At 63.2% G+C, this 55573-nt stretch carries 56 protein-coding genes, 1 tRNA gene and 3 pseudogenes (1 of these 60 cut by a window edge); 34 read left to right on the top strand and 26 right to left on the bottom strand.

Annotation, left to right across the window (positions count from 1 at the left end):
* The coding region (locus NKI39_RS24365) for a GMC family oxidoreductase N-terminal domain-containing protein (RefSeq protein WP_352834961.1) at positions 1–393 on the bottom strand (393 nt) is incomplete at its 3' end.
* Positions 394–397: 4 nt separating this feature from the next.
* Positions 398–1900, bottom strand: a complete 1503-nt coding sequence (locus NKI39_RS24370; RefSeq protein ID WP_352814195.1) for an aldehyde dehydrogenase family protein — start codon at positions 1898–1900, stop codon at positions 398–400.
* Positions 1901–2109: 209 nt separating this feature from the next.
* On the opposite strand from NKI39_RS24370, the gene NKI39_RS24375 reads away from it, so the two are divergent.
* The 10 genes from NKI39_RS24375 to NKI39_RS24420 all read left to right on the top strand — a co-directional run bounded on the left by NKI39_RS24375 (position 2110) and on the right by NKI39_RS24420 (position 10541).
* A complete protein-coding gene (locus NKI39_RS24375; RefSeq protein ID WP_352767504.1) occupies positions 2110–3003 on the top strand; it encodes a hypothetical protein in 894 nt (297 codons plus the stop codon).
* 41 nt (positions 3004–3044) lie between these two features.
* Positions 3045–3626: a YceI family protein gene (locus tag NKI39_RS24380; RefSeq protein WP_352835037.1), complete on the top strand. Its 582-nt coding sequence runs from the start codon at positions 3045–3047 to the stop codon at positions 3624–3626.
* A 175-nt stretch (positions 3627–3801) separates the two neighbouring features.
* Positions 3802–4590, top strand: a complete 789-nt coding sequence (locus NKI39_RS24385) for an SDR family NAD(P)-dependent oxidoreductase (protein WP_352469653.1) — start codon at positions 3802–3804, stop codon at positions 4588–4590.
* 13 nt (positions 4591–4603) lie between these two features.
* Positions 4604–5398 (top strand): MoaF C-terminal domain-containing protein, encoded by a 795-nt coding sequence (locus NKI39_RS24390; protein WP_352469654.1) that lies wholly within the window; start codon positions 4604–4606, stop codon positions 5396–5398.
* Between the two features lie 17 nt (positions 5399–5415).
* Positions 5416–5805, top strand: coding sequence for a nuclear transport factor 2 family protein (locus NKI39_RS24395; RefSeq protein ID WP_352469655.1), 390 nt, complete (start codon positions 5416–5418; stop codon positions 5803–5805).
* A gap of 55 nt (positions 5806–5860) precedes the next feature.
* A complete protein-coding gene (locus tag NKI39_RS24400; protein WP_352834965.1) occupies positions 5861–7069 on the top strand; it encodes an amino acid ABC transporter substrate-binding protein in 1209 nt (402 codons plus the stop codon).
* A 140-nt stretch (positions 7070–7209) separates the two neighbouring features.
* Positions 7210–7947: an ABC transporter ATP-binding protein gene (locus NKI39_RS24405; RefSeq protein WP_027027454.1), complete on the top strand. Its 738-nt coding sequence runs from the start codon at positions 7210–7212 to the stop codon at positions 7945–7947.
* Positions 7928–8656: an ABC transporter ATP-binding protein gene (locus tag NKI39_RS24410; RefSeq protein ID WP_502893727.1), complete on the top strand. Its 729-nt coding sequence runs from the start codon at positions 7928–7930 to the stop codon at positions 8654–8656. The genes NKI39_RS24405 and NKI39_RS24410 overlap by 20 nt, the downstream gene beginning before the upstream one ends.
* A complete protein-coding gene (locus tag NKI39_RS24415) occupies positions 8653–9549 on the top strand; it encodes a branched-chain amino acid ABC transporter permease (RefSeq protein WP_352469658.1) in 897 nt (298 codons plus the stop codon). The genes NKI39_RS24410 and NKI39_RS24415 overlap by 4 nt, the downstream gene beginning before the upstream one ends.
* Before the next feature lie 5 nt (positions 9550–9554).
* On the top strand, positions 9555–10541 hold the full coding sequence (locus NKI39_RS24420; RefSeq protein WP_352834968.1) for a branched-chain amino acid ABC transporter permease: 987 nt from the start codon (positions 9555–9557) through the stop codon (positions 10539–10541).
* Positions 10542–10689: 148 nt separating this feature from the next.
* Here NKI39_RS24420 and NKI39_RS24425 read toward each other — a convergent pair whose 3' ends face one another.
* Together NKI39_RS24425 and NKI39_RS24430 are read right to left on the bottom strand one after the other, a co-directional pair.
* Positions 10690–11637: a helix-turn-helix domain-containing protein gene (locus NKI39_RS24425; RefSeq protein WP_352539270.1), complete on the bottom strand. Its 948-nt coding sequence runs from the start codon at positions 11635–11637 to the stop codon at positions 10690–10692.
* A 454-nt stretch (positions 11638–12091) separates the two neighbouring features.
* A complete protein-coding gene (locus NKI39_RS24430; RefSeq protein ID WP_352834971.1) occupies positions 12092–12991 on the bottom strand; it encodes an MBL fold metallo-hydrolase in 900 nt (299 codons plus the stop codon).
* A 503-nt stretch (positions 12992–13494) separates the two neighbouring features.
* Between NKI39_RS24430 and NKI39_RS24435 the strand changes: the two are divergent.
* Positions 13495–14329, top strand: a pseudogene (locus tag NKI39_RS24435) (LysR family transcriptional regulator).
* A gap of 293 nt (positions 14330–14622) precedes the next feature.
* Here NKI39_RS24435 and NKI39_RS24440 read toward each other — a convergent pair.
* Complete coding sequence (locus tag NKI39_RS24440; protein ID WP_352834973.1) at positions 14623–15369, bottom strand: IclR family transcriptional regulator; 747 nt, start codon at positions 15367–15369, stop codon at positions 14623–14625.
* Between the two features lie 156 nt (positions 15370–15525).
* Between NKI39_RS24440 and NKI39_RS24445 the strand changes: the two genes are divergently transcribed.
* The 3 genes from NKI39_RS24445 to NKI39_RS24455 are packed head-to-tail and all read left to right on the top strand — an operon-like array spanning position 15526 to position 18488.
* Positions 15526–16917: a transaminase gene (locus tag NKI39_RS24445; protein ID WP_352767491.1), complete on the top strand. Its 1392-nt coding sequence runs from the start codon at positions 15526–15528 to the stop codon at positions 16915–16917.
* A 3-nt stretch (positions 16918–16920) separates the two neighbouring features.
* On the top strand, positions 16921–17718 hold the full coding sequence (locus NKI39_RS24450) for an SDR family oxidoreductase (protein WP_352767489.1): 798 nt from the start codon (positions 16921–16923) through the stop codon (positions 17716–17718).
* On the top strand, positions 17715–18488 hold the full coding sequence (locus NKI39_RS24455) for an SDR family NAD(P)-dependent oxidoreductase (protein ID WP_352767268.1): 774 nt from the start codon (positions 17715–17717) through the stop codon (positions 18486–18488). Before NKI39_RS24450 ends, NKI39_RS24455 begins: the two co-directional genes overlap by 4 nt.
* Before the next feature lie 493 nt (positions 18489–18981).
* Here NKI39_RS24455 and NKI39_RS24460 read toward each other — a convergent pair whose 3' ends face one another.
* Together NKI39_RS24460 and NKI39_RS24465 are read right to left on the bottom strand one after the other, a co-directional pair.
* Positions 18982–19356 carry a glutathione S-transferase N-terminal domain-containing protein gene (locus NKI39_RS24460; RefSeq protein ID WP_352767487.1) on the bottom strand — a complete coding sequence of 125 codons (375 nt, stop codon included), beginning with the start codon at positions 19354–19356 and terminating at the stop codon, positions 18982–18984.
* A gap of 138 nt (positions 19357–19494) precedes the next feature.
* Positions 19495–20364, bottom strand: coding sequence for an NmrA/HSCARG family protein (locus NKI39_RS24465; protein ID WP_352469670.1), 870 nt, complete (start codon positions 20362–20364; stop codon positions 19495–19497).
* A gap of 101 nt (positions 20365–20465) precedes the next feature.
* Between NKI39_RS24465 and NKI39_RS24470 the strand changes: the two genes are divergently transcribed.
* Positions 20466–21359, top strand: coding sequence for a LysR family transcriptional regulator (locus tag NKI39_RS24470; RefSeq protein ID WP_352767274.1), 894 nt, complete (start codon positions 20466–20468; stop codon positions 21357–21359).
* 128 nt (positions 21360–21487) lie between these two features.
* On the opposite strand, the gene NKI39_RS24475 is transcribed toward NKI39_RS24470, so the two are convergent.
* The 3 genes from NKI39_RS24475 to NKI39_RS24485 form a co-directional block, all read right to left on the bottom strand.
* Entirely contained in the window at positions 21488–22549 is a 1062-nt protein-coding gene (locus tag NKI39_RS24475; protein WP_352469672.1) for an alkene reductase, read from the bottom strand.
* Positions 22550–22581: 32 nt separating this feature from the next.
* Positions 22582–23562 carry an NADP-dependent oxidoreductase gene (locus NKI39_RS24480; RefSeq protein WP_352818417.1) on the bottom strand — a complete coding sequence of 327 codons (981 nt, stop codon included), beginning with the start codon at positions 23560–23562 and terminating at the stop codon, positions 22582–22584.
* A gap of 418 nt (positions 23563–23980) precedes the next feature.
* Positions 23981–24847 carry a LysR family transcriptional regulator gene (locus NKI39_RS24485; RefSeq protein WP_352539260.1) on the bottom strand — a complete coding sequence of 289 codons (867 nt, stop codon included), beginning with the start codon at positions 24845–24847 and terminating at the stop codon, positions 23981–23983.
* A gap of 126 nt (positions 24848–24973) precedes the next feature.
* Between NKI39_RS24485 and NKI39_RS24490 the strand changes: the two genes are divergently transcribed.
* The 5 genes and pseudogenes from NKI39_RS24490 to NKI39_RS24510 all read left to right on the top strand — a co-directional run.
* Positions 24974–25594 carry an isochorismatase family protein gene (locus NKI39_RS24490; protein ID WP_352767278.1) on the top strand — a complete coding sequence of 207 codons (621 nt, stop codon included), beginning with the start codon at positions 24974–24976 and terminating at the stop codon, positions 25592–25594.
* Between the two features lie 145 nt (positions 25595–25739).
* Positions 25740–26165 (top strand): DoxX family protein, encoded by a 426-nt coding sequence (locus tag NKI39_RS24495; protein WP_352834978.1) that lies wholly within the window; start codon positions 25740–25742, stop codon positions 26163–26165.
* A 98-nt stretch (positions 26166–26263) separates the two neighbouring features.
* Complete coding sequence (locus NKI39_RS24500) at positions 26264–27490, top strand: CE1758 family FMN-dependent luciferase-like monooxygenase (protein WP_352834981.1); 1227 nt, start codon at positions 26264–26266, stop codon at positions 27488–27490.
* A 35-nt stretch (positions 27491–27525) separates the two neighbouring features.
* Complete coding sequence (locus NKI39_RS24505; RefSeq protein ID WP_352834983.1) at positions 27526–28248, top strand: CE1759 family FMN reductase; 723 nt, start codon at positions 27526–27528, stop codon at positions 28246–28248.
* Positions 28249–28280: 32 nt separating this feature from the next.
* Positions 28281–28493, top strand: a pseudogene (locus NKI39_RS24510) (transposase); the annotation flags it as partial.
* Positions 28494–28537: 44 nt separating this feature from the next.
* On the opposite strand, the gene NKI39_RS24515 reads toward NKI39_RS24510, so the two are convergent.
* Positions 28538–28614: transfer RNA gene (locus NKI39_RS24515), tRNA-Met, on the bottom strand.
* 236 nt (positions 28615–28850) lie between these two features.
* On the opposite strand from NKI39_RS24515, the gene NKI39_RS24520 reads away from it, so the two are divergent.
* Positions 28851–29825 carry a Gfo/Idh/MocA family protein gene (locus tag NKI39_RS24520; RefSeq protein ID WP_352834986.1) on the top strand — a complete coding sequence of 325 codons (975 nt, stop codon included), beginning with the start codon at positions 28851–28853 and terminating at the stop codon, positions 29823–29825.
* A 13-nt stretch (positions 29826–29838) separates the two neighbouring features.
* Here the strand turns inward: NKI39_RS24520 and mnmA are convergent, their stop codons facing one another.
* Entirely contained in the window at positions 29839–31029 is a 1191-nt protein-coding gene (mnmA, locus tag NKI39_RS24525; protein WP_352456412.1) for a tRNA 2-thiouridine(34) synthase MnmA, read from the bottom strand.
* 261 nt (positions 31030–31290) lie between these two features.
* On the opposite strand from mnmA, the gene sciP reads away from it, so the two are divergent.
* Positions 31291–31566: a CtrA inhibitor SciP gene (gene sciP, locus NKI39_RS24530; RefSeq protein WP_023679563.1), complete on the top strand. Its 276-nt coding sequence runs from the start codon at positions 31291–31293 to the stop codon at positions 31564–31566.
* On the opposite strand, the gene NKI39_RS24535 is transcribed toward sciP, so the two are convergent.
* Positions 31472–32551, bottom strand: coding sequence for an NADP-dependent oxidoreductase (locus NKI39_RS24535; RefSeq protein WP_352834989.1), 1080 nt, complete (start codon positions 32549–32551; stop codon positions 31472–31474). The two genes, sciP and NKI39_RS24535, sit on opposite strands and share 95 nt — an antisense overlap.
* A 93-nt stretch (positions 32552–32644) precedes the next feature.
* Between NKI39_RS24535 and NKI39_RS24540 the strand changes: the two genes are divergently transcribed.
* Positions 32645–33040: a winged helix-turn-helix transcriptional regulator gene (locus NKI39_RS24540; RefSeq protein ID WP_352683855.1), complete on the top strand. Its 396-nt coding sequence runs from the start codon at positions 32645–32647 to the stop codon at positions 33038–33040.
* 61 nt (positions 33041–33101) lie between these two features.
* Here NKI39_RS24540 and NKI39_RS24545 read toward each other — a convergent pair whose 3' ends face one another.
* Positions 33102–33479 carry a flagellar export protein FliJ gene (locus NKI39_RS24545; protein ID WP_023719275.1) on the bottom strand — a complete coding sequence of 126 codons (378 nt, stop codon included), beginning with the start codon at positions 33477–33479 and terminating at the stop codon, positions 33102–33104.
* A 450-nt stretch (positions 33480–33929) separates the two neighbouring features.
* Between NKI39_RS24545 and ctrA the strand changes: the two genes are divergently transcribed.
* Entirely contained in the window at positions 33930–34625 is a 696-nt protein-coding gene (gene ctrA / locus NKI39_RS24550; protein ID WP_006203583.1) for a response regulator transcription factor CtrA, read from the top strand.
* 105 nt (positions 34626–34730) lie between these two features.
* On the opposite strand, the gene NKI39_RS24555 is transcribed toward ctrA, so the two are convergent.
* Together NKI39_RS24555 and chpT are read right to left on the bottom strand one after the other, a co-directional pair.
* Positions 34731–35099: a response regulator gene (locus NKI39_RS24555; RefSeq protein ID WP_352772470.1), complete on the bottom strand. Its 369-nt coding sequence runs from the start codon at positions 35097–35099 to the stop codon at positions 34731–34733.
* Between the two features lie 238 nt (positions 35100–35337).
* On the bottom strand, positions 35338–35967 hold the full coding sequence (chpT, locus tag NKI39_RS24560; RefSeq protein WP_352452917.1) for a histidine phosphotransferase ChpT: 630 nt from the start codon (positions 35965–35967) through the stop codon (positions 35338–35340).
* Positions 35968–36307: 340 nt separating this feature from the next.
* Between chpT and NKI39_RS24565 the strand changes: the two genes are divergently transcribed.
* Positions 36308–36889, top strand: coding sequence for a DUF1134 domain-containing protein (locus NKI39_RS24565; protein WP_023679557.1), 582 nt, complete (start codon positions 36308–36310; stop codon positions 36887–36889).
* Positions 36890–37036: 147 nt separating this feature from the next.
* Entirely contained in the window at positions 37037–38200 is a 1164-nt protein-coding gene (locus NKI39_RS24570; RefSeq protein WP_352834992.1) for a coiled-coil domain-containing protein, read from the top strand.
* Positions 38201–38237: 37 nt separating this feature from the next.
* Here NKI39_RS24570 and NKI39_RS24575 read toward each other — a convergent pair whose 3' ends face one another.
* Positions 38238–39035 carry a TrmH family RNA methyltransferase gene (locus NKI39_RS24575; protein ID WP_352835040.1) on the bottom strand — a complete coding sequence of 266 codons (798 nt, stop codon included), beginning with the start codon at positions 39033–39035 and terminating at the stop codon, positions 38238–38240.
* Positions 39036–39346: 311 nt separating this feature from the next.
* On the opposite strand from NKI39_RS24575, the gene NKI39_RS24580 reads away from it, so the two are divergent.
* A complete protein-coding gene (locus NKI39_RS24580; RefSeq protein ID WP_352469686.1) occupies positions 39347–40351 on the top strand; it encodes a L,D-transpeptidase in 1005 nt (334 codons plus the stop codon).
* Between the two features lie 73 nt (positions 40352–40424).
* On the opposite strand, the gene NKI39_RS24585 is transcribed toward NKI39_RS24580, so the two are convergent.
* The 4 genes and pseudogenes from NKI39_RS24585 to NKI39_RS24600 form a co-directional block, all read right to left on the bottom strand.
* Entirely contained in the window at positions 40425–40763 is a 339-nt protein-coding gene (locus tag NKI39_RS24585; RefSeq protein WP_023679553.1) for an ArsR/SmtB family transcription factor, read from the bottom strand.
* Positions 40764–40936: 173 nt separating this feature from the next.
* Entirely contained in the window at positions 40937–41698 is a 762-nt protein-coding gene (locus tag NKI39_RS24590) for a HugZ family pyridoxamine 5'-phosphate oxidase (RefSeq protein ID WP_352834995.1), read from the bottom strand.
* 16 nt (positions 41699–41714) lie between these two features.
* Positions 41715–42478, bottom strand: a pseudogene (locus NKI39_RS24595) (SDR family NAD(P)-dependent oxidoreductase).
* 63 nt (positions 42479–42541) lie between these two features.
* Positions 42542–43096 carry a GNAT family N-acetyltransferase gene (locus tag NKI39_RS24600; RefSeq protein WP_352815212.1) on the bottom strand — a complete coding sequence of 185 codons (555 nt, stop codon included), beginning with the start codon at positions 43094–43096 and terminating at the stop codon, positions 42542–42544.
* A 281-nt stretch (positions 43097–43377) separates the two neighbouring features.
* Here NKI39_RS24600 and NKI39_RS24605 point away from each other — a divergent pair, with 281 nt between their 5' ends.
* Entirely contained in the window at positions 43378–44367 is a 990-nt protein-coding gene (locus NKI39_RS24605) for a glutathione S-transferase family protein (RefSeq protein ID WP_352834999.1), read from the top strand.
* 119 nt (positions 44368–44486) lie between these two features.
* A complete protein-coding gene (locus NKI39_RS24610; protein ID WP_352540966.1) occupies positions 44487–44636 on the top strand; it encodes a hypothetical protein in 150 nt (49 codons plus the stop codon).
* A gap of 306 nt (positions 44637–44942) precedes the next feature.
* Here NKI39_RS24610 and NKI39_RS24615 read toward each other — a convergent pair whose 3' ends face one another.
* Positions 44943–45440, bottom strand: a complete 498-nt coding sequence (locus tag NKI39_RS24615; RefSeq protein ID WP_352835002.1) for an NUDIX domain-containing protein — start codon at positions 45438–45440, stop codon at positions 44943–44945.
* 53 nt (positions 45441–45493) lie between these two features.
* On the opposite strand from NKI39_RS24615, the gene NKI39_RS24620 reads away from it, so the two are divergent.
* On the top strand, positions 45494–46426 hold the full coding sequence (locus NKI39_RS24620) for a metallophosphoesterase family protein (protein WP_352835043.1): 933 nt from the start codon (positions 45494–45496) through the stop codon (positions 46424–46426).
* Positions 46427–46501: 75 nt separating this feature from the next.
* Here the strand turns inward: NKI39_RS24620 and NKI39_RS24625 are convergent, their stop codons facing one another.
* From NKI39_RS24625 to leuA, 4 genes are all read right to left on the bottom strand, one after another.
* A complete protein-coding gene (locus NKI39_RS24625; RefSeq protein ID WP_352469693.1) occupies positions 46502–47119 on the bottom strand; it encodes a hypothetical protein in 618 nt (205 codons plus the stop codon).
* 134 nt (positions 47120–47253) lie between these two features.
* A complete protein-coding gene (locus NKI39_RS24630; protein WP_352835005.1) occupies positions 47254–48057 on the bottom strand; it encodes an alpha/beta fold hydrolase in 804 nt (267 codons plus the stop codon).
* A 227-nt stretch (positions 48058–48284) separates the two neighbouring features.
* Positions 48285–50081 carry a tetratricopeptide repeat protein gene (locus NKI39_RS24635; protein WP_352835007.1) on the bottom strand — a complete coding sequence of 599 codons (1797 nt, stop codon included), beginning with the start codon at positions 50079–50081 and terminating at the stop codon, positions 48285–48287.
* Positions 50082–50224: 143 nt separating this feature from the next.
* Entirely contained in the window at positions 50225–51961 is a 1737-nt protein-coding gene (gene leuA, locus NKI39_RS24640) for a 2-isopropylmalate synthase (RefSeq protein WP_352835010.1), read from the bottom strand.
* 675 nt (positions 51962–52636) lie between these two features.
* On the opposite strand from leuA, the gene NKI39_RS24645 reads away from it, so the two are divergent.
* From NKI39_RS24645 to NKI39_RS24660, 4 genes are all read left to right on the top strand, one after another.
* Positions 52637–53803 carry an ATP-grasp domain-containing protein gene (locus tag NKI39_RS24645; RefSeq protein WP_352540972.1) on the top strand — a complete coding sequence of 389 codons (1167 nt, stop codon included), beginning with the start codon at positions 52637–52639 and terminating at the stop codon, positions 53801–53803.
* A 4-nt stretch (positions 53804–53807) separates the two neighbouring features.
* Complete coding sequence (locus NKI39_RS24650) at positions 53808–54584, top strand: esterase family protein (protein WP_352620494.1); 777 nt, start codon at positions 53808–53810, stop codon at positions 54582–54584.
* An 18-nt stretch (positions 54585–54602) separates the two neighbouring features.
* The gene (locus NKI39_RS24655) at positions 54603–54917 is read left to right on the top strand and encodes a YybH family protein (RefSeq protein WP_352835014.1); all 315 of its coding nucleotides are present in this window, start codon (positions 54603–54605) and stop codon (positions 54915–54917) included.
* Between the two features lie 195 nt (positions 54918–55112).
* Positions 55113–55573, top strand: partial view of a siderophore-interacting protein gene (locus NKI39_RS24660; protein ID WP_352835017.1) — the 5' end (the start) only. 616 nt of this gene lie beyond the right edge of the window; the window shows 461 of its 1077 coding nt (coding positions 1–461); it begins with the start codon at positions 55113–55115; its stop codon lies beyond the right edge, outside the window.

The raw sequence follows: 55573 nt of genomic DNA on the forward strand, positions 1-55573 counted from the left end.
CTCCGCTAAACACGGGGGCTGCGCGGCGGACACGCCGACGTCAACGCAATGCCACGCCATTTTGCAGAACTTGACGCACACAACTTCATAGTCCTGCGGCTGGCCCCTGACATAGAGCATGGCATTGATCGACGACCCGCCGCCCAGCGTGCGGCCCTGCGGCACCGGTAGCCGGCGGCCGCCGACGCTGGGTTCGGGATCGGATTCGTAGATCCAGCTGCGCGCCGTGCCGATCACCTTGGCGAAGGTGGCGGGCATGTCGATGAAGCGCGAATTGTCGGCCGGCCCGGCTTCGACGATCAACACGCGCTGGCCGGTATTGACCAAGCGGTTGGCCAGCGTGCAGCCGGCCGAGCCGGCGCCGGCGATGATGTAGTCGTACGCAGCGTTCATGGCGTCAGGCGTAGCGCATGATGACGGTCTTGGTCTCGAGATAGCCGTCGATCGCCGCGCGGCCGTGTTCGCGGCCGATGCCGGACTGCTTGAAGCCGCCGAAGGGTGCCGCAGGGTCCAGCGTGTTATGCGAATTGACCCACACCGTGCCGGCCTTGAGGCCGTGGACGGCGGTCATCGCCTTGCCCATGTCGCGGGTCCAGATCGAGGCCGACAGGCCATAGCGCGTGTCGTTGGCGATATGGATCGCCTCGTCGAGATCGGCGACCGGCATCGCCGCTACCACCGGACCGAACACCTCCTCACGCGCGATCTCCATGTCGGGCCTGATATTGTGCAGGATGGTCGGCGCGACATAATGGCCCCTGGCCGGTACCGACCGCGCGCCGCTGACGCGTTCGCCGCCGGCCGCCAGGCTGCGCTCGACAAAGCCCTCGACGCTCCTTCGATGCTTGGCCGAGACCAGTGGGTTGATCTGGGCTTCGGCATCGCGGCCGGCGCCCAGTGTCATGCCATCGGCGATCTCGGCCAGCCGCGTCAGCGTGCGGTCATAGATAGACTTTTCGATCAGCAGCCGCGAGGCCGAGGTGCAGACCTGGCCCTGGTTGAAAAACATGCCGAGCCCGGCGACCAGGGGCTCAATGCCCTCTTCCATGTCGGCAAGCAGGATCATCGGCGATTTCGACCCGAGCTCCAGCGTGAAGCGGGCGACATGGTCGACGGCCGCGTGGCCGACGCGTTTTCCCACTTCCGTCGAACCGGTGAAGGTCAATTTGTCGATGCCGGGATGACGGATCAGCGCCTCGCCGGTGACGCTGCCGCTGCCGGTCACGATGTTGATGACGCCGGGCGGGAAGCCTGACGCCTTGATCAGTTCTGCGAGCCTGAGCAGGCCGAGCGGCGTCTCCTGCGGCGGCTTCAACACCACGGTGCAGCCGCAGGCGAGCGCCGGCGCGATCTTCCACATGCCGATCAGCAACGGGAAATTCCACGGCACGATGGCGCCGACGACGCCGACCGGTTCCATTATGGTCATCGCTTGATGCCTGGCGCCAGGCGGCACCGGAATGGACACCTGGAAGGTCGAGCCCTCGATCTTGGTCGCCCACCCGGCATAATAGCGCAGCCAGTCGACGCTGCCGCCGGCGCTAAGCATGCGGGCGACACCTAGCGACTTGCCGTTCTCGATGCTTTCGATCTCGGCCAAGAGATCGGCATCGGCCTCGATGGCGTCGGCGAGCTTCAGCATCAGGTTCTGGCGGTCGACCGGCCGCATTGAGGCCCACGGGCCTTCAAGGGCTGCACGCGCAGCACGCACCGCCTGGTCGACCAGTTCGGGACCGCTCTCGGGCACATGCGCGACGATCTCGCCGGAGGCGGAATCATCGACAGCGAGGCCATTTCCCGCCAAGCCGTCAACAAAGCGTCCATTGATGAAGGGCCGGTGCGGACGCGCCAGGAAAGCGGCGGCAGCAGTGCTGATCGGCGGCACGGTTCTCTCGTTCACGCCATCCTCCTCGATTGCTGGTGAACACGTTGCATCAGGGTTATGGAGCGTGTCGGCTGGCTTCAAGCGGCTGATGGTGCCAGTGCACGCTCAGTCAAAACAAAGTTCCCGCTTGGACAAGACGCCCCGCAGTCGACTGGCCTAGACCAAAGTCGCATCGAGCAGCGTGTTTTGCGCAGGCTTCCCGGTTGTCAAAGAGGTGTCGACGATTGAGTGCGTTGCTGGGCAATCCGATGGTCACCACTGCTGCGCTGCCACTCGCGCTCGGCACGGTGATGGCGCTGTTGGCAAGGGTCGCACTGCCGGGATCAGTGCTTTCTCTGCTGTGGGCCGCTTTGATTTTGTTCTTCTATTGGGACACGCTCGGGCCGCCTGTGGTGCCGCCGGTCGCCGCCAGCCAGAAGCTGATCTATCTCGCCTCTGGCGGCATCGTCGTTGGCCTGTTGCCCGAACGCCTGTTGGGCGCTGCCGTTGCGGGCAAGCTTGTCGCCGCCGCGCTTGCGGTAGCCTTGCTGTGGCTTGGCTGGCGCCGCCTGGCCGGCGGTTCACTCGACCTGCAGATGGTCGCCGCCCTCATCGCCGGCCTGTTGGCGATCGTCGGCGCCGCGATGCTGCTGTCGGCGCGGTCCTCGCCATCGTCGTCCGCCGAAGCGCCGTTCCTGGTGCCGGCGGCGATGCTCGCTTTTTGCCTGGCCGGCGCCATCATCTCGGTGCTTGGCGCCTCGATCGTCACCGGGCAATTGCTGGGATCGCTTGCCGCGCTCGCCGGCGGCTGGTGTCTTGTCCAGTACATCACAGTGCTGCGCGGAGGCTCCGCCGTTGCCTGGAGCAAGGGCACTGAACTGCTGCTTATCTACGCCGCAGCCACCGTGCAGATCCAGGTCGCGCTGCTGGCGCCGAAGGCTAATCCGGTCGCGCTGGTGCTTTCATCCTTGCCGCTGATCGTGGCCATGCTGATGCCCGGTCCGCTGCGGGGCCTTGTTCCCGGCGTCCGGCCGTTGCGGCCGCCGATTGCCGGTCTGCTGATCGCCACACCGGCGATATTGGCCATCCTGACGGCGATCCTATGGGCGCCGCATGGAGCCGCCCTCGGCTTTTCCTGAGCCAAAGAACGACAACCAACAATGGGGAGAGTTACGTGACGATGAGAAAACTGACGGCCGCGTTGGCCTTTGCCTCGGTGTGCGCATTCGCATCGGCAGCACATGCCGACACTTACGAGATCGACGGCCAGCACGCCTGGATCACCTTCACCATAAAGCACGGCATCTACGGCATCGCGCATGGCCAGTTCGATGCGGTGAAGGGCGCCATCGTGATGGACAAGGCCGATCCATCGAAAAGCAGCGTCAAGGCCGAGATCGATGTCGGCTCGGTGCACACCGCCTATGACCAGCGCGACAGCGATTTGAAAGGCCCCGACTTCTTCAACGCCGCCGAATTCCCGGCGATCTCCTTCGAAAGCACCAAGGTAGAGAAGGTCAGCGACAAGACCGGCAAGGTCACCGGCAATCTCACCATCAGCGGTGTGTCCAAAGAGATCACCCTCGACGTGACGCTGATCAACGAGGCGCCGGCGCCGTGGGATGCGACGCTGACCAAGGCGGCGTTCAGCGCCACAGGCAAGGTCAGTACGGCCGACTTCCCGATGGCCAAGGCCGCGGCCGGCTTCGGCCTTGGATCGGATGTCGACATCGTCATGGATTTGGAAGCGGTGAAAAAGTAATCCGGCGAGCGAGTGCCGCGCGCAAGGTCGCGCGGCACTTCATCGGACAGGGCGCAAAGTGCGCACTCAGTCAAAACAAAGTTCTCGCTCGGACAAGACGCAGATTGGCCGGTGCCGCATTATTCCCAGCGAAGATCGGCACATAGCCGGCGCGCTTACCAATCGGGATGGAACAATGCGATTTTCGGGAAAGACGGCTTTCATTACCGGCGGCGGCACCGGGATCGGCGCGGCGGTGGCCAGGCGCATGGCGGCCGACGGCGCCAAGGTGGTCCTGATGGGCCGGCGGCGCGAGCCGCTGGAAGCTGTGACCAAGGATATTGGCGGTCTGGTGGTGCAGGGCGATGCCGCCGATCCGAAGGCGGTGCGTGCGGCGCTTGCCGAAGTGCATGAAAAAATCGGACCGGTCGACATCCTCGTCGCCAATGCCGGCGGCCATGGTGTCGGCCCGACGATTTCGATGAGCGACGAAACCTGGAGCCTGGCGACGCGCACCAATCTCGACACCGCTTTCGTCTGCGCCCGCGAATGCCTGCCGGACCTGATCGCGCGGAAGGGCAACATCGTCGTCGTTGCCTCGATCGCCGGCCTGTTTGCCGGCCCGGACGCCGCCGGCTACGTCACCATGAAGCATGCCTGCATCGGCTTCGGCAAATCGCTGGCGCGCGACTATGGCCGCAAGGGCGTGCGCACCAACATCATCTGCCCGGGTTGGGTCTCGACCGACATGGCCGACGAACAGATGGCGGTGATCGTCGAGAAGCACGGACTTGGCTCGATCGACGATGCCTACCGGCTGGTGACCAGGGACGTCCCGCTCGGCCGGCCGGCGACACCGGAAGAGGTTTCCAACGTCGTCTGCTTCGTCGCTTCGAGCGAGGCGGCCATGATGAACGGTTCGATCCTGACCGTCGATGGCGGCGCCACCGTCGTCGACCTGCCGACATTAGCTTTTGTCGATTGATTGGGAGAGTGCGATGAACGACCAGAACAGGCCGGCGGACTGGAAGCATTTCGACGATTTCGCCGCCGGCATCGCCACCAACCGGCTGGCGACGACATCAGCGTTGCGCGGCCAGACCTTCAAGATCACGCTCGACACGGGGCGCACAATCGACCTTGCCTTCACGTCGCCCGACACGGTGGCGTGGAGCGAGGGCAGCGAGGCCGGCGCGGACTGGTACGAGGCGCTCGAAGTCGCCGCCAACGTGTTCTTCATCAACATGACTTTCGCCGCCCGGCCGACCGAGGATGAGGCCTACATCGTCAACACCAGCACGCGCCGCGTGCTGTCGGTGCGCGAACGGGTGCGTGAAGCAGGCGAAGCGCCCGGCGAGCCGCGCGTCGCGCAGACCTGGTCGGCCGGCGTGCTCGGGGATCCCAGCAACGCGCCGACCGGTATCAAGCCGGCGCCGACCCGGGACCTGATCGGGCTCACCGCGCACTACACATACAGCCCCAACCACGTCTACGAGCACATCTATCTGAGCTCCGAGCGCTATGCCTGGCAGAACCTCGTCGGCATCCAGCGTGGCCATGGCGACGTCGACCTGGCGACCACCTGGAAGTTTGCCGACAACCAATATGTGTTCGGCTTCCGCGAGTTCATCATCCCGGTCGCCTCGCTGTTCTTCTACAATTGGGACGTCATGCGCTCGACCGGGAAATTCCTCGGCGTGACCAGCCTGGGCAAGGTCGAGAACAAGCCGGCCGGCGCTCACATCGAGAAGAAATCCAGAACCGTCTACGACGAAGGCAAGGCGCCGGTCTGACCGCGCGGGAGAACGCGATGAACAAGAACTACGAAGCGATCAAGGCCCATTACGCCGGTTCCGATGCCAAGGACCTATCTGCGATGATGGCGCCAATCACCAGCCGCACCGCCTGGACCGAAATGGCGGGCTTCCCCTATGCCGGCACCTATGTCGGCCCCGACGCCATCATAGCGGGGGTCTTCAAGCGCATCGGCGAGGAGTGGGACGGCTACACGCTGAAGCTCGAAAGACTGGTCGACGGCGGCGCCACCATCGTCGGCATCGGCACCTATTCGGGCACCTACAGGAAGACCGGCAAGCAAATGTCGGCGCGCGTCGTCCATGTCTGGGAGATGGACGACGGTAAAGCCGTGAGTTTCGAGCAGTTCACCGATACCAGGCTGGTCGCGGCAGCGACGGTCTGAGGCATGCGGGCGGGCGCCGATGCGTCCGGCCGATGAAACAACCTGGGAGGATGCAATGGGAAACAATCTGAAGGCAATGCTGGCGGGCCTGGTGCTGTCGACCGCACTTGCGGCCGGCGGCACAGGGGTCGCGAATGCCGCCGGCGACGAGATCGTCATCGGCGCTCCGATCTCCTTGACCGGGCCGCTGGCCGGCGACGGCAAGGAGCAGAAATGGGCCTATGAGCAAGCGGTGGCCGACATCAACAAGGCCGGCGGCATCATGCTCAAGTCGGCCGGCAAGAAGCTGCCGGTGCGCCTCGTCGTCGCCGACGACGAAAGCTCGGAAGGCAAGGTCGCCTCGGCGCTGGAAAACCTCATCAAGGTGCAGAAGGTCGACGCGCTGCTATCGACCCATTCCGGGCCGATGAACATCGCCGGTGCCATCGTCGCCGAGAAATACAAGAAGTTCTACATGATCACGACGGCGTTCCCGTTCGAGTGGCAGCCGTTGAAGCTCAAATACTCGGCCCTCTTCTTCTTCCACCCGGGGCCGGGCGCCGAGGTGCCATTCGAGATCTGGAACAAGCTGCCGGCCAATGAGAAGCCGAAGAACCCGGCACTTGTCACCGAGGATTCGCCCGACGGCAAGGGCTTTGGCGGCGCCTTCGAGGCGGCGGCCAAGAAATATGGCTACACTTTCGCGGTCGATGATCCCTGGGCGATCGGGGCCACCGACTATTCGGCGCTGATCACCAAGCTCAAGGCCGCCAATGTCGACGCCATGCTGGTGTTCGGCTCGCCGGCCGACACGGTGACGCTGCTGCGCCAGATGAAGGAGCTCGGCTTCTCCGTGCCTTATCTGCATGGCTGGAAAGGCACCTGGACGGGCGAGTTCCACGAAGCGCTCGGAGCGGATTCGGACTACATCATGACCGACGGTTTCTGGTCGTCGAGCTATCCCTATCGCGGCGCCAAGGAACTCGGCGATCGCTACGAGGCCGAATTCAACAAGGACTCCGTCACAGTCGGCGCCTTCTACGCTAATGCGCAGGTGCTGGCGCAGGCGATCGAAAAGGCGGGAACCACCGATGCCGCCGCGCTGCATGACGCGGTCTTCAACCAGGAATTCAAGGACACCGTCGTCGGCGATCTCAAATTCGACCAGACCGGCTTTGCGCTGATCCCCAGCGTTGCCACGCAATGGTGGCAAGGCAAGCACCAGCTGATCTTCCCGAATGGCAACTGGACCTACAAGCCGGCGCCGGCCTGGGACAAGCGCTGAGCGGCGAGGGCACGGGCTCCGACGTTGCCGCCTGCCCTTCTCCCCGTCCTACTCGGGGAGAAGGCCGGCAGGGCGATGAGGGCGGCGCTGACCTCGATAGATTGCGCGGATAGCTTCCCCTCGAGAAACGGAAACACACGATGCAGCCTGACGAAACCTTGCTTCGCCTCGAGGCGATCCAGAAGCGGTTCGGCGGGCTTGTCGTGCTCAACAACATCGACATCGCCGTCGGAGCCAATGAGCTGATCGGGCTGATCGGTCCCAACGGCGCCGGCAAGTCGACACTGTTCAACGTAATTACCGCGCTCTACACCCCAACCCAGGGCCGTATCCGCTTCCGTGGCGAGGACATCACCGGCACGGCCCCGCATCGCATCTGCCGGCTCGGCATTGCCCGCACCTTCCAGCTGGTGCGCACGTTCCTGACCATGACGGCCTTCGAGAACATCATGGTAGGTGCCGTCTATGGCTCGGGCGGCCGCGTCAAGCATGCGACGGCAGCCGCCGAGGAGGCACTTGAACTGGTCGGGTTGACCGCCAAGCGCGATGTCCGCACCGCGCATATGACGTTGTCCGACCGGCGGCTGCTGGAGATCGCGCGAGCCGTTGCCTCCAGCCCGGGGCTGCTGTTGCTGGACGAACCGATGGCGGGGCTGAACCCGACCGAGATCCAGCGCACGGTCGATGTCATTCGCCGCGTGCGCACAGACAAGGGGGTCTCGATCCTGTGGGTAGAGCACAAGGTCGATGCCATCATGAAGGTATGCAGCCGGGTGATCGTGCTGGACCATGGCGAGAAGATCGCCGACGGCACGCCGCGCGAGATCGTCGCCAACCGCAAAGTGATAGAGGCCTATCTTGGCGAACCGGCTGCTTGACGTCACCAATCTGGAAGTCGCCTATGGCGACGTCGGAGCGCTGTGGGGCGTGTCGATCCACGTCGACGCCGGCAGCATCGTCGCCATTGTCGGCGCCAACGGCGCGGGCAAGACGACGCTGCTGAAGACCATCTCCGGTCTGCTGAAGCCGAAGCGCGGCGAGATCTTCCTCTCCGGCGCGCCGCTGGCCGGCAAGGCGCCGGAGGAGATCGCGGCGATGGGCATCGCGCATGTACCGGAAGGGCGCGGCCTGTTCCGGCAGATGACCGTGCTGGAAAACCTCGAGCTCGGCGCCTTCCAACCCAAGGTGCGGAAGCGCTTCAAGCAGTCGCTGGAGAAAGCCTACACGCTGTTTCCGCGGCTAAAGGAGCGGGCAGGGCAGAAGGCCGGTTCGCTCTCCGGCGGCGAGCAGCAGATGCTGGCGATCGCGCGCGCCACCATGTCGGACCCGTCGCTGCTCATCCTCGATGAGCCGTCGCTGGGGCTCAGCCCGATCGTGGTGCAGCAGATGTTCGCGCTGATCGAGACCTTGCACAAGCAGGGCGTCACCATCCTCCTGGTCGAGCAGAACATCCATCAGGCACTGAAGGTCGCCGACTATGCCTTCGTGCTGAAAACCGGCGAGCTTGCCATGCAAGGCACTGGTGCCGAGCTCATCGCCGATCCCGAAATCCAGAAGGCCTATATGGGCGTCTTGGAGGTGCAATGATGCAGAACATTCCGCCTCCCGAAATCCTGCTGCAGCTGTCGCTCAACGGCGCGCTGGGCGGCGCCATGTACGGCGTTGCGGCGGTGGGCCTCAGCCTCATCTTCGGCACCATGCGGCTGATCTTTCTGGCGCAGGGCGCGATGATCATCCTGTCCGCCTATTTCGTACGGGCGCTGTTCTACGGCGTCGGCATCGACCCTTTCGCGTCGCTGCTGATCGTCGTGCCCGTCGGGCTCGTCGTCGGCTGGCTGGTCTACCAAGGCCTGTTTCGCCGCGCGGCGGCAGCGGAGGACCGCAACATCTCACTCTTGATCGCGGTCGGTCTGATGTTCCTGATCCAGAACCTGATGACGGTTATCTGGGGCGGCAACACCGCGGCCATCGTCACCTCCTACACGGCGAGCGGCATCGAGATTTTGGGCGTGCGCACCTCCTTCACCCGCTCGATGGGCTTCGTGATTGCGCTCGCCGGTACCGGCCTGGTGGTGCTATTCCTGCGCAAGACATTGGTTGGTAAGGCGGTGCGCGCGGCCTCCGAGGACATGGAGGCGGCGACGCTGATGGGCATCAGCCCGCACCGCGTCAACGCCGTCGCCTTCGCGATCGGCATCGGACTCGCCGGAGCGGCCGGCGTCGCGGTGGCGACGACTTTCCCGTTCAACCCGTTCGCCGGCTTCATCTTCAGCCTCAAGGCGCTGGTGGCGCTGGCGCTGGGCGGGATCGGCAATGTCGCGGGCGCACTTGCCGGCGGCATCATCCTCGGCCTGATCGAAGCCTATGTGCAGTATTTCATCTCGGGCGGCTGGACCAACGCTATCGCCTACGGCGTGTTCCTGGCGGTGCTGATGTTCAAGCCGGAAGGCCTGTTCAGCCGGCCCTACAAGAAGGCTTGAGCGTCATGATGATGAAAGCCTTGCCGGAACAATTCTGGATTGGGATCGCAATTGCCGTGGTCGCTGCCCTCGCGCTGGTGCCGCTCCTGCCCGGCGCGATCGATTCTTACGCCTTCTCGTTCCTGTTCTTCGTTTTCATCTACGCCACTATGGCGCAAGGCTGGAACCTCGTTGCCGGCTTCGGCGGCCAGATCAGCCTCGGCAACCATGCCTTCTTCGGGCTCGGCGCCTACACCACCGCCATTCTGTGGAGCGGCAATTATCTCTGGGGCACGTTCTATGACGCCTATCCGCGGATCTACTATTTCGACCCGGTGACGATGATGCTGGGCGGGCTGGTCGCGGCCGTCGCCGCCATCATCATCGGCCTGCCGCTGCTGTCAAAGCTGCGCGGCGACTATTTCGCGCTCGGCACGCTCGGCTTCGGCGAGATCATCAAGGTGATGTTCATCAATGGCGGTGATTTCACCGGCGGCGCCTTCGGCGTCGTGGCGCCCGCCGGCACCTTCGATACGCTCTTGCCGCACTATCTGGTCGGGCTCGGCCTGATGGTGGGCACGGCGCTTGCCATCCGCTTGCTGATGCGCTCGCGCTACGGCCTGGCGCTGATCGCCGTGCGCGACGACGAGATGGCGGCTTCGGCCAACGGCATCGATACGCTGAGGATCAAGGTCGCCGCCTTTGCTGGCAGCGCCTTCATCGCCGGCGTCGCCGGCAGCCTCTATACCTACTACATCTTCCATGTCGGCCCGGACTCCGTCTTCGACCTCGACTGGATGCTTTTGCCGCTGATGATGACGGTGGTCGGCGGCACCGGCACCCTGCTCGGCCCGATCCTCGGCGCCTTCGTCATGTACGCGGTGTTCGACCTGGCGCGCATCGTGGTGCCGGATTACCACCCGGTGATTTCGGGGCTGACCATCATCTTGGCGATGCTGTTCTTGCCGAAGGGGCTGATGCGGAGTTTTGCGGGCAGGGCGCGGACGGCTTGAGGTCTGGGTACAGCCCTGTTGAAGCGTCAGCGCTGCAAGTCGGGAGTGAGAGCCCTCGAAAAATTATGGAAGGTGAGGATACAATGTGCCTCATACGGGCGCAAAACAATTTGCTGTATCCGATAAAGGTACGGCTAACAGCACCTTCCTAATGCACCACCATACGCACTCGCTCCCGCAAATCTCTCGGCGCCACGTCATACTTGCTTCTGAACGCCCGCGAAAAATGTGCGCTCGAATTGAACCCGCAGGCAAACGCGATTTCCGAGATGGAGGCTGAGGCGCGGGCGGGCGACAGCAGCTCCTGCTTGCTGCGCTCCAGCCGCCTATCCCACACGAACCGCTCCAGTGTGGTGCCTTCGCCTTCGAAGGCGCGGTGCAGATAGCGGCGGGAGCAGCCCATGTGGCGGGCTATGTCCTCGGCCGACAGGTTTGAGCGCGCCAGGTTGGCGTCGATATAGGCGACGATGCGTTCGCGCAGCGCTTCCAGCGGCGAGCGGCGGAAGTCCGGCGCCGTCGGCTTTGCCTGGATCAGTCCGTTGACGAGTTGTATCAAGCTTTCTCCGACACGGCGGCAGCCGGCCTCGTCGAGCTTGTGAGCGGTGCCGATCGCCATCTGCATCAGACCGGAAACGATATGGGTGAGGCTGTCGTCGTTGCCGGGCAACGGCACCGGCGCCGAGAGCCGCGCCAGCGTCCCGTCGCCGAAGGTCGAGCGCGGCACCTGCAGGATGAGCTGGTCAACATCCGACAGGTTTTGCAGCGAATAGCTGCGCATTGGATCATAGATGATCGCAGCGCGTGGGCCGAGATCGACCGCGACCTCCTGCTGCTCGAAGCGGCTGTGACCGCTGAGCTGCATCAGGATCTTGATCGCGTCGGGATCGAAGCTGCGCCAGAAGGTACGGTCGCTGACGACCAGATGCGACTTGGCCTTGATCTCGGAAAGCCGGCAGGAGCCGAGATGCACGGAAACGAGCTTCGGCAGCGACGGCGCCTCGCCGCGTGAGAAACGCTGGGTGATCGGGCCGAACAGCATCCGCGACGCAGATAGGAAAGCCTCGCCGTCGGCGACGCTCACGTGGTGGGCGATCATAGTCTCCTCCACATTCTCGTTGTTCCCGTCTTGTCGCGGGATTGTGACGCAGCGGCAGCGCCACGTCATCCTTAACATGATAAGCATCTTTGCCGCAACGGCGGAGGTGCTTCACGCCGCGCCGGACGAAGTCGGCCGGCATCCTGGTGTCCGCGTTACTGAAGGGCCCCATGCCGCTGCCGTGCGGAAAGGCCCGATCTTGCGGTCGAGCCGTTTCAAAGGCCGGTACCCGGTCGCCGTCGGCGAGATAGCCGTGCACGTCGGCGCGATAGCCGGTCCGCTCGGTGGCCAAGCACTGGAAGACACATTCATCAGGGCGTCCATGCCGGCACAGGGAAGGCGTTCCGCCTCGGTCTATTCGACTTCGGACGCGCGAGCACGGCGAGCAGATCGCCGCCGTTCTCCTCGGAGGACCTTCATAGGTCCTCCGGATCAGATCGAATTGGCGCTCATCTCAGCCCCACTTCATCTCGCCCTTCGCGACCTTCGAGCCGATGTCGAGGGCGACGCCCATGCCGAGGCCTGGGAAGCGGGCCTCCATCGCGCTCTTCAGCGCCGCGGCGTCCGCGGCCTTGGCGAGTTCCTGCTCGAAGGCCAGAAGATAGGTCTTGGTGTATTCGACAGCGGAGATGTCGACCGGCGACTCAGGCGTCATGTGCCCCGGCACGACGACGGTCGGCTTGCGCGCTGCGATCTTGTCGAGATTGGCAATCCAGGCCGCGCGTGATTCCCTGGTCGGGGTGTCGGCGGTCCAAACATGAACGCCGGCGAAGACCAGGACGCCGCCAAACACCGCGTTCAGCGAGGGCGCCCAGAGATAGCGGCGATTAGCGAGGCCCTCGGCGGCGACGAACTCCACCGTCTCACCATCCACAGTCAGTGACGGACCGTCAAACGCATCGGGCAGGACGATGTCGGCCAGCGTCTGCGGACCGTTCTCCTTCAGTTGGGGTCCCCATACATCGAGCTTCTTCTTGACCGACGCCTTGATCGCGGCAACCGTGTCCGAGGCGGCGACGACCTTGGCCTCGGGGAATGCCTCACGCACCGGCTTCAGGCCGAAATAGTAGTCCGGGTCCGACTGGCTGACATAGATCGTGGTCAGTTTCTTGCCGCTGGCCTTGATCTCTCCGGCCAGCGCGCGGCCGTCCGGATAGGTGAAGCCGCCGTCGATCAGCAGCGCCTCGGTGGCACCGGAAAGCAGGACGGGGGCGCGGAAAAAACCGTTTGGGCCGGCCGGGAAATGCTTCCAGGCAAGTCCGGTTCCAGCCGCACGGCCGATATCGTCAGGGGCGAAGACGGCAGCGGCGCTGATGGCAAATGTGGTTTTCATGACTTGTCTCCTCGTAAGCATGTGGGTGTCCTCTCGGATTGGATGGCGCTGAAGAAATCGGGCTGCGCGCGATATTGAGATCGAGTCGGCCGGGTCCAGCCGCCGGATAAATTCAGGAAGCTCAGATAGGGCCGAGTGATCGTGGTGTGGACGATACCGTTCTCGCAGTCCCCGACATGGACCCACGGTCGTACCGGCAACCTCGGTCCAGACCATGAACATCCCTGGCCGAACTTCCAGCGCCCGGTCGCGGACGGCCTTTACCTTGGCGAATTTGACCGCCTCCGCGGGGGCAAGCGCATGAAGGCACCTCGGTATCGAACTGCAGATGGAAGGCGAGGTCGCCGAAGCGAGCCTCGTAGACGTGGCCCATTGCGGGAAAAGCCTCGATCGTCACTCTGCTTTTCCTCCTGCGCGGACCCGGTTGCCCGACGCACAGAAGGATGGACCGTTTCGATTGGACGATAAATATCGATGAATTGGATTCAATGTGAGGTATAAGCGCACAATCGGAGCAGGCGAGCATGGAAGCAATCAACCTCAACAGACTGGCGTACTTCGCGGCCGTGGTGGACATGGGCTCGTTCACTCGCGCGGCCGATCGGCTAGGCGGTCGAGCCGACCGAGGCAGGCCGGCAGCTTCACGCGCGATGCGTGATGATCCTGAGCGAGGCAGAAGAGGCCTTCGCCGAACTTGCCCAGACCAATGCTCAGCCGTTGGGCGTACTGCGGATCACCGCGTCCAACGATTACGGCGCGATCACCGTCGCGCCACTGGCAGCCGAGTTCTGTCGAATCTATCCGGCATGCCGGGTCGATCTCATCCTCTCGGACGCCAGGATGGATCTGGTCGCCAACCAGATCGACCTTTCGATTCGCGTAGGTTGGCTTACCGACTCCAGCCTGCAGGCGCGCCGGATCAGCTCATTCCGGCAATTTCTGGTCGCCGCGCCCGACATAGCCGGAGACTTGTCCCCGAGCGAGCCCGAGGAACTGTCCGGCCTCCCCTTTGTCGCGAATGTCGCGCTGAAGGAGCCGCTGGTGTGGCGGTTTACCCGGGGGGATCATGAACTGCGGACAGTCCGCATGAAGCCCGGCATGACGATCAACAGCACCCCGGCCGTGCTGGAGGCAACCCTAGCGGGCGCCGGTATGTCGATCCTTCCCGATTTTCTTGTCGGCGATCATATGGCGGCTGGCCGGCTGGTGCCGATTCTGCCTGCCTGGACGCTGCCTACCGGCGGCATCCACGCCGTGTATCCGGCCGGCCGATTCCGCCCGCCCAAGGTTGCACGGTTCGTCGAGATGCTTTCTCAGAACGGCAGGCAGCGGCCTCGAAACCTCTTCCGCAACGGCTGATGTCTGCTCGCGGGCGTCGTCTCGCCACCGTGTACAGCGAAGTCGCCCCGAGTTCCTCTTTCGAGAAAGTCCGTCCAACGCCCTGAGCGTGTTCCGACCAGCCGGTCGAACCGATCGGAAACTGATCTTTGGGCAGCAGAAATCTGACCGCCGGCTATATGAGCCGCTCGCGGCATTGCGCGAGCGTCTTCGCTCTGCGGATATCCGGGCGGAGGGCAGCCGCTCGTTCCGCCCGATTTTGCGAGATTATGGCGCAAGGGCATGCCCGATGCATCCGTCGCGGAGATGCAAGGCTAAGGTTCGCCGGTGAGACGCGCCGTGATCAACCGTGCTGCCTTGATTGCTGCCCTGCCCTGTGTGGCTGCGGTCGCGTCGTCGACGCGTGAGACGGGCGAAGCCACCGCCAAGGTGCCGATCGGCTGGCCGTCAGCGCCGAGGATCGCCGCGGCGATGCTGTGCACGCCTTCCTCATAGCCCTGTGCGCTGCGAGAGTAACCGCGCGTGGCGGCAAGCCGTATCGCCTCCACAACCTTGTCCGGCCGCGTCACCGTATGCCGGGTGAACACCTGCAGCGGCTTTTTGAAATAGGCGCCGACCACATCCGGGCTTGAAGCGGCCAGGAAGGCGACGCCGGACGCTGTGCCGTGCAGCGGCAGCACCTGGCCAACATCGACATTGACGCGGTTGGCCTTGGTGGAAAGCTCAACATGGACGGTCAGCAGCGCCCCGGCGCTGAATTCCGACAGATGCACGGTCTCGCCGGTTTCGAGCGAAAGCTCTCGCGCCACAGGCGCCGCGACGCGGACGAAGGGGAAATGTGCGTCGCGAATGCGGGCCAGCCGCGACAGGCCGGCGCCCAGCCGGTAGCGGCGACCCTTCGGCTCCTGCTCGATCAGCCGGTGGTTGGAAAGCGCTAGCAGCAGGCGCCTTGCGGTGGCTTTGTCGAGACCGGCCTTGCGGGCGAGGTCGGAGAGGCCGATCTCCGGTTCACCCACCGTGAACAGCTCCAGCAGCGAAACCGCCTTGCCGACTGTGCTCATTATCGATTCTCCGAGATACTTCGCGTGTGAATTAACTTGACAGCAGCCGACCCGCCTTGCAGTCTATAACATACAAAATGCTGGTTCAAATAGTGAACCAGATTGGAACGCGCGCGCCCCAAAATAATCGCGCGGCAGGGAGAGTTAAGCGCTGTGATGGCTGCCAGCAGAAGCGATTCGCATTCAACGACCATTGGTGAGCTGCTCGACCGCGAGCAGGCGCGCTTCAGTGACACGCATCCGCGCTCAGCGGCGGCCTGGGAAGAGGGCAAGCAGCGTTTCCTCTATGGCGGACCCTCGCACTGGATGCGGCGCTGGGCCGGCGGCTTCCCGGTTTATGCCGCGTCGGCCAGCGGCGCCCATATAAGAGACATCGACGGTCACGACTATGTCGACTTCGCCCTTGGCGACACTGGCGGCATGTGCGGCCACGCGCCGGAGGCGGTGACTTGCGCCGCACTGCGCCAGTTGCAGAACGGCACAACGATGATGCTGCCCACGGAGGACAGCCTGTGGGTTGGCACTGAGCTGCATCGTCGCTTCGGACTGCCCTACTGGACGCTGACCACCTCGGCCACCGACGCCAATCGCGGCGCCATCCGCATCGCCCGCATGATCACCGGCCGCGACAAGGTGCTGGTTTTTTCCGGCTGCTATCACGGCAGCGTCGAGGAAGCGCATGTCGAGATCCGCGACGGCCGTGTCGGCCTGCGTAACATGATCCATCCCAACGGTGTCGACCATTCGGCCGTATCGAGGGTGGTCGAGTTCAACGATGTCGCTGCGCTCGAAACGGCACTCTCGGCTGGCGACGTCGCCTGCGTGCTGACCGAGCCGCTGATGACCAATTTCGGCATGATCCCGGTCGCCGACGGCTTTCATGACGCCCTGCGCGAGATCACCCGCCGCACCGGCACGGTCTTGATCATTGACGAGACGCATACGATCTCCAGCGGACCCGGCGGTTATTCGTCCGAGCATGGGCTGGAGCCGGACATTCTGGTCGCCGGGAAGGCCATCGCCGGCGGCATTCCGGCCGGCATCTTCGGCGTCTCGCAGGCGATCGCCGAGCGGTTGTGGGCCATCGTGCCGATGGTCAATCCGCGCGTGCGCCAGTCGGCGCATCTCGGCATCGGCGGCACGCTGGCCGGCAACGCACTCACCGTAGCCACGATGCGCGCTGTGCTGGAAGAGGTGCTCACGCCCGCCAACTTCGAAATCATGATCGGCAGAGCCTCGCGGCTGGCGGAGATGGCACGTGGCATCATAAACGCCAATAAGTTGCCGTGGCATGTGACGCAGATCGGCGCCCGCGCCGAGATCATGTTCATGCCCGATCCGCCGCGGAACGGCGCCGACGTCATCGCCGGCCGGCGCGGCGATCTCGAGACGCTGCTGCACGCCTTCTACATGAACGAGGGCATATTGGTGACGCCCTTCCACACCATGTTCCTGATGTGTCCGGCGACGACCGAGGCCGATGTCGACCGCCACGCCGAGGTCTTCACCCGTTTCATTGATCTCGTGCGTGGCGCCGGAGTCGTCTGAGCGATGGCGAAACCATTCGATCTCAGCGGCAAGGTGGCGCTGGTGACCGGCGGCGGACGCGGCATCGGTGCTGCGATCGTGACCCGCTTCGCCGAGGCCGGTGCTAGTGTCGTCATCGCCAATCGAACGTTCGATATGGCAAAAGCGCTGACCGCCGAATTGTCCGCCCGCAAGCTGGATGTTCGTGCGGTTCCGCTTGCTGGGCTCGACCGCGCCAGGCTGCACGCACTGGTCGGCGACATTGTACGTCAGGCGAGCCGGCTCGACATCGTCGTCCACAATGCCGGCGGCTGTCCCTGGGCCTCGATTGAGGATCTTGACGAGGACAAGCTCGATGAAGCGCTGGCGCTTAACCTCAAGCCTTGCTTCTGGCTGGCGCAGGCAGCAGTTCCGGTGATGCGCAAGAACGGCTTCGGCCGCATCCTTGTCACCTCTTCAGTGTCGGCGCGCTTGGCGATGGCCGGCGGCGCGCATTACTCGGCCGCCAAGGCCGGCGTCAACGCCTTCATTCGGGGTGCCGCCTTCGAATTCGCGCGCGACGGCATTACCGTCAACGGTGTCGAGCCGGGCTTCATAGCCAAGCCGGGTAGGGGCACGATGAGCGCGCCGGAAGTTGCCGGGCGCCTCGGCCAACACATCCCCGTTGGCCATCTCGGCGAGGCGGACGACATTGCCTATGCCATGCTCTACCTCGCCTCGGAGCAGGCCAAATACACCACCGGCCAGACGATCGTCGTCGACGGCGGCTCAACGCTGCCGGAAACCGGCTTCGCCGTCGAGCGCCATTGGGGGCTGACATGAGCCGATGCCTCGAAGGCCGCAAGGCGCTGATCACCGGTGCTGCCACCGGAATGGGCCGCGCCACTGCCGAATTGTTCGGCCGGCACGGCGCCGAAGTCATCGCCTTCGGCCTCGGCGGTGAGGGACTGGACGGCGCCGTCAAGGCGAGCGGCGGTGCCGCCGTGCTCGGCGACATCACTAGCGCAGACGATGTCGCACGTGCTATCGACGCCTGCGGCGGGTGTCTTGATATCGTCGTTAACGCCGCCGGAGTGATGATCCTCGACGAGCCGGAGAGCCTGAGCGATGAGACCTGGGCGCGCAGCTTTGCGGTCAATGTGACGGGCGCCATGATGGTCTGCCGCGCCGCACTGCCGCTCATGAAAAAGCGCGGCGGCGCGATCGTCAACATCGCCTCCGTCGGCGCCTTCAACGCCAGCGGCCAAAATGCCGCCTATTCGGCTAGCAAGGCAGCACTCGTCTCCTACACCCGCTCGCTCGCCTTTGCACATGGCCCCGACGGCATCCGCGCCAACGCGTTGGCGCCTGGCTGGGTGCGCACGCCGATGAGCGTCTACGAAATGGAAGTGGCGGCAGCGGCCAACGGCTCGACGCCCGACGAGGAGTTCACCGCGCTCACCGGCCGTATTGCGCTCAGGCGTGTTGCCGAGCCGTCCGAGATCGCCAACTGCTGTCTGTTCCTGGCTTCCGATGCCGCCTCCTTCGTCACCGGCGCTGTGCTCGTCGCCGACGGCGGCGGCCGTGCACCAACGCAAAACAGGGCAGTGTGATGCGACCTGACCAGTGAGGCTCGTCACAGGCGAATGGCCAGGATACTGGCGCTCTGATAAGCGGCGCCACTTGTCTCACGCTGCTGCCTCTACCGACATTCAGATAGGGAAGACCGCGTTGATTTGCCCCGCCGCGCTTTTGGCTGCAATTCAGGCAGCCACGATGGCGCCAACGGTCGAACAGGCCAGGACTTGCTTTACACCCGCGTTCATAAACACTCAGAACGCGCGGCGATGGCAGGAATGGTCGATATGGTCGCGCGGATTGCCGTGCGAATACATGCACAACGCGCGTTTCGCTTTGCCTTCCGCGGTAATCGAGGCATCTGAACAGAAAGCATATCCGACAATATTGCCGCGGACTGCCTTCCGGACGCCCACATAGGTGAACAAGTACGCTCCCGTGGTGAACCCGACCCAAAGCGCTTCTCCCACTGGCGAAGAGACTGCACCATCAAGGTCCGGTGTCAAACACCCAGTTTCGAACCGGCTCTCAGACCGCCTGCTGCTTGAGCCGCATGTTCTCGCGGTACAGGCTGATGTGGTCCTTGAAAATACCGCCTACATAATCCTGGAAGGTCGGCAGCGTCGCGATGTCGATGGCGGCGCCCTTGGCAAACCAGGCGATGATCTCGTCGGATTCCGTCATATACTGTCCCGGCGTTAGCTCGACAGTTGGAAAGCCGACCTTGGGCAGGTGCGCGGCGAGCTTCTCTGTGATCTGGCACTTCTCTTTGCTGCCCTGTTCGACCAGCCGGATGTCGACCTGGTCGAGCAGTCTCGCCTCAAGCAGGAACACGCGAACCTTCATGCAGAACGGGCAGCCATGGAGCAGGTAGACGATGGGCTTGAACACGGTATTGGTCATGGCAAATGCCTTTTGCCGGATGCACTGCGGGTTGGCCGTGGGGCGGCTATGCGCGCTCGAATATGCCGCCGCATGACCCCGTTCGGCCGCCGGCGTTGCAAGCGCACCGGCAGGCCGATATTCAGACATGCGGAATGATCAAGCCAAAACAGCGATTTCCGCTGCGAAGTCGCGATAGGAGCGCAGCGGGCGACCCAGCATGCCGGTCAATCGATCAACATCCCCTGCCTCAGGGACCATGCCAACCACAAGGAAGCGCTCGGCCATGAGACGCATGTCGAGCGCCATCCAGCTCGGTGCGTAATTTCGGAGGTTTTGCTCGAACCCAGCGGTATCGTCGCCGCCATAGTGGATCGTCCGCCCAAGAACATTCGACCAGATGGCGGCGACATCGGCACCGGTCAGCGTGTCGGGACCAACGACATTGATCCGCTTGAGAGGAAGCGGCTCGCTTGCCTGCTCACGGCGAACCAGCTCGATGGCTGCGATCTCACCGAGATCGCGCGCGTCGACCATCGCGATGCCTTTGTCACCGATCGGCATCGGATAGACACCGTGACCGAGCACCACGTCCTTCACCGAATAGTCGTTGTTGATGAAGTATGCAGGCCGCAGGATGGTGGCGTTGAAGCCCAGCTGCTCCAGCATGCGTTCGACACTGAACTTACCGGCGAAATGCGGCACGTTCACGTAGATGTCGCTGTGAAGCACGGACAGATAGACGATCCGCTTGATCCCGGCCTCATGGGCCAGATTGAGGGCGATCAGCGCCTGGGTAAACTCGTCGGGCACCACGGCGTTGAGCAAGAACAGGGTGGACACGCCCGAGAAGGCCGTGCGCAGCGCATCGACGTCAAGCAGATCGCCTTCGGCGAGGGCAACGGCGGCTGGTAAATTGGCCTTCGAGGGATCGCGGACGAGCGCGCGCACATTAGCGCCGCGCTTGATGAGCTGATCGACGACATTGCGGCCGACGGTTCCGGTTGCACCGGTGACGAGGATAGTCATGTGGTCACTCCTGCTTTTATCAGATCGTTAGCGCTATTTAGGAGTCCACAAACGCACCGGAAGCTGCCATTTGTAGACACCCTGTCTCACTGGTGGAACACATGGACCTGCTCGCCCTAGCCGACTTCAATCTGGTTGCACGTCATGGTGGATTCGGGCGAGCCGCGCGCGCCACAGGGCGCCCCAAGGCGACGCTCTCGCGGCGCGCCGCAGAACTGGAGAATAGCTTGGGCCTACGCTTGTTCGAGCGCGGGGCGCGTGCCCTGAAGCTCACGCAGGAGGGAAAGGACCTGCATGAGCGAACCAGTCGCTTGCTGACGGAAGTGGAGGAGACGGCCGCAGCGATTGCGTCGGGAGACCGGGAACCGCGTGGAAATTTGCGGATCAGTGCACCGTTGCTCTTCTCTCAACTTGCGATGGGTAAGCTGGCGGCAGGCTTCTCGCTCAAATATCCCGACGTTATCCTTGAAGTCACGACCGAAGACCGTGCAGTCGACATGGTCGAAGAAGGGTATGACCTGGCCATTCGCGTCAATCCGCGTTCCGATGAAAGCCTGGTGGGACGGGTCTTCATGCGTGATCGGCTTGTGATCGTGGCGAGCCCGCAAGTGGCGAGACCGCGAGACGGAGACGCCGCTCCCGCTGTCGTGCGGAGCTCGGACAGAGGACTCTCGTTGTGGAATATCAAACCGGACACGGGGCCGACGACGATCGCGTTCACCCCGGTGCTCAGCCTGTCGTCGCTCATCATGGTTCGCGATGCGGTCGTCATGGGCGTGGGTGCGGCACGGTTGCCGGTATCGCTCGTGAGTCATGATCTGGCCGCCGGCACATTGGTGCATTGGGGGGACGTGGATGGTCCGGATACGGCCCTGTGGACGCTCTACCCGTCGCGGCGCCTGTTGAATGCCCGCGTTTCCGCCTTTCTCGACCATCTGAGAGGAGCGTTCCCAAAAGGAACTCCCGACGAATTGGCAGCGTTCATTCGGATTTGAAGCCGCCACGGTTACCTTCTGTCGGCCAACGCCATCACCCACGTCGCGGGCCAGCTTGATCCAATAACGCAAGCGACGACCGCCAGAAGGTGGCTGCTGCAGTCCGATGAACTACAGCAGCCGACGCATCAGCCCGCAAGCCGCGGATAGTCCGTGTAGCCGGCCGCGCCACCGCCATAGAAGGTGGATGGATCGGGCTCGTTGACGGGCGCGCCCAACCGTAGACGCTCGACGAAGTCGGGATTGGCCAAAGCCCAACGGCCGATCGAGGTCATGTCTGCCTGGCCCGAGACGATGTCCTGGTCCAGGGCTTCGCGTGTGCGGCCAAGCCGCAGCACCATCAGGGTCGTGGGCCACGCACGGCGGATGTCGGCGAGGAACTCGTCGCCCCCGCCATACATCAGATGGAGATAGGCCAGTTTCAGTGGTGCCAGCGCGGCGACCAGTTCGCGATAGAGCGCAGGACTCTCCGGACCTTCATCAAGCCCGCCCAAAGGCAGGCCTGGCGAAAGGCGGATAGCGGTGCGATCGGCGCCGATCTCATCGGCGACAGCCTGCGCCACTTCGACGGCGAACCGAATGCGGTTAGCGATCGGCCCGCCATAGGCGTCGGTCCGGTGATTGGCGTTCGGCGCAAAGAACTGATGGACGATATAGCCGTTGGCGCCGTGAATCTCGACGCCGTCGGCGCCGGCATCGATAGCCAGCCGCGCGGCCCGCCGGAAGTCCTGCACCGTGGCGGCGACTTCCTCGGTCGTCAGCGCGCGCGGCTCGGGGATGGGCTGCATGCCGCTCGCAGTGAACATCTGCTCACCGGGCGCGACGGCCGATGGGGCGACGGGCTGACGGTGATGCGGCGTGTTGTCCGGGTGCGACATGCGGCCGACATGCATGAGCTGCAGGAAGATCTTCGCGCCTTTTGCGTGAACCGCATCGGTGACCTTGCGCCAGCCGGCGACATGTTCGGGTGCGTGGATCCCCGGCGTCGCGAAATAGCCCTGGCCATCGGCCGAGGGTTGCACACCCTCGGTTATCAGCAGGCCAAGGGAGGCGCGCTGGGCGTAGTATTCAGCGGCGTGCTCGCCCGGTACGCCGTTGAACTCGGCACGGCTGCGAGTCATCGGGGCCAAGGCCAGGCGGTGAGGCAGGTCCATTTGGCCCACGCGGACCGGACTCCAGATAGTCGTCATGATAAACTCCTTGAAAGTTGAAAACTTGGTGATCAGCGGGTGAAGTCAGCGACGATCTTGCCGGGTGCGTGGCCGGTGCGATTGCGCTCGATTGCGGAAGCCAAATCATCGAAGCCCGCCACGTCGGCGATCGTCGATCGCAGGGCGCCGATCGCGACCTGCTGGGCGATCGCGGTCAGGCGCGCTGTGTCGGGCCTGTTCGATAAAAAGACGCCGCGGCGGCCTGGCGGCGTACGTGATGCGAGGTCCGTGGCGGCGATGCTTACGAGAAGGCCATCGGGCGACAGGACTGCCCAGGAGCGGTTCACGACCTCACCGCCGACGAGGTCGACGACGAAATCGATGTCGCGCGCAAGCAGCTCGAAGTTCTGCTGCCGATAGTCGATCACCTCGTCCGCGCCGAGCGCCCGGACATGTGGCAGGCTATTGGTCGAGGCCGTGGCAAAGACCGTCGCTCCGGCCGCCTTGGCGAACTGGACGGCAAAGCCGCCCACGCCGCCGGCTGCGCCATGGATCAGCACCCGCCGTCCGGAGAGGTCGAAATCCGCCGCCTGAATGACATGCCAGGCTGTTATCGCCGCGACCGGAATGGCCGCCGCCTCCACGTCGGACAGTGATGCCGGCGTCAGGACGAGCTTCTCGGCGTTGATGACCAGATGGTCGGCGTAGGCTCCGACGCCACCGAGGGCGGCCATAACCCGATCCCCGGGCTTCACGCCTGTGACGCCGGGGCCGGTCCGAAGCACGACGCCGGCCATTTCGATGCCAAGCGTCGCGGGCAGGGTCAGCTTGAAGCGCTCGCGGAGGTAGCCTTCACGGATTTTCCAGTCGATACGGTTTACCGCGGCGGCCTTGACCGACACCAAGACCTCGCCCGGACCCGGCTCGGGCGCGGATACGCTATCGACTGTCAGCGATTCGGGGCCGCCATAGGCTTGAAGACGTAAGGCTCGGCCGTGGGCAAGCGGTTCGGATGTGGAGGCCCCGCGCTTGAGATCAGCGGATTGGATCATGTAGGTTCTCCTTCTTGGCAGAAGGTATGCGTCCGAAATCCGCACCATAAGTCATCGAAATAAGACAGTCTGTCTCGCTGGAGAGACACCTAATGGCCTTCCGGCGTCTCCAATTTCGTATTTGTGGCCTTATCCGTACGGTGCTTTTCGGCCAGGCGGAAAAGCGGTCGACCGACGGCGACCTTGTAGCGGCGCGTGATCGGGCTCGTCGATCATCAGCGCCAGGATCAGATGGGCCATGAGCCAGCTTCGGGCGAGCCGCTCATCGCGTGCTGGAAGCTTATGGGTGCCCATTCCGCTCTTGAGCCGCTTGAAGGCGAGTTCTGCCAGTGTCTCGATCGAATACTAACCATAGCCTTCGCGCCGGGTCCGCAGAGTGCACAGCCGCCGGTCTCCATGGTCCGTCGGGCGCCCGTCCTCAGCCGGCGTGATATTCGAGCATGATGTCGATCAGCGCTCTGACTTTGCGTGGCGGGAAGTCGCCGGGAGGACGCACCACATAAAGCCCTGCCGCGACCACCGTGTGGTCGGCAAGCAGGGGGATGAGCGCACCGGAGGCGATGTGGGGCTCGATCAGGAAATCCGGCAGGGCCGCCACGCCGAGTCCGGCCAGCGCCGCCGAAAGGAGCGCTTCGCCGTTATCCGCCTTGAAACGACCGTGAGGATGGACCGCGATCGTTTTGCCTCCCTCGACGAACCGCCATGCTTCGGTCCCCTGCAACAGGCACTCGTGATCCGCGAGTTGGCCAAGCGTTTGCGGTGCCCCATGCCCGGCGACATAGGCGGGGCTGGCGACAAGCATGCCGGATATGGGCCGAATGCGTCTGGCGATCAGGCTCGAGTCAGGCAGAAATCCCGCCCTGATTCCCGCGTCGAAGCCCTCGGAAATCAGATCCACGAAACGATCGCTGTAGGCTGCATGAACATGCAGCAAGGGATGGCGTCGAGCGAGTTCGGCAAGAACCGGGGCGACAAGCCTCGGCCCGCCAGACAGGGGCGCGGCGATACGCAGCAGCCCGCGCACCGCGCCATCGGGTGCTATTGCATCCTGTGCCGCCTCGAACTCGCCGAGGATGCGAGTGGCGTGGTCGCGGAACGTCGCGCCGGCCTCCGTCAAGGCGGCGCCGCGAGTCGTGCGAGAGAGCAACTGGCTTCCGAGCGTTTCCTCCAGCCGAGCCAGTCGGCGGCTGACGACGGATTTTGCGACGCCCAGCCGCCGCGCGGCAGGCGATATGCCTCGCCCCTCCGCGATCTCCACGAAAGTCCTGACGTCCTCAATCTCCATAGCGTTCCGCTTTCAGCAACAATCAATCGCAAAACCGGAGGCTATCTTAAGCCGACAAGGAACGCCATCCTTTGTGGGTCAGTTCATCCGGCATAGCCGCGCCGGACCAACCCCATGGAGAAATAGATGAGCGTGCAAGACGTGTGGAAATACGAAGAATCTGCGCTGGTGCTGATCGACTACCAGCCGGAAATGTTCAGCCAGATCCGATCCGAAACGCCGGCCAACCTGGTCGAGCTCAACGTGCGGCTACTGATCAGGGCTGCACGGGCTTTCGACATGCCCATTATTCTCTCGACGGTCGGTGCAAACATGGGTGTCAACGGCCCCACGGTTCCGGCGATCCTCGCCGAACTGCCCGGCATCGAGGTGATCGATCGCTCGACAATGAACTCGTGGGAAGATCCGGCCTTTCGCGCCGCGGTCGAGAAGACCGGCCGCAAACGGCTGATCATCGGCGCCCTCTGGACCGAGATCTGTCTTGCTTTCCCGGTCATCGATGCGCTCAAGGACGGCCATGACGTGGCTTTCCCGGTCGACGCCGTCGGCGGTCGGTCGCAGCTTGCCCACAGCACGGCGATCCAGCGGCTCACTCATGCCGGGGCGGTCCCCAGTACGGCCTTGGCTGTCGTTACCGAACTCTTCCGCGACTGGGCGGGGCCGGTGGCCGACAAGGCCCGCACGCTGGTGTACTGGTATTACGAGGAGCTTGCGAAGCTGCAGGGTCCGGCCGCAAAGGCCGCCTGAAGCGCCAGGCCGAGCACGGTTGGAGCGGCGGGGAAGCCTCTGACAGGGCCGATTTTTCCCGCCTGTTCTACCGGCAGCACCGGCGAGCCCCGCATAGTCGGCTCTCCCGCCGCCAATTTCCCTATTTTCGAAAAGGACGATCAAAATGAAAACTCAAACCGGCGCCGTTCGCGGCCCCATCAATCGTTGGAGCCTGGCGCTGTGGATCGCACAGGCGCTCCTGGCTCTCCTCTATCTGGCAGCCGGTGGCGCGAAACTGACACAGCCCATCGACGCGCTCGCCGCGAGCATGAGCTTCGTCACCCATGTACCGGAAGCCGTCACACGGCTGATCGGCACTCTCGAAGTGCTGGGCGCTGTCGGTCTCATCCTGCCGGCCGCGACGCGGATCAAGCCTTGGCTGACGCCGCTGGCGGCTGTCGGGCTTTCACTCGTACAGGTGGGGGCGATCATCACGCATGCGCTGCTCGGCGAGACGGCCAAGATGCTGCCCATCAACCTGACGCTGCTCGCCTTGTCCTTGTTCATTGCCTGGGCCCGGCTGCGGAAAGCCAAGATCCCGGCTCGCTGAGCATGGCGAGTCACCAAGAGGGTAGGCCGGCCCGCCACTCGCGGATCACGACCCCTTGACGCAGACATCTACCGACATCGAGCCCCTGGAGCTTCAAAATGCAATTCGGAATCTTCTCTGTCAGCGACGTAACGCGCAACCCGATCACAGGCGTCACGCCGAGCGAGGCGCAGCGGATCGATGCGATCGTCAAGATCGCGAAGCGGGCGGACGAGGTCGGGCTCGATGTCTTCGCCATCGGCGAGCACCACAACCCACCCTTTTTCTCGTCCTCGCCGACGACTCTGCTCGCCCATATCGCCGCGCAGACGCAGCGCATCATCCTCAGCACCGCCGTGACGCTCATCACGACCAATGACCCGGTGAAGATCGCGGAAGACTACGCGATGCTGCAGCATCTCTCGAAGGGGCGGACGGACCTGATGCTCGGCCGCGGGAATACAGTGCCGGTCTATCCCTGGTTTGGGCAGGACATGCGTGACGGCGTCGCACTGGCGCTCGAGAACTACAATCTGCTCCACAAGCTGTGGCGCGAGGACGTTGTCGATTGGCAAGGCAAATTCCGGACCCCGCTGCAAGGCTTCACGTCGATCCCGCGCCCGCTCGACGATGTTCCTCCCTTTGTCTGGCACGGCTCGATCCGCACTCCGGAGATCGCCGAGCAGGCGGCTTTTTACGGGAACGGCTATTTCGCCAACAACATCCTTGCGCCCAACCTGCACTTCCTGCCGCTGGTGAACTTCTACCGCGAGCGGTTCGAGCATTACGGACACGGCACCAAGGAGCAGGCCGTCGTCGGGCTTGGTGGCTATGCCTTCATCGCGAAGCGCTCGCAGGACGCATACGACCGATTCCGGCCCTATTTCGAAGGCAGCCCCATCTACGGAAAGACCTATCGGCTGGAAGAATATTCGCGCGATACGCCGCTCAGTGTTGGCAGCCCGCAGGAGGTCATCGACAGGACGCTGAGCTTCCGGGAAGCCTTCGGCGACTACCAGCGGCAGCTGTGGGTTCTCGACGCCATGGGGCTGCCGCTGGAGATGGCTCTCGAGCAGGTCGAGCTGCTGGGCACTGAGGTGGTGCCCGTGCTCCGCAAGGAGATGGCGGCGCGACGCTCGCCGGGCGCCGCCCTAGCCCCGACGCACCGGAGCCTGGTGGAGGTCAAGTATGGAGACCAGCCGCCGCGCCAGCCGCGCCCAAATGCCAATCGCGGAGACAACCTGACGGACGTCCAGCCGTATCGCGATACTGACGAAAACGTTACAGCGCGCGCCCCGCTGGTCGCGGGGCAGGCTGCGCGGTCCGGCAATGTCGCGAAGCGATAGGCCCCGGTGGTGTCTTCAGGGAAAGGATTAGAGAGATGACGAAGACCATCGAGAACAGGGGGAAGCCCATGCGGCTCGTCGTCGTGAACGCAGGCGTAAACGATCCCTCGACAACGCGGATGCTGGCCGACCGCATCGCACAGAAGAGTATCGAACGTATCACTGGTACGGGAAAGACCGCCGTCCTTAGCGTCATCGACCTGGCTCCGCTTGCAGTCGATATTGCGCGTGCCGTGGTGGCCGGATTTCCCGAGGCCAAGGTGCAGTCCGTAATCGAAACGCTTGCCGGCGCGGATGCCGTCGTTGCCGCCACGCCAGTCTACAAGGCCGGTGTCAGCGGGCTGTTCAAGTCGTTCATCGATATCCTCGACAACGACTTGCTCATTGCCAAACCGGTGATCCTCGCCGCGACGGCCGGCACCGCTCGCCATGCGATGGTCGCGGACGCGCAGATGCGCCCGCTTTTCGCGTTTCTGCGCACTTTTCCCGTGCCGACGTCGATCTTTGCTGCCCCGGAAGATTGGGGGTCGCCGGAGCTCGGCGGTCGCATCGATCGAGCTGCTACCGAGCTCACCCAGTTCCTGTTGAGTGGCACCAGCCGATCCATCGCGGACGCGGCATGGAAAGGCTATCAACACCAGTTCGCAGGCAATGCGGCGCGCGCGGAGCGCAGCGCTGCCGATGTCAATTTCGACACCGATCTGATGAAGCTGGCCGCAGGAGGGACGGCTGTAGAGCGGATGATCGTCAGAGGCTGAGGGAGCTGAATTTCCTTGCCCAATCCTTTGGCCTAGTTACCGCTTGCGGCCGCATCTGCATGCACAGGAAGAAGATCAACGTCTCGACCGTGCTCGCCGGTCAGAGGCTGGGAATCAAGGAGGTCGACGACGGCATTTGGCTCGTCAGCTTCATGCATTACGATCTCGGGTATATCGACTTGGAACAGAGGACCTTGCAGACCATCGACAACCCGTTCGGCACGAGGTTGTCACCCATGTCTTAGGTACAATCTGTTACCTATGTCTCCGGGTTGGACAAAGGTAGTTATGGTAGCGGGAGAGGGACTTGAACCCCCGACCCCAGGATTATGATTCCCGTGCTCTAACCAACTGAGCTACCCCGCCAGGGCGGCGAAGGCCCGAAATCCAGCTTAAATCGGCAGGCATATCGGCGCGTTCGCCAAGGTCGCGCGGATATAAGGTTGCGAGGCCAAGCCTGTCAAGCATCGAAGTGGCTGCCGCGCCGGCATATTGCTGGCCCCGAAAGCTTTGCCGGGCAGACATTTGGGCGCACAGGCCGGGGTTGAGTTCAGCGAGGCACGTCGCTATGTCTCGGCCACGAAAGTCATGGTCATGAATTGATGAAACCGCGCATTGCAGTCCTCGGTTGCGGATACTGGGGCAGCAACCACATCCGCACCCTAAAGGCGCTCGGCGCGCTGCATGCGGTTTCGGACGTCAACCCCGCGCGTGCGGAGGGTTTTGCCAGCGAGCAGGATTGCCTTGCGATAGAGCCGGAGGCGCTGTTTGCCCGCGACGATGTCGACGCCATTGTCATGGCGCTGCCGCCGCAGTTCCATGCCGACATGGCGGTGCGCGCCGTGCTCGGCGGCAAGGACGTGCTGGTGGAGAAGCCGATCGCGCTGACGGTGGCCGATGCCGAACGCTCGGTGCAGGCGGCCGCCGATAATGGCCGTGTCTTCATGGTCGGCCACGTGCTGCGCTTTCATCCCGCCTTCGAGACGCTGAAGGCGCTGATCGACAATGGCGAACTCGGCGAAGTCCGCTACATCCATTCGCATCGGCTCGGCCTCGGCAAGTTCCACACCGAAAACGACGCGCTATGGGATCTGGCGCCGCACGATCTGTCGATGATCCTGGCCATCACCGGCACCGAACCGGTCGAAGTGCGCGGCGAAGGCGCTGCTCTTCTCGACAATCTCAGCGACTTTGCACATCTGCACATGCGCTTTCCCAACGGCCTGCGCGGCCATCTGTTCGCCTCGCGGCTCAACCCTTACCGCGAACGGCGGCTGACCGTTGTCGGCACCAAGGCGATGGCGGTGTTCGACGATGTCGAGCCATGGGAGCGCAAGCTTGCCGTCTATCGCCACGCGGTGTGGCAGGACAGCGGCCAATGGGCGTTCACCGCCAACGAGCCGTCCTATGTCGCGGTCGGTGAGGGCATGCCGCTGACGCGCGAGTTGGCGCATTTCATCCACTGCATCGAGACGCGGGCCGAACCGCGCACCAGCGGCGAGGAGGCCATCCGCGTGCTGCGCATCCTGACCGCCGGCACCGTCGCCCATACAAGGCCCGCCCATACAAGGCCCTAAGAGAAAACGCCGTCTATTCGGCGGGTACCCGCGCCGGCTGGACGGCAAGCCGCGTCAGCATCGCCTCGGCCTCCGCGCCGCGCTCGGAGCGCTCGATGAAGCCGCCGCCGAACACGCGCGCCTCGTTGCCATCGTCGGAATAGAGCACGCAAGCCTGACCGGGCGCGATGCCGGATTCGCCGTCTACCAGTTCCACCGAAGTGACACCGGCGCGGTGATGTAGCACGGCCGGGCGCGGCGGCCGCGTCGAGCGCACCTTGGCGAAAAGCTCAAGCCCGGCCGCCGGGATAGCGGTCAGCGGGCCATCGCCCAGCCAGTTCATGTTGCGCAAGAAGATCTTGTGGGTCTCCAGCGCCTCGCGCGGGCCGACGACGACGCGGGCCCGGTCGGCGTCGAGATGAACGACGTAGAGCGGCTCGCCCGAGGCGATGCCGATGCCGCGGCGCTGACCGACGGTGTAGCGCAAAATGCCCTCGTGGCGGCCAAGCACGCGCCCGTCTATATGGACGATGTCGCCCGGATTGGCGGCAGCCGGCTTCAGCTTGGCGATGATGTCGGAATACTTGCCCTGCGGCACGAAGCAGATGTCCTGGCTGTCCTGCTTGGCCGCAACCGTCAGTCCCATCTCCTCGGCGATGGCGCGAACCTCAGGCTTCGACAGGCCGCCGAGCGGAAAACGCAGATAGTCGATCTGTGCCTGGGTGGTGGCGAACAGGAAGTAGCTCTGGTCGCGGTCGGCGTCGACCGGCCGGTAAAGCGCGCGGTGGGCGCCATTGGCGCCGGAACGGATGTAGTGGCCGGTCGCCAGCGCGTCGGCGCCGAGTTCCTTGGCGGTCGCAAGAAGGTCGGCGAATTTCACCGTCTGATTGCAGGAAACGCAAGGGATCGGCGTTTCGCCGGCGACATAGCTCTCGGCGAACGGGTCGATCACCGCCTTGCGGAAGCGCTCCTCGTAATCGAGGACGTAATGCGGGATGGCGAGCGTCTCGGAGACGCGGCGGGCATCGTCGATGTCCTGGCCGGCGCAGCATGAGCCGGCCCGGTGCGTTGCCGCGCCGTGGTCATAAAGCTGCAGCGTGACACCGACGACGTCGTAGCCCTCGCGCTTCAGGAGGCCGGCAACGACCGACGAATCGACACCGCCCGACATGGCGACGACGACGCGGGTGTTTTCGGGGCGTCCGGGAAGATCGAGGCTGTTCATGGTTCTTTCGTTCTGCGCGGCGCTTCAATGCCAATGGCCGGAATATAGGTCAAGCGTCTCGGCTGCGCCAGCTTTGCCGGGCCGGCTCATTTTTCCTGCCGGGTTCAATGCGCTTGCCGGCAGATGTTTCAAATGCCGATGAAAAGGCTAACGCCGCGTTCATGATCCTTACCTAACCATTAGGGTCTGCTTAGGCAAATTTTAAAGCTGTGGCGGTAATGTGGTGGGGATTGGGTCTTTGAGTTTTTTGTAGAGAGTACGATGACCGATCTAATTAGACCGCGAGTCAAATATGTTATCGGGCCGGACGGCAGCCCACTTACCATCGCCGATCTGCCGCCGACGAACACACGTCGCTGGGTTATCCGGCGCAAGGCGGAAGTGGTGGCGGCGGTGCGTGGCGGGCTTTTGAGCCTCGAAGAGGCATGCCAGCGCTACAAGCTCACCACCGAGGAATTCCTGTCCTGGCAAGCGTCGATCGACGAATACGGCCTTGCCGGCCTGCGCACCACGCGCATCCAGCAATACCGGCATTAGGCCGATAAGGGCGCTGATCAGCGCCCTTACGTCTGCGAGGGTCGACGATCTGCAATTTCAGACCGTCAGCACCACCTTGCCGATCGGCCTGGTGGCGAGAAAGGCATGGGCGGCACCGGCCTGTTCGAGGGGAAACCGCCTTTGCCACGTGGACGGCCAGCTTTTTCGCGTCGATCAATTTGCCGAGCTCCACCAGAGCGGCACGGTCGGGCACTACGGACATGCGCTCGACGTGGATGCCTCGCGTCCTGGCCTTTGCCTTGGTGGCATCGCTGACATCGAGCAGCGACACCAGAACGCCGCCGGCAGTGAGCACTTTCAGTGATTGCTCCGCATGCACGCCGCCGAACGGGTCCAGAACCAGATCGATGTCGCGGGCCTTCGCGGTGAAATCATCCCTTGTGTAGTCGATCACCTCGTCGGCGCCGAGCGAGCGGACGAAATCGAGCTTTTCCGGGCTGGCGGTCGCGACGACGTAAGCGCTGTGCGCCTTGGCGATCTGCACCGCCAGGTGGCCGACGCCGCCGGCTCCGGCGTGGATCAGCACGCGCTTGGCAGAATCGAGCCGGCCATGGCGGACAAGGCCTTGCCAGGCCGTCAGGCCGGCCAGCGGCAGCGCGGCGGCTTGCGCGTGATCTATGCCTTCAGGTTTCGGCGCAAGCTCATCAGCCGGGACAGCGGCGAGTTCGGCGTAGGCTGCCGCCTGTTTGGGAAAGCGCGGCATGCCGAACACGGCATCGCCGACCTTGAGGCCGGAGACGCCGGAGCCCAGCGCCTCGACAGTCCCCGAAACATCCCAGCCAAGGACAAAAGGCGGCTCGCCAAGCAGCGGATAGTGGCCGCCGCGCACCGCACCATCGACCGGATTGATGCCGGCCGCTTCGATGCGGACGAGCACTTCGCCGGCTTCGGGTGATGGCGCGGGGCGATCGGCAATGACGAGGACATCGGGTCCGCCGAAGGAATTCTGGATAATGGCACGCATGGAAGGCTCTCCTGCTGGTTTTGATGTGCCACTATCATTTGGATAGTTATTTTCTCTTGTCTAGTATGTACCTTTTTGATATATATGCACCCCATGGATAGTGAAGATGTTTCCCCTTTTGGCTATGACGCCTTTCGGCGGTCGTGCCCGTCACACGCCGTGCTCGAGACGCTCGCCAGCAAATGGGTCTACCTGGTGATCTGTGCGCTGCGCCGGGGCCGGCTCCGCAACGGCGAATTGGCGCGCAAGCTCGAAGGCATCACGCCGAAAATGCTGACGCAGACGCTGCGTATCCTGGAACGCGACGGGCTTGTGCGGCGCGAGGTTTTCCCGGTCATTCCGCCGCGGGTCGAATATGAGTTGACCGAACTTGGCCAGAACCTGGCAGGGCTGCTCAATCAGATCAGAGCCTGGTCGGAGCAGCATGTGCCCGACATCAAAAATGCGCGCGCACGGGCGGCGGAACAGCAAGTAGATCTGGATGCCTGAGGCGGGCACAGTCGGTGCGCAGCAATAGCGCACAAGCGCGACGCGCGTTAGAGTCTTGTTTTCAGCCGATCATGGCGCTGCGGCCGCCGGCTTCCGTGTCGCGCGCCTTGGTGTCGCGCGATTCCAGCATCTCGGCCTTGGAAAGCTCCGCTTCGGCTTCGCTCAGCAATGATTCGGCGACATTTCGCTGCTGGGCGAGGTCGCTTTGCGAATTTCTAAGGTTGTCGCGGCGCAGACGTGCCGCCTTGGCGAAGGTCGGATAAGCAAAGTGATTGATGTCGGTGATGCCGGCCTTCTTCTCTTCGGCAGCAATCTGAAGTTCCAGCTCGACGGCCATGCGCTCGAATTCGGCGATCATCATGTCGAGCTGCAGCAGCTGCCGCCGCTTCTCGCTCACCTGAAATTGCTTCAGCCGAACGAGGTTTTCACGTGACTTCATGATTCGGTACTCCCGGAAACGCACACCTGCACATATCGTCCAATTCACCCGGCAAGGCCCAGGCTTGACCCGTTTCCACCGGCTTTCCCCGAACTATGGGAAACAAACTCCTAAAGTTTTTTGCCGGCGGTAACCATTCGTTTACGGGCATTGTTAATCATACGGCTCAGGACTTAAGGGCGGGTAAAAATTCTGCTTCTCGTCGGGAAACCCGGCCAACGAGTCCGAAGAGTCGCTTAGTCTGGCTTATTAATGTGCTGCATTAACGGTTTGGGTCTGTGATTCGTTATTGGATTCAACAAGGTGTAGAAAGGGGTTAAAAAATCTGATACCGTCATGGACGGGGAATTAGGTTTTATTAACCATTCGATGGCAGCCTCTGCTCAGGCAATCACTGCTCCGGTCCTGGACGGGTCGTGAAATGGTCCGGCAGCAGAAAAGGGGAATGAAATGCGCGTTCTGCTGATAGAAGACGACAGTGCAACCGCACAAAGCATCGAGCTGATGCTGAAATCGGAAAGTTTCAATGTCTATACGACCGACCTTGGCGAAGAGGGCGTCGATCTAGGCAAGCTTTACGATTACGACATCATTCTCCTCGACCTCAATCTCCCCGACATGTCGGGCTATGAAGTTTTGAGAACACTTCGCCTGTCCAAGGTGAAGACGCCGATCCTCATCCTCTCCGGCATGGCCGGCATCGAGGACAAGGTGCGCGGCCTCGGCTTCGGCGCCGACGATTACATGACCAAGCCCTTTCACAAGGACGAACTGGTCGCCCGCATCCATGCCATCGTGCGGCGTTCCAAGGGCCACGCCCAGTCGGTCATCACCACCGGCGACCTGGTGGTCAATCTCGATGCCAAGACCGTTGAGGTCGGTGGCCAGCGCGTGCATCTGACCGGCAAGGAATATCAGATGCTGGAACTGCTCTCGCTGCGCAAGGGCACCACGCTGACCAAGGAAATGTTCCTCAACCATCTCTATGGCGGCATGGATGAGCCGGAGCTGAAGATCATCGACGTCTTCATCTGCAAGCTGCGCAAGAAGCTTGACGCCGCGTCTGGCGGGCAGAATTACATCGAGACCGTCTGGGGCCGCGGCTATGTGCTGCGTGAGCCCGAAGATATCCGCGTCAGCGCCTGAACTAGGGGCGTGATCCCAAGGTGGGCGCCGATTTTTTCGGAAAAGAACCCGGCAAAACAACAAGATAGAGCCGATCCGATTTTCGTCGGAATGGAACAGCTCTGATCAGGCGGCAATCTTCAAGGCGCGGAAGCACTCGAGCAGTTGCGGCCGGTTGAACGGCTTCAGCAGGTAGCCCTGGGCGCCGGCTCGTTTTGCCCGCATGATCGCCCCGACATCGACCTCGACCAGCGAAATCAAAACCTGCGGCAATACCGGGCTTTCCATGGCGCGCAGGCGGCGGATGAGGTCCTGCGCCTGCATGTCCGGCAAGGCGCCGTCGATGACGATGATATCAGGCATGTCGGCCGCGCACATCTCGATCGCCTCGTGGCCGCTGGCGGCTTCGATCACCATCATGCCGGAACCGCCCAGGATACGCCTTGCGACCTTCCTGATGACGCTCGAATTGTCGACGAACATGCAGCGTTTCATTCCGGGACCCTCTTTGCCATGCGGCGAACCGGCAGCGTCGTGGCATCTGCCGGGGAACATAGGCCGATCTGGTAAAGAAGCCGAAAAGCCGTTAGGTAAAATTTTCCTGAAGGTGTTTTAAGTGAAATCTTCTTTCGCAATGCTTCACGCAATCAATCCGCAAGCCCGCCCACAGATGTTAGGACAACGCCGCAAATATGACTTGAGAAAAATACTTTCCCCGCTCTTTAGGAGAACTTCAGGCTGCGGAAAGGACGATCTCGTCGGCGGTCGCATGGATCGAAATCGTCATGTTGGCTTCGCGGGCCAGGAGCAGCGTGTAATAGGGCTGCACCGAATGCGCGTCGATCGGCTCTTCCGGCCTGTGGCCGGAATGCAATTCCAGGAATTTGGGCGGCACGCGCAGCATCGGGCCGCTCGCCGCGAGCGCAAAGCGCGGCTCGGTCTCGAGGTTCTCCAGCGTGACCACCAGCCTGCCGCCGCGCGGAATGGCGGCGTTAGCGACGAGGATGAGATTGAGCAGCAGCTTGACCTTGTTCTTGGGCAACAGTGCGCGGGTTCCGTTCCAGATCAGTTCCGGCTTCTCGTTCTTCAGGAAGGCGATGGCCACGGCCTCGGCGTCCCCGGTGTCGATCAGCATGCCGGCGGAACCGGCGGCACCGAAGGCGATGCGGGCGAATTGCAGGCGGGCGGAGGCGTTTTTGGCGCTTTGGCGGATCAGTTTCATGGCGTCTTCGTCGGCGCCGCCTTCGTCGAGCAGCTCAAGCCCGTTGTTTATGGCGCCGACCGGCGAAATGATGTCGTGGCAGACCCGGCTGCACAGCAGCGCTGCCAGATCGGGTGCGGAAAGGGTGAAAAGCTCGGCCATCGGCAAAAATCCCTGCAAATTTCACAACACAATGACCGGGCGATCATGATCACGCCTGTCCACACGAATCACGCTCTCTCCCAAGCATTCTGAATACACAGCGCTTGTGCGTGCAGCAACAAATCCGAAATCATGATTGTCGAAAATGGCGTGTTCACGCAGCAGGGTGCTGCGCGGGCGATGTGAAAACAGCCTTCGAACCGCCATCTTCATGTGGGAGTTTAATGGTTGAAAAAGGATTACGGCATAGTTTGCCCCTAACAGTCATCCTTAACGGCCGCCAAAGAGCCGTACGGGTGCGAGGCGTCGGCGAAAGTGCTCCCTGACGGAGATTGGAAGCATGGTTTCCCGATTCTACGACCGGACTTTTTTCCGTGTCATCTCAATGACGATCGCGCTCATCGGCCTTGTCGCCTTTTCGGCATCGGCCGCGCGGGCGCAGGAATACACCGCGCAGGAGATCGTCGATTCCGGTCATAAATTCTTCGGCGCGACGTCGGGCGGGCTCGCCACCGTCGTCGAGAAGATTTTCGCCACCTATGGCCTGCCGAACGGCTATCTGCTCGGCGAAGAGGGGTCCGGGGCGCTGATCGGTGGCCTGACCTATGGCGAAGGCACGCTCTACACCAAGAATGCCGGCGACCACAAAGTGTTCTGGCAAGGCCCTTCGCTCGGCTGGGATTTCGGCGGCGAGGGCTCGCGCGTCATGATGCTGGTCTACAATCTCGACGATGTGAGCAGCCTGTATAATCGTTTTGGCGGCGTCGCCGGCTCCGCCTATGTCGTCGCCGGCGTCGGCTTCAACGTGCTGAAGAACAACAATGTGCTGCTCGTGCCGATCCGTACCGGCGTCGGCGCTCGTCTCGGCGTCAATCTCGGCTACCTCAAGCTCACCCAGCGCGCGACCTGGAATCCGTTCTGACCTGCATGATGGCGCCACTGCGATTGGAGCTGTGATCCCACGGTCTGAGCTTTGCCGCAGCATACTCTTGCCGTGGTGCCGGATTTCCGTCATGCGAAGATGGCAAAGTCGACCTTTGGCGGTTGCCATGCACAACGGATAGTCATCTTGGTCCAGTCGATCCTGTTCTTTGTTCTCGGCTTTCTCTGCGCCGGCTTTCTGGCGCTGATGATTGCTCCGGCCGTGTGGCGGCGGGCGGTGGCGCTGACGCGCAAGCGCGTCGAGGGCTCGATGCCGTTGACGCTGGCCGAGATCCAGGCGGACAAGGATCGCATTCGCGCCGAGTTCGCGGTTTCGGTGCGCCGGCTTGAAATGAACGTCAAGTCATTGCGCGAGAAAGCCGCCGAACAGCTGGTCGAGATCGGCCGCGACCGCGAAGCCCTGAAGGAATTGGCGGCCGAGCGACAGGACAAGAACCGGGTCGTCGCCGATCTTACAGCCAGCGGCGAGGAGCTTCGCAAGCGCGATGAGCAACTGCAGCAGCTGTCGGAACGGCTTGCGGAGACCGAGCGCGCCCTCGAAAAGCGCGGGCTCGAACTGCGGAAACTGGAGCACATGTATGACGACGCCAGTTTTTCATCCAGCAGCCGGCAGATCGAGCTGGTGGCGCGCGAATCCGAGCTGCAGAAGTTGGCAAGCGACATTTCGCTGCTGCGCGGCCAGCGCAAGGAGGCGGACAGGCGCAGCCAGGAATTGGCAGCCGAAAGCAAGGTTTTGCGGGATGCGTTGAAGGCCGAGAAGAAAAGAACCGGCGAGTTGGAAAAGAAGGTCGAACGCCTGCTCGCCTCGCTGGCCGATCGCGAGGACAGGCTGGAGCGCCGCGAGAAGGAACTGGTGCGCCTTCGCGAAAAGCCGAAAGGCGCTGAAAGGACGCCTGCGGTGGGTCTTGCCGGCGTGCCAGGCAGTCAGGTCAATGCGACCGCCAACGGCGACATCGAAAAGACAACCGCCAAGCTCGACGCCGACCGCGAGCGGCTGGAGGCCAGGCTGACATCGCTGGCACGCGAGAACAGGCGGCTGAAGACAGATCTTGCCGCCGTCGAAACGTCGAAATCACAGGCCGGAGACGATACCGGCAGCGCCAGCGCGGCATTGCGCGAAGAGATGAACGATCTGGCGGCGCAAGTCGTGGCCTTGACGGCAAAGCTCGACGGGCCGGATTCGCCGATCGCCCGGGCGCTTGCAGCGCCTGAGGATACGCGGCCGGGGAGCGGCGGACGCAGCCTTGCCGATCGGGTGCGGGCGCTGCAGAAGGCCGCTTCGACCGACTAAGATTCCACAAGCGCGAGCGGGACGCCCCGGCTCTAAATTAGGCTCCGGAAAAATGATGCAGCGCGATGGCTGACGCGGCGGCGACGTTCAGGCTGTCGAAGCCTTGCTCCATACCGATCCGCAGTGTCTGCAGGCGGGCAAGCAGGCTTTCCGGCAGGCCTTCGCCCTCGGTGCCGAGATAGAGCGCCAGCCGGCCGTTTCTCTTGGCATCGCGAATGTCGATCTGCCCGCGCGGCGACAAGGCGAATTGGCTGAAGCCTTGCCGGTCGAGCATGGCGGTGCAGCCGGCGGTATCGGCAAAGCAGGCGAAGGGGACTTTCAAGGCCGCGCCCACCGAGACGCGGATTGCCTTGCGGTACAGCGGATCGCAGCAGGTCGGATCGAGAAGCGCGGCATCCGCGCCAAAGGCGGCGGCATTGCGGAAGATCGATCCCATATTGTCATGATTGGCGATGCCGACCAGCACCACGATCAGCGCGCGGGCGGGCAGTGCGCCGAGCAAAGCTTCAGCGGAGACGGCCGCGCCCTTGCGGCCGATCGCCAATATGCCGCGATGCATGTGGAATCCGGCAATCCTGTCCATGACTTCGCCGGATGCGACATAGATCGGAAGCCCGGCAGGCGCCTTGCGCAGGACGTCATCGAGGCCGGCCAGCCGGTTCTCGAGCACCAGCACCGATTCTGCCTCGAAGCGCCGGGCGGCGAGCAGCGTGTCGAGCACCACCTTGCCTTCGGCGACGAAACGGCCTTGCCGGCCGGCAAGATCTCGCTCCCGGATGTCGAGATAGGCGGCGACGCGAGGATCCTGCGGGTCGTCTATGCGGATCGGATTCATGGCTTCCTCGGCGGACCATGCGTCGGCCGCGAATCGGGATTCGGCTTCGGAAGGCATGATGCCGGATCCGAAGCTCTGACCGTATCTCAGCGTCCAAATGGATGCACGCCGTTCTAACGGTCAAATCCAATCACAAGGCGCCGGGCCGAGACGCCTTGCCTGGCCTCCTGGCGGCATGGAGATATTGATTCCCGCGGCACGGCACTTCGGCCAAGCCGCTTCAATGCAGAATTTCGATGGGGCGAAGGAACCCCACGGGGCCATGCCGCGTCATAGAGGCGGGCTCCTGCTGCGGTCCTGGGACGACATCGATGATCAGGCTCCTCCTCGTCTTTGCCGCCACACTTGCCCTCGCATGCGGCGTGGCCCGCGCGGCCAAGCTCGATCCAGCCACCGTCAATCAGTCCCAATTCACTATCGGCGAACCGAAGGGTGTCGATCCGATGCTGCTGAAGGCGCAGATCCTTCTGGATCGCGCCCGCTTCTCGCCGGGCCTCATCGACGGTCGCCTTTCCCGGAACTTCGCCAAAGCCGTCGCCGCGTTTCAGGCGGCAAACGGACTTCCGCCCGATGGCAAGCTCAGTCCACAAACCTGGAGCAAACTCATCGCAACCTCCGCCAAGCCGGTGCTGGTGACCTATGAGGTGATGCGCAAGGATGTGCGCGGACCTTTCACCAGGCGTATTCCGGCTCGCTTGGAGAGGATGGCCCGCTTGCGGCGGCTCGGCTACCGCAATGCGGTGGAGAGGTTGGCCGAGCGCTTCCACGTCAGCGACCAATTGCTGCGAATGCTCAATCCGGGCACCAGCCTCAGGAAACCAGGCAGGACCTTGGTGGTGCCTGATGTCGGCAGAGGCGACCCTCCCGCCGGCGTCGCCACCGTCGAGGTCGACAAGGGCGCTCGCCTGGTGCGTGTGCTCGACCGTGCCGGCAAATGGCTGGCGGTCTACCCGGCCTCGATTGGGAGCGAGGAGAAGCCGGCGCCAAGCGGCATGGCGGAGGTCAGGCGCGTGGTGCACAACCCTACCTATCATTACGATCCGGACTTCGCTTTCAAGGGGGTCAAGACCAAGCGGCCCTTCACCATCGCTGCCGGGCCGAACAATCCCGTGGGATCGGTCTGGATCGACCTCTCCATCGAAAGCTACGGCATCCACGGCACGCCCGAACCAGGCAAGATCGGCACGACCTTTTCGCATGGCTGCATCCGGTTGACCAATTGGGATGCCGAAGACCTTGCCTCCATGGTGCAGCCGGGCACGAAGGTCGAGTTCAAGGACGAGATTGCGCAGGCCGCCGACGAGCGCGTTCAGTAGCAAGGCTGACTTGGCAGGAGGGGCGGACTTGGCAGCAAGGCGGACTTGGCGGGGCATTCTCCGCCTCGGCCGCTCAGGTCCCGGCGCGACGCAGCCGGTGAGCCATCTGCGACAGTTCACCTTCGCCGAAAATGCCGTCCAGCATGTGCAGCAATTCGCGCACCGCCGCGGACTTGCAGGAATAATAGATCATTTGCCGGTCGCGGCGGGTCTCGACAAGGTCGGAAGCCCTGAGCTTGGCCAGATGCTGTGACAGGGCGGATTGGCTGAGCGATACCTTCTCGGCTATGGCGCCGACCGACATCTCGCCCTCGGCCAGATAGCTCATGATCAACAAACGTTTTTCGTTGCCCATCAGCGTCAGAAACGCAGCCGCGGTTCCGGCGTTGGCGACTAGTTTGTTCGAGACCATAGATCCCCCATGCCTTCTTGCTCATCCGCCGCTATGGGGGCAATAGCGTCGGATTCCATAGACTTTCCCTATAGATGCACGCCAGCGATTCAGCGTCACTCGCAAAGGTAGAACATTTCGCTCAAATCTCAAGGCTTGCTTTCCACGCAAGCCGATTAACTGTGCGGCTGTGATTAATTTGCCGATCGGGCAGCCTTGGCCATGTCAACCAGGACAGGCCTGAGGTCGCGCGCCGCTCTCAGCGGCTCGGGGAAGAAAACCCGACAGACATTGTCGCCCGATATGAGATCCATCCCGTCGGCGTCGAACCCGGTGACGATCCAGCCGTCACTCTCCGCCCCGCCGAAATGACTTGCGTAGAGGGCAATCGCATCGAGATGGTCGGCGTTCATGTGGTCGAGCGCCGATTGCTCGCCGGCGGCAAGCTCTTCGACGATCGCTCCCGTCGCGACCAGATCGGTGCGGTCGAGCAGATAGGCCTTGCCGAAGCCTCCGTTCAGGCTGGCGCGCTCCGGTTCGAGCCGGAAAATCGAGAAGTCGCCGAGCCCGGCATAGAGTTTTGCCTTGGGGTTGCGGTTGAGGTAGCGCCGCTCGGCGCGGGCGTGTTCGTTCGATCCGCGCTCCAGCCGCACGGCGCGGCAGACGAGCGTCAATCGCGGATGCGCCAGCGGATCGCCCCTGCCGGGTTCGCCGACGAGCAATGAGCAGCGCGGGTCGGCAAGGATGGCACCGGTATGAGCGGACAGCATCGACACCAGGATCAATGGCGTGCCGTCGATGTCTGTGGCGACGCCGACCCGGCTGGCCAGCGGCGAACCGGTTCCTGGTTCGAGCACTGCCAACGCGCCGAAACGGGCGCTGCGGATCAGCGTCTTTGCCAGCCTGATCGCCTCGGCATCGGTCGCGCGGATCACGTCTTTCCTGGGTTCGTCCAAGGCATCACCACCGCATTTATTTCGGCGCCATGCGGATGGCGCCGTCGAGGCGAATGGTCTCGCCGTTGAGCATCTGGTTCTCGATGATGTGCAAGGCAAGTGCCGCGTATTCCGAAGGCTCGCCCAAACGGGAAGGGAAGGGCACAGCGGCGCCGAGCGAATCCTGCACCTCCTGCGGCATGCCGGCCATCATCGGCGTCCTGAAGATGCCGGGTGCGATGGTGCAGACGCGAATGCCGGAGCGGGCGAGATCGCGCGCCACCGGCAGCGTCATGCCGACGACGCCGGCCTTGGACGCGGAATAGGCGGCCTGGCCGATCTGGCCGTCATAGGCTGCGACCGATGCGGTGTTGACGATGACGCCGCGCTCGCCGCCCTGCAGCGGCTCGAGCCTGGCGGTCCGGTCGGCGACCAGGCGGATCATGTTGAAGGTGCCGATCAGATTGACCTCGATCAACTTGCGGTATTGATCGAGCGGATGCGGTCCGTCCTTGCCGATCGTCTTCATGCCGACAACGATGCCGGCGCAATTGACCAGGATGCGCGGTGCGCCGAGCGTGTCTCTGCCGCTTCCGCGACTGCGGCGGCACCGCTCTCGGCGTCGCTCACATCACATCGGACGGCGATGCCGCCGATGTCAGCCGCCACCTTGGCCGCACGCTCGATACCGAGATCGAGAACGGCTACCCTGGCGCCGCCGGCGGCAAGAGCGCGCGCCGTCGCCTCGCCAAGGCCGGAGCCGCCACCGGTGACGATCGCAATCTGGCCGTTCGGGTTCATCTCGACGTCCTCCTCCGTGCCCAGACTATGCCGCCAAGCCACCGTGCGACAGCACCGGCACGGTCATGCCATCGCGGCGATGTGCGCGGCAATCCTTGCCTGGTCGGCGTGGCAAACCTCGCCCGCCAGCCTCGCCAACGCGCCCGGCACGATCTCGTGCGCCAAAAGCCGGTCGGGGTCGACCGGACGCGGCATCGAGATCTGCCCCCGCGGCAGCCTCCTGAAGCCGAGCGGGCCGTAGTAGGGTTCGTCGCCGACCAGCATCACCGCCGGCGCGCCGGCCTTGGCGGCGGCTTCCAGCGCGATTGCCACCAGCCGGCGGCCGATGCCGAAATTTTTGAAGGCCGGCCGCACAGCGAGCGGCCCGAGCATCAGCGCGCGGCCAGCGCCGGCGGCGATGCGCGTCATCCGTACCGAGGCGACGACGATTGTGCCATCGACGGCCACGAAGGACAAAGCCCGTTCATGCGGGCCACCTTGGCGGATCTTGTAGGCGGCGAGCACGAAACGACCTGGCCCGAAGGCCTCGTCATTGATGGCTTCGATTTCAGGATCGTGCGCCGGAGTTTCCGGCAGGTATTTCACGTCGGCCAGGTATTTCAAGTCGGCAAGGCTCATGGTCTTTGCGTTCCGGTATGCGAGGAAAGGTTTGCTGCAAGCGGCAGCGTTCGCCAGTCAGCGCTTCATCAAGCGCGGGCGCTCTTTCGTCGTCGGTCGAACCGGATCACGGCAAAGTCGAACATGCGGATGTCCGCTAGCACCAATTTTCAGCCGCCGCAATTGGCCCGCGCAGCCGACGCGCACTCGACGACGCAGCCGTTGACGATCTGTTCAGCATCGGGGATTTCCGCGGCGCCGCTTGGTGCCCTACATCGAGCAGGAACGCGAAAGGATATTGCATGGGATTGCTAGTCGAAGGCCAATGGCAGGACCGCTGGCACGATAGCGGGGAGAGCGGCGGCAGGTTCGTGCGGGCACAGTCGCAGTGGCGCGACTGGGTGACCCGCGACGGCACGCCGGTCGAAGGGCGAAAACGCGGCTTCAAGGCCGAGCCCGGCCGCTATCACCTCTATGTCTCGCTCGCCTGCCCGTGGGCGCATCGGACGCTGATCTTTCGCGTGCTCAAAAAACTCGAGGACGTGATTTCCGTCTCGGTCGTCCATCATTTCATGGGCGCCGACGGCTGGACGTTCCTGGCCGAGGACGGCGCCACCGGCGACACGCTCTACGGCCTCGATTTCCTGCACCAGATCTACACCAGGGCCGATCCCGGCTATTCGGGCCGGGTCACCGTTCCGGTGCTGTGGGACAAACGCGAGCAGACCATCGTTTCCAACGAATCCTCCGAGATCATCCGCATGCTCAATTCGGCCTTCGACGAATGGGGCGATGCCAGGCTCGATTTTTATCCGCAACCGTTGCGCGGCGAGATCGATGCGATCAATGCGCTGGTCTATCCCGCGGTCAACAATGGCGTCTACCGTGCCGGCTTCGCCACCACGCAGGCAGCCTACGAGGAGGCGTTCGGCGAATTGTTCTCGGCGCTCGACACGCTGGAGGACCGTCTGTCAAGGCAGCGCTATCTCGTCGGCGGCCGCATCACCGAGGCGGACTGGCGGCTGTTCACGACACTGGTCCGCTTCGACCCGGTCTACGTCGGCCATTTCAAGTGCAATCTGCGCCGCATCGCCGATTATCCGAACCTGTCGAATTACCTGCGCGATCTCTACCAGGTGCCGGGCGTCGCCGGCACGGTGAATTTGCACCACATCAAGTCGCATTATTACGGCAGCCACGAGACGGTCAACCCGACGCGCATCGTGCCGGTCGGGCCGGAGCTGGACTACGGCGCGCCGCATGACCGGGACAGGTTCAGGAAGGCGGCGTGAAATCAGCGATCTAGCGGAAGGTCTCGGAGTCCATCTTTGCCCTTCTAACGAGTTCAGCTTTCAATATGGTACTTCCAAATCGATTGGAGTAGCCGAGCGACGTTGCAAGGAACGCAACGATGCCGCTGATCATGACGATCACGACCGACATCTGGGGCGGGATTGCGCGTAACAATCCCGACGGCAGAAGCACAGCCATTCCCAAAATCATTTCTATCAGGGTTGAGAATCCGACCATTTTCCAGAATTCAGTGCGAGTAAAAAGCTGAGCATGTCGCTTTATAAAAACGAAATATGTCACGAATGCCGCAACTAATTGTATTGTGAATTGGATAAATCTTCCAACTTTTGCTAACATGTATGGATCTATCCCAAGAACTATTGTCGAAATTAACGCTATAACTGAAAATGTTATCACATTAATTCCCGTGTAAAGTGATACATAGAGCGCGATTCTAAATCTATCGTTTTGGCTGTGTTGCATTTTTTCTCCTCATCGCTCAGCATTTATCTCTCTGAGAACAATGAATGCTGCCGGTCTATACCGACGCAGCCAAAGCTGTTGAAGAGATGATCTACCAGTAAGGCGATGCCGAATTCCCCCCCAAAACTTCGGCAATCCGCCGCAGCGTCGCCGGTGTCGTGCCCTGGGGCAAGCGGTCGAGCGGGAAGAAGCCGGCTTCGGCGATCTCGCGGTCGGGCAGCTTGGGCGCTGTCTGGTTGAACGCCTCGACCAGATAGAGGCCGACATGGTCGCGGCGGCTGGCGCGGCGGTTGAAATGCAGCGACTTCAGCACCGGCGGTCCGGTCAGCGCGATGTTGCCTTCCTCGAAGACTTCGCGTGTCAGCGCTTCGATCATCGTCTCGCCCAACTCGACGCCACCGCCCGGAAGGTGCCAGCCCGGGACATAGGTGTGGCGGATGAGGAAGACGGAATTGGAGGGGCGGTGGTGGATCAAGCCGCGCACGCCGAGCGTCATCGGCCGCCGCAGTACGAAATACAGGTGAAACAGCCTCGCCCTGAAGCCCGGCCAGCCGGTCTGGCGCAGGGCTTGCTCCGGATCCGGCGTCATCGTCCGCGAAACCGTGAGTGGAAAGCCGCGCGCGGCTCGCCTATGAAGAAAAGATGTTCAGGCTCGCGCATATTTCCGATGTCCATCTGGGGCCGCTTCCCGATGTAACCTATCGCGATCTCGCCTCCAAGCGCGTGGTCGGTTACGTCAATTGGCAGCGCAACCGCCGCCGCTACATGCATGATGCAGTCATCGACACCATCGTCGCCGACATGAAGGCCAGCGGGCCGGACCATCTCGCCATCACCGGCGACCTTGTCAATCTGGCGCTCGACGGTGAGCTCGAGATGGCCAAGCACTGGCTGGAGACGCTGGGCTCGCCCAATGACGTGTCGGTCGTGCCGGGAAACCATGACGCCTATGTGCCGGGCGCCTTCGACAAGACCTGCCGGTCCTGGGCGGCGTGGATGACCGGCGACGGCGTCAATACGCCGGTCGACCGCAACACCTTTCCGTATCTGCGCGTGCGCGGCGATGTTGCGTTGATCGGCGTCTCCACGGCGCGCGCCACGGCTCCCTTCATGGCCAACGGCTTCTTTCTGGAAGGCCAGGCGGAAAGGCTGCGCGGCATGCTCGACGCCACAGGCAAGAGCGGCCTGTTCCGGGTGATCATGATCCACCACCCGCCGGTGCGCGGCGCCGTTTCGCAGAACAAGCGGCTGTTCGGCATCTCGCGCTTCCACAAGGTTCTTCACCGGCATGGTGCCGAGCTTGTGCTGCACGGCCATTCGCATGTGCCGTCGCTCTTCTTCATCGGCGCCCGCAAGACCAAAATCCCGGTGGTCGGGGTCGCCGCCGCCGGGCAGGCGCCCGGCAGTTCGCATGCGCCGGCGCAATACAATCTGCTCGACATCGACGGTGAAAAGGACAATTGGCGGATCAGGCTGACGCGCCGCGGCCTGACCGGGCCGGCATTGCCGCCCAGCGACCTGCAGACAATGGAGCTTGGCGTGGGGGCCGAGGCCACGCTTGCCGAGGCGCGGTGAACTCAGATGGGAGCGTCTCGCCGGTCGTCAGCCGCACTCTGCGACGCCAAGTGACATCACTTGGCTGCAAATGCTTTAAAAGCTGATTTTCATTGCAACGATGCGGTCCCAGAACAACACGAGCGAAATCGCCAGGCCGACCAGGGCGCCGGCGGCGATCAGGCCGAGGCCCGAGAAGAACGCCGACCAGCCGTTGCTGCGCGCAGCGACATGCAGCGGCGGCTCAGCCTCCGCCACCAGGGCGCGTTTCAGGCCGGCGACGGCCTGCTCGATGCCGCCTTCCATCATTCTCTGGCGTTCGACGACGCGCTCGGCGACATAGCGCGTCACCTGGTCGGCAACGACCTTCATCTCGGTCGATTCGGCGAGGACGACGCGGCCGATGCGCGTGTCCTTGAGAAAGCGGTAGGTGCGACGGTCGCGCCCCATGGCGACATGGCTGACGGCGTCGATCCACAGCCGTGGCTGCAGGCCGGACGAGACGGCGAAGTCGAAACTGTCCATGTCGGTGGGCACGTCGCCGAAGACCGACGCGAGTTCGGCGGCAAGCAGATCGAGCCGCATGCGATGCGCTTCGCGCATCTCGACGACGACGTCGTCGCGGTCGGCGAAGGCGTTCTTGACGTCGCGAATGGCATCGGACAGTTTTCGCGACTGATCGATCTGGGTGATGTTCTCGCCTGCGTCCTTCATCGGCGTTGCCTCGCGGGTTTGGTTAACACCGAATTAACACAGCCGCCGGCAAAATGCACTTGCGAGATCGATGGGCCGGCAAGGGGTTCGCTGGATGAGCACAAGCGCCGCCGCCGTGCCTGCGCCAAGACCGATCAGCTCGCCGCAGCGGCGAATCCTGGACGAAGTCGCCTGCTGCGGCGCCGCATATTGCGACGGACGGCCTCGACGACCAGGCCGGGCGCTTCCTGGACCAGCATATGGCCGGCTTCCAGCACGTGGTGCAGATGAAAATGCTTCGGCACGCTGTCCGCCTGGCTGACGGGCAGCATCGCGTCGTCGGTTCCCCAAACCACCATGATTGGCATATTCAGCGTTTCAAGCCGCTCGTTCGGGATGACGCCTTGCCGATCATCCCTGGTCATGGCGGCTGCGAGCTCGACAAGTGTACGCAACTGGCCGGGCCGCTGGCGCATCTCGCTGACGAGTTCGACCCTATGCTGCGGCAGCCGGCTTTGCGGTCCCGACATGGCGGCAAGACAGGCGCGGATTTCATCCATGCCGGCAGCGGCGGCGTAGCGACGCAGCAGCGGACCATTGATCTCAGGACCGAAACCGCCCGGCGCCAGCAGCGTCAGCGACGCCATTCTTTCGGGCTCGCTCAATGCCATCAGGGCGGCCACCGCGCCGCCCATCGAATGACCGACGAGATGGACCCGCTTTATCCCGCGAGCGGAAAGATCCGCAAGGACGGCACTGGCTGCAATCCTGGCCGGACCGCCGCCCGGAAAATCGAGCGACAGCCCATGTCCCGGCAGATCATAGGCCAGGGTCCGCGCGCCGGGCGCCAGAGACTCGGCCACATCGCGCCAGTCGTCGTGGCAGCCACCGAAACCATGCAGGAAGGCGATCGTTGTCGGGCCGGCGCCCCGTTCGGCAGCGTAAAGGGATGGGGTCATGCAAACTTTATGGCTTGGTGCCGGAATCAATCAGGATGCCGGGGCGGTCTTATGCGAGGATCAGTCTTTGCGGGAGGTCAGACTTATGTGGAGATCAGCCTATGCGGGATCAGACCTATGGGGGATCAGATTGGCCGGTTCAAATTGTGTCTGAATTGCGCTTTGGCCGTCCGGATGGCCAGTAAAATCTTCGCGATCACCTGACGTCGTGCACGCGCCGGGAGACGTCAGCTGGCGCCGCCAAGCCCGGCGGCACGCAGGGCCTCCACCAGCCGGTTGGTCAGATCGGCGGGATATCTTCGTTCGACGAAAGTTGCGCGCGGATCGGCTGCGAATTTCGGGAATTTAGCGGTCAGTTCCTGCAGCAACCTGCTCGCCAGCTTCTCGCGGCCGGCAGCCCTGGCGCCGATCAGCCGCGCCGCCAGATAATGCGATTTCATTTCCGTCGTTCGCAAGCCGTCGCTGGCAAGCGTCGCCTTGTTCATGTCGCCGATCATGAACTCTCCGGCGAACAGCCCGTAATCCCACCATGTCGGATGGGCGCTGGCGATGTCCACCGCGTGAGCGATGATCGGGGTGCCCTCGCCGTACCTGCCGGCGAAAACCAGCCCGTAGCCATAGGCGGCGGCCATTGCGAGATCGTAGGGATTGAGCTCATAGGCCTTGCGCATCCAGCGGATCGATTCCGCGGAATCGCCCATGCGCGAATTGAGGTAACCAAGGGCGCGGTGCGCGTAGGGGCTGGTCGGGCCCATCTGGATGGCGCGATGGGCAAACGTCATGGCTTTGTCGATCGTCGCGTCGGCGGGGTAGGGATAGTGGTCGGTGACCGCTTCGAGATGCAAGGACGCGAGTTCCGAATAGACGAGCGACGACTTCGCCTCCCGGTTGGCAAGATCTTCGAGGCAGCGGTAGGCGGCTTCGTGCGTCTGGGCATTCTGGTCGAGATAATATTTGCCGTTGAGCACCAGACACGCCGTCAGCCCGGTCTGGATGCCGCTCTGCTCGATGTAGTTGTAGATCGTGCCCGAGGCGGGAAGAGCCGAGCTCAAAATGCCGGAGATCTGGTCCTCGATGGCGGTGTTTGCGCTGTCGCCGGCGGTCAGGTTGCGTGAGAGCAGCACGCGGCCGGTCGCCACGCTTTGCAGCTCGAGCATGATGTCGCCGCTACGCGGCCCGGGCAGGACATCGAATACAAAGCTGGCGGCGTCGGTTACTGGATCGGGCGGGCTGTCGGCATCACGGCCAATGAAATTGATGGTATCGAAGCCGCTGAGGCCGGCGCGCAGCGATGCGGCGACACGGCGAGCCAGGTCGCTGTCGGCCTTGATGGCGATGTAGACCTGGGGGAGGTTTTCAACCGGAGGCGCTGCTATGCTGCCGGTCGCCACCGCGGTCTCGATCGCCGTGTCGCCGCCGGTCAGCAACACCACGCTGCCCTGGCGAAGGATCAGCACACCCAGCATGAGGATGACCAGCGCGATCGCCAGCCAGAAGAACTGCAAATGGCGTTGCAGCGAAGGAGCAGCAGGGGCGACGGCTGGAACGCTCAGCAATGCAGCCGGATGTGCCCGGTTGCGGGCGTCCTCCAGCGATCCGGGCGGGGCGGTCGTCGCCGCTTCCTCTGTTGCCGGCTCCGGCTTGCTTTCTGCCTTGGGCTCCACCTCCGCCGGCAAGCGAATGGCGTTGAGTTCGTAGGACGGAACATAGCCGCCGCGCGGAATGGCGATGCGGACCGGTTCGGCAACGCCCTCATTGGCGAAATACTGCTGCAGCAGCTCGCGCAGCCTGCCGGCCTGCACCCGCACCACCGCATCGGTCGACGGATCGAAATCGCCGTCCTTGCCGAACACGTCCATCGCGATGGAGAAGCCCTTGAGCCTGTCGGCTTCGCCTGCCTGCTCGCGCTCGACGAGGTAGCGGAGCAGCTTGCGCGCGCGCTCGGATCGTCCGAACGTTTCGCTGGCAAGCAATCGCTCCAACGTTTCGCGCACTGCGGGGGCGGCAGGCGTGGTATGCTGCAAGTGTCGATCCCTTCGAATTCGGCACAGGTTGAGGTACGATCATATCGCGCTGGCGGCGCCTTACAAGCATGTGCTTATGGTGCGATAGCGTACCCACCGGATAAAATTTCCGGTGGGCTGATGCGCGGGCCTGGCAGTCCCGGCTAGCCGCCCTTTCGGCCGACGATGCGGTTGGCGGCCGAAACCACGGCTTCGAGCGAGGCGGCGACGATGTTGGTGTTGATGCCGGCGCCGAACAGCTTGCCGTCCGGATGTTCCATCTCGACATAGGAAATGGCCGAGGCATTCGAGCCGCGCTGCATGGAATGCTCGGAATAATCGAGCACCGACATCGGCACCCCGACATGGCGCGACAGCGCATCGACGAAGCCGTCGATCGGGCCGGTGCCGGTGCCTGATATGGTCACCTCCTTGCCTTTGTCGAGAATCACCGCCTCGACCACGCGCCGGCCCTTGACCTCGGTGTCGGGATAGGTGTGGTGGTCGAGGAACTTCAGCCGCGCGCCGGGCTGGTCGACATAGGTGTCGAGAAAGCGCTCGTAGATGCGCTTGACCGGCACCTCCTTGCCTTCGGAGTCGGTGATCGCCTGGATAGCCTGGCTGAACTCGATCTGCAGGTTGCGCGGCAGGTTGAGGCCGTAATCCGCATGCAGCACATAGGCGATGCCGCCCTTGCCGGACTGCGAGTTGATGCGGATAATGGCTTCATAGCTGCGGCCGACATCGGCCGGGTCGATCGGCAGATAGGGCACCTCCCAGTGCGGCGTGTTGGCCTTGCGCAGCGCCTTCATGCCCTTGTTGATGGCGTCCTGGTGCGAGCCGGAAAAGGCAGTGTAGACGAGCTCGCCGACGTAGGGATGGCGCTCGGGGATCTTCAGCTGGTTGGAGTATTCGTAGACGTCCTTCATGCGGTTGATGTCGGAGCAGTCGAGCCCGGGATCGACGCCTTGCGTGTACATGTTGAGCGCCAGCGTGACGATGTCGACATTGCCAGTGCGCTCGCCGTTGCCGAACAGGGTGCCTTCGACGCGGTCGGCGCCCGCCATCAGGCCGAGTTCGGTGGTGGCGATGCCGGTGCCGCGGTCATTGTGCGGATGCAGCGAGATCAACAGGTTCTCGCGTTCGTCGAGATTGCGGCACATCCATTCGATGCGGTCGGCATAGATGTTGGGCGTCGACATCTCGACCGTGGAGGGCAGGTTGATGATCAGCTTGTTCTCCGCCGTCGGCTTGACGATCTCGGTGACGGCGTTGCAGATCTCCAGCGCCACTTCGAGCTCGGTGCCGGTAAAGCTCTCCGGCGAATATTCGAAACGGTAGCCGCCGCCGGCCTTGGCCGCCATGTCGGTGATCATCTTGGCCGCATCGGTGGCGATGCGCTTGATGCCGGCGACGTCCTTCTCGAAGACGACGCGGCGCTGCAATTCGCTGGTCGAGTTGTAGAAATGGACGATCGGGTTGGTGGCGCCCTTCAGCGCCTCGAAAGTGCGGGTGATCAGTTCCGGCCGGCACTGCACCAGCACCTGCAGCGAGACGTCGGCGGGCACGTTGCCCTGTTCGATGCACCAGCGGGCGAAATCGAAGTCGGTCTGCGAGGCCGACGGGAAGCCGATCTCGATCTCCTTGAAGCCCATGTCGAGCAGCAGGGCGAACATGCGCGCCTTGCGTTCCTGGCCCATCGGATCGATCAGCGCCTGGTTGCCGTCGCGCAGGTCGACCGAGCACCAGATCGGCGCCTTGTCGATCACTTTCGAGGGCCAGGTGCGATCGGCAAGACCGACGGTCGGATAGGGCTGGTACTTCCGGGCAGCATCCGGCATGCCCCTCGCGGGGCTGGCGGTTTCCTCTACATTCAGACGGATATCTTCTCGTGCGTTCATCGTCTTTTCTCCCGGCGGCTCGCGGATCCAGCTTCAGGCGGATTGGTGGCGAGCGGCGCCTTTACCAGAATTTCGTTCGCTTGATGTGACGTGCCAATTTTGTAACTGGCCAAGGAGCGTGCGCGTGAGCGGCGAATTCGACCGCCGGGCGCTCCTTCAGCGAACCCGGCGATCGCCGATAAGGCCGAGAAGCAGCAGGGTGGAGGCGAGCGCGCGAACGGTCTGGCCGGCAATGCCGGTCGGACGGGACGCAAAAGAGGTGGCGCGCAGGCTCATGGCGGATTTCATACAGGAGCGGGCAAAGCGAGGCAAGTGGGGGCCTCGCTGTCGCAGAAAGCTGCCGATCCAGCCTCAAGACCGGGGTTCCGCGCCGTCGCGAAATGGGAGAGAGGAACCCAAGCTGCAATGAAGGCGCGGCGCCGACATGAAGCGATTTTTCCTGATTATAGCAACTTTGTTCTTGCTTTGTGCCGGCAGCTATGCTACTAATTTGAGTATGGTGCTGACTGGCGCCGAGGACCCGCTGTCGAGGCGGGTTTTTATTTCACGGTTTTGGCGTCACCTTTCGCGGGTCCAGCCGCTCACCTGATCCAGTTGCTCTTCCCCGAGCCCGGCAAATGCGCCAGAGTCGATTGTCGGCGGGGTGCGATGGCTCGCCGCCGGGAGGGATCGTCCATGAACTTCGTGTTCTTCTCGCCGCATTTTCCAGCCAATGGCGCCGATTTCTGCGACCGGCTGAAGAAGGCCGGCGCCACCGTGCTCGGCATTGGCGACGCGCCGTTCGATGCGCTGGACGGCAAATTGAAGGCAGCCCTTTCGGAATATTACCGCATCGACGACATGGAGGAGTACGAGCCGGTGTTCCGGGCGATCGGCCATTTCATCCACAAATGGGGCCGCGTCGACCGGTTCGAATCGCTCAACGAGCATTGGCTGGAGCTGGAAGCCAATATCCGCACCGACTTCAACATCTTCGGCACCAAGCTCGACTTCGTCAAGAATTTGAAACGCAAGAGCCGCATGCGGGCGTTCTTCCGCAAGAGCGGCGTCGAAACCATCCCGCAACGCAAATGCTCCGACCGCGCCGGCGCCATGACCTTCATCCGACGTGTCGGCTATCCCGTGGTGGTGAAGCCGGATTCGGGCTCCGGCGCCTCGAACACTTTCAAAATCTCCAACGCCGGCGAACTCGACAGCTTCTTCAGGGACAAGCCGGAAGGCGTCAGCTTCGTCATGGAGCAATTCATCGAAGGACTGGTGGTGACCTATGACGGGCTGGTCAACCGCGACGGCGAGGTGGTGCTGGCCGCCAGCCACCGCTACGACCAGAGCGTCATGGAGGTGGTCAACCGCGACCGCCATATGAGCTATGTCTGTTTTCCCGAGATCAGCCGGGCGGTCGAGGAGGCCGGCAGGAAAATCCTCAAGGCGTTCGACGTGCGCGAGCGCTTCTTCCACATCGAGCTGTTCGAAACCAGGGACGACCGGGTCATCGCGCTGGAGGTCAACATGCGGCCGCCTGGCGCCTGGATGACCGATGCCATCAATTACACCTTCGATATCGATGTTTATGCCGCCTGGGCCGACATGGTGGTCAAGGACGCCGCCGGCGGCCCTTACAGGGGCAAGTATTTCACCGCCTATGCCAGCCGCAAGCGGCACCTCAACTATGTGCACAGCCATGCCGACGTGCTGGCCGCCCATGGCGACATGATCGTCCATCATCACGCCATCGAGGAGGTTTTCAGCCGCGCCATGGGAAACTACGCCTATCAGCTGCGCTCCACCGACCCGAAGGCGCTGCGCCGGGCGGTCGACTACATCCATGCGGAAAAGGCGTGAGGCGATGGACGTTTCCTACCACAAGGGTTTTGGCCGCAACCTCGGCCGCGACATGGAATACAAGCGCTACGGCCATGCCGGCCGACCCGTGGTTGTGTTCCCGACTTCGCAAGGGCGGTTCTACCAGTTCGAGGATTCCGGCGCCGTCTCGGCTCTCGCCGAGTTCGTCGACACCGGTCGCATCCAGTTGTTCACGCTGGACGGCATCGATGCGGAATCCTTCTTCGACCGCCACGCCGAGCCGGCCCATCGCATCGCCCGGCATGAAGCGTATTTCCGCTATGTGCGCGAGGAGGCGCTGCCGGAACTCCTGTCTGTCGCAGCCGAGGCCAATGGCGGGCGTACGCTGAAGCCGCTGTTTTGCGGCTGCTCGATGGGCGGGTACCATTCGTCGAATTTCGTCTTCCGCTTTCCGGAACTGGCCAGCGGCGTCATCGCGCTGTCGGGGGTTTACTCCACCCACGATTTCTTCGGCAGCGCGCTCGACGGACAGATTTTCTTCAACTCGCCGCTCGACTACCTGCCGGGTATCGTCGATCCGGGGCTGCTCGTCAGGCTGAAGGCGCTGCGGCTGATCTTCTGCTGCGGGCAGGGTGCCTGGGAGGAACGGATGCTGGCCGACACGCAGGCGCTGGAACAGATCCTGCGTGACAAGTCGATTCCGGCCTGGGTCGACTACTGGGGCGGCGATGTCGCCCATGACTGGCCGTGGTGGCACAAGCAACTGGTCTATTTCTTCGCCCGCTGGCTGGACGACGATCTGATGCACCGGCTGGATTAGGCCACCTGGAGGAAGGAAATGACCACGCCCGATGCCATCCGCCGCTTTGTCGAAGCCACCAACGCCGGCGACACCAAAGCTTTCCTCGAGACGTTCACGCCCGATTCGTTCCTGAGTGACTGGGGCCGGTCCTTCAAGGGCCGCGAGCAGATTGCGCGCTGGAACCAGTCGGACAATATCGGCGTGCAGTCCAAACTTAGCATCATTCGTATCGAACCGGCGGGCGATACCTACAAGGTCCGCATCGCTGTCACAGGCAACGGCTTCAACGGCGAGGGCGACATGGCGTTCACCCTGGACGGCGACCGCATCTCCAGCCTGGTGATTAGCTGAAGGACATTTTGAGGGCCGTTTAGGCCACCTCGCCGCCACGGCCGCCGTTGCTCGCGCGGGACTCATTGGCTTGATGCCAAAAACATGACTCTATTTATCATCTTTTAGTGGAAACGCCAGGCCGGCTGTGGCATTCCGGCGTGGCGAGGACGCCGTATGGCGATCTCGAATTCAACGGCATCGAAAGGCTGAGCGATGGAGCATTTGAGTGCGCAAACCCGGATCAGCGGTGCCGCTATCCGGTCGGTGATGGACAGGCTGCGCGCCGAGCATGGCGAATCCGAGATCGATACCGGCCTTGCCGATCATTGGGAATTTCGCACGCATTACGGCTCGTTGAAGGCGACGCTCGGTGACGACAACGTGCTGATCCGCGTCGCGGCCGAGGATGAAACCTGCCTGTCCTACATGAAGATGGCGGTCGCCGGCCATTTTTCGCAACATCTCGGCACGACCAGGGGCATCGCCTGGCAGGGCGACGGCAGCGATGCCGGTCCGCCGGTGTTCTTCCGCGAGATCACGGTGCTGTCCTCGACGCGGATTTCTCCGCATATGCAGCGCGTCCGCTTCGCCAGCAACGAACTCGGCCGCTTTGGCCGTGGCGGCCTGCATGTGCGGCTGCTGCTGCCGCCGCGCGGCAGGCCACCGGTGTGGCC

The organism is Mesorhizobium sp. M0664 (genome assembly GCF_040320565.1).
Taxonomy (GTDB): domain Bacteria; phylum Pseudomonadota; class Alphaproteobacteria; order Rhizobiales; family Rhizobiaceae; genus Mesorhizobium.

Bases quoted from the DNA above. Each gene is read 5' to 3' on its own strand.
- NKI39_RS24615 (WP_352835002.1), bottom strand. From the start codon at position 45,440: ATGACGCCGGATCCGGAGCAAGCCCTGCGCCAGACCGGCTGGCCGGGC.
- NKI39_RS24385 (WP_352469653.1), top strand. From the start codon at position 3,802: ATGCGATTTTCGGGAAAGACGGCTTTCATTACCGGCGGCGGCACCGGG.
- NKI39_RS24650 (WP_352620494.1), top strand. From the start codon at position 53,808: ATGGACGTTTCCTACCACAAGGGTTTTGGCCGCAACCTCGGCCGCGAC.
- NKI39_RS24465 (WP_352469670.1), bottom strand. From the start codon at position 20,364: ATGACTATCCTCGTCACCGGTGCAACCGGAACCGTCGGCCGCAATGTC.
- NKI39_RS24500 (WP_352834981.1), top strand. From the start codon at position 26,264: ATGCAATTCGGAATCTTCTCTGTCAGCGACGTAACGCGCAACCCGATC.
- NKI39_RS24420 (WP_352834968.1), top strand. From the start codon at position 9,555: ATGATGATGAAAGCCTTGCCGGAACAATTCTGGATTGGGATCGCAATT.
- NKI39_RS24390 (WP_352469654.1), top strand. From the start codon at position 4,604: ATGAACGACCAGAACAGGCCGGCGGACTGGAAGCATTTCGACGATTTC.
- NKI39_RS24655 (WP_352835014.1), top strand. From the start codon at position 54,603: ATGACCACGCCCGATGCCATCCGCCGCTTTGTCGAAGCCACCAACGCC.
- NKI39_RS24415 (WP_352469658.1), top strand. From the start codon at position 8,653: ATGATGCAGAACATTCCGCCTCCCGAAATCCTGCTGCAGCTGTCGCTC.
- NKI39_RS24600 (WP_352815212.1), bottom strand. From the start codon at position 43,096: ATGAGCCTTGCCGACTTGAAATACCTGGCCGACGTGAAATACCTGCCG.
- NKI39_RS24585 (WP_023679553.1), bottom strand. From the start codon at position 40,763: ATGGTCTCGAACAAACTAGTCGCCAACGCCGGAACCGCGGCTGCGTTT.
- NKI39_RS24405 (WP_027027454.1), top strand. From the start codon at position 7,210: ATGCAGCCTGACGAAACCTTGCTTCGCCTCGAGGCGATCCAGAAGCGG.
- NKI39_RS24480 (WP_352818417.1), bottom strand. From the start codon at position 23,562: ATGATCCAATCCGCTGATCTCAAGCGCGGGGCCTCCACATCCGAACCG.
- NKI39_RS24380 (WP_352835037.1), top strand. From the start codon at position 3,045: ATGAGAAAACTGACGGCCGCGTTGGCCTTTGCCTCGGTGTGCGCATTC.
- NKI39_RS24520 (WP_352834986.1), top strand. From the start codon at position 28,851: ATGAAACCGCGCATTGCAGTCCTCGGTTGCGGATACTGGGGCAGCAAC.
- NKI39_RS24445 (WP_352767491.1), top strand. From the start codon at position 15,526: ATGGCTGCCAGCAGAAGCGATTCGCATTCAACGACCATTGGTGAGCTG.
- NKI39_RS24490 (WP_352767278.1), top strand. From the start codon at position 24,974: ATGAGCGTGCAAGACGTGTGGAAATACGAAGAATCTGCGCTGGTGCTG.
- NKI39_RS24540 (WP_352683855.1), top strand. From the start codon at position 32,645: ATGGATAGTGAAGATGTTTCCCCTTTTGGCTATGACGCCTTTCGGCGG.
- NKI39_RS24400 (WP_352834965.1), top strand. From the start codon at position 5,861: ATGGGAAACAATCTGAAGGCAATGCTGGCGGGCCTGGTGCTGTCGACC.
- NKI39_RS24495 (WP_352834978.1), top strand. From the start codon at position 25,740: ATGAAAACTCAAACCGGCGCCGTTCGCGGCCCCATCAATCGTTGGAGC.
- NKI39_RS24430 (WP_352834971.1), bottom strand. From the start codon at position 12,991: ATGCTTACGAGGAGACAAGTCATGAAAACCACATTTGCCATCAGCGCC.
- NKI39_RS24555 (WP_352772470.1), bottom strand. From the start codon at position 35,099: ATGAAACGCTGCATGTTCGTCGACAATTCGAGCGTCATCAGGAAGGTC.
- NKI39_RS24575 (WP_352835040.1), bottom strand. From the start codon at position 39,035: ATGAATCCGATCCGCATAGACGACCCGCAGGATCCTCGCGTCGCCGCC.
- mnmA (WP_352456412.1), bottom strand. From the start codon at position 31,029: ATGAACAGCCTCGATCTTCCCGGACGCCCCGAAAACACCCGCGTCGTC.
- NKI39_RS24565 (WP_023679557.1), top strand. From the start codon at position 36,308: ATGGTTTCCCGATTCTACGACCGGACTTTTTTCCGTGTCATCTCAATG.
- NKI39_RS24625 (WP_352469693.1), bottom strand. From the start codon at position 47,119: ATGAAGGACGCAGGCGAGAACATCACCCAGATCGATCAGTCGCGAAAA.
- NKI39_RS24485 (WP_352539260.1), bottom strand. From the start codon at position 24,847: ATGGAGATTGAGGACGTCAGGACTTTCGTGGAGATCGCGGAGGGGCGA.
- NKI39_RS24425 (WP_352539270.1), bottom strand. From the start codon at position 11,637: ATGATCGCCCACCACGTGAGCGTCGCCGACGGCGAGGCTTTCCTATCT.
- NKI39_RS24620 (WP_352835043.1), top strand. From the start codon at position 45,494: ATGTTCAGGCTCGCGCATATTTCCGATGTCCATCTGGGGCCGCTTCCC.
- NKI39_RS24460 (WP_352767487.1), bottom strand. From the start codon at position 19,356: ATGACCAATACCGTGTTCAAGCCCATCGTCTACCTGCTCCATGGCTGC.
- NKI39_RS24545 (WP_023719275.1), bottom strand. From the start codon at position 33,479: ATGAAGTCACGTGAAAACCTCGTTCGGCTGAAGCAATTTCAGGTGAGC.
- chpT (WP_352452917.1), bottom strand. From the start codon at position 35,967: ATGGCCGAGCTTTTCACCCTTTCCGCACCCGATCTGGCAGCGCTGCTG.
- leuA (WP_352835010.1), bottom strand. From the start codon at position 51,961: ATGAACGCACGAGAAGATATCCGTCTGAATGTAGAGGAAACCGCCAGC.
- NKI39_RS24535 (WP_352834989.1), bottom strand. From the start codon at position 32,551: ATGCGTGCCATTATCCAGAATTCCTTCGGCGGACCCGATGTCCTCGTC.
- NKI39_RS24475 (WP_352469672.1), bottom strand. From the start codon at position 22,549: ATGACGACTATCTGGAGTCCGGTCCGCGTGGGCCAAATGGACCTGCCT.
- NKI39_RS24450 (WP_352767489.1), top strand. From the start codon at position 16,921: ATGGCGAAACCATTCGATCTCAGCGGCAAGGTGGCGCTGGTGACCGGC.
- ctrA (WP_006203583.1), top strand. From the start codon at position 33,930: ATGCGCGTTCTGCTGATAGAAGACGACAGTGCAACCGCACAAAGCATC.
- NKI39_RS24630 (WP_352835005.1), bottom strand. From the start codon at position 48,057: ATGACCCCATCCCTTTACGCTGCCGAACGGGGCGCCGGCCCGACAACG.
- sciP (WP_023679563.1), top strand. From the start codon at position 31,291: ATGACCGATCTAATTAGACCGCGAGTCAAATATGTTATCGGGCCGGAC.
- NKI39_RS24605 (WP_352834999.1), top strand. From the start codon at position 43,378: ATGGGATTGCTAGTCGAAGGCCAATGGCAGGACCGCTGGCACGATAGC.
- NKI39_RS24440 (WP_352834973.1), bottom strand. From the start codon at position 15,369: ATGAGCACAGTCGGCAAGGCGGTTTCGCTGCTGGAGCTGTTCACGGTG.
- NKI39_RS24645 (WP_352540972.1), top strand. From the start codon at position 52,637: ATGAACTTCGTGTTCTTCTCGCCGCATTTTCCAGCCAATGGCGCCGAT.
- NKI39_RS24395 (WP_352469655.1), top strand. From the start codon at position 5,416: ATGAACAAGAACTACGAAGCGATCAAGGCCCATTACGCCGGTTCCGAT.
- NKI39_RS24580 (WP_352469686.1), top strand. From the start codon at position 39,347: ATGATCAGGCTCCTCCTCGTCTTTGCCGCCACACTTGCCCTCGCATGC.
- NKI39_RS24455 (WP_352767268.1), top strand. From the start codon at position 17,715: ATGAGCCGATGCCTCGAAGGCCGCAAGGCGCTGATCACCGGTGCTGCC.
- NKI39_RS24470 (WP_352767274.1), top strand. From the start codon at position 20,466: ATGGACCTGCTCGCCCTAGCCGACTTCAATCTGGTTGCACGTCATGGT.
- NKI39_RS24505 (WP_352834983.1), top strand. From the start codon at position 27,526: ATGACGAAGACCATCGAGAACAGGGGGAAGCCCATGCGGCTCGTCGTC.
- NKI39_RS24610 (WP_352540966.1), top strand. From the start codon at position 44,487: ATGCCGCTGATCATGACGATCACGACCGACATCTGGGGCGGGATTGCG.